Source organism: Shewanella sp. DW31, assembly GCF_015767295.1.
GTDB lineage: Bacteria > Pseudomonadota > Gammaproteobacteria > Enterobacterales > Shewanellaceae > Shewanella > Shewanella oncorhynchi.
In genome coordinates, this window is sequence record NZ_JADWMP020000006.1 from 115344 (window position 1) to 173014 (window position 57671).

The 57671-nt window shown below is 45.2% G+C and carries 47 protein-coding genes and 1 CRISPR repeat array (2 of these 48 cut by a window edge); of the genes, 23 read left to right on the forward strand and 24 right to left on the reverse strand.

The genetic code is table 11. The features are described 5' to 3' along the window. From GWI56_RS07260 to gmk, 9 genes are all read right to left on the reverse strand, one after another. On the reverse strand, positions 1–179 hold the 5' end (the start) of the coding sequence (locus GWI56_RS07260) for a response regulator transcription factor (RefSeq protein WP_198572537.1). Its footprint begins 418 nt before the window's first position; 179 of the gene's 597 nt are visible here — the first part of the coding sequence; the start codon lies at positions 177–179; the stop codon falls past the left edge of the window. After that, positions 179–1258: a sensor histidine kinase gene (locus GWI56_RS07265; protein ID WP_198572538.1), complete on the reverse strand. Its 1080-nt coding sequence runs from the start codon at positions 1256–1258 to the stop codon at positions 179–181. The genes GWI56_RS07260 and GWI56_RS07265 overlap by 1 nt, the downstream gene beginning before the upstream one ends. Positions 1259–1376: 118 nt before the next feature. Next, on the reverse strand, positions 1377–2081 hold the full coding sequence (locus tag GWI56_RS07270; RefSeq protein ID WP_198572539.1) for a tetratricopeptide repeat protein: 705 nt from the start codon (positions 2079–2081) through the stop codon (positions 1377–1379). A 247-nt stretch (positions 2082–2328) separates the two neighbouring features. Next, positions 2329–3273: a calcium/sodium antiporter gene (locus GWI56_RS07275; protein ID WP_198572540.1), complete on the reverse strand. Its 945-nt coding sequence runs from the start codon at positions 3271–3273 to the stop codon at positions 2329–2331. A 181-nt stretch (positions 3274–3454) separates the two neighbouring features. Continuing rightward, on the reverse strand, positions 3455–5119 hold the full coding sequence (locus GWI56_RS07280; RefSeq protein WP_198572541.1) for an AMP-binding protein: 1665 nt from the start codon (positions 5117–5119) through the stop codon (positions 3455–3457). Positions 5120–5346: 227 nt separating this feature from the next. Then, positions 5347–5730, reverse strand: a complete 384-nt coding sequence (locus tag GWI56_RS07285) for a RidA family protein (protein ID WP_006079838.1) — start codon at positions 5728–5730, stop codon at positions 5347–5349. 25 nt (positions 5731–5755) lie between these two features. Continuing rightward, positions 5756–7861 carry a bifunctional GTP diphosphokinase/guanosine-3',5'-bis pyrophosphate 3'-pyrophosphohydrolase gene (spoT, locus tag GWI56_RS07290; RefSeq protein ID WP_105251161.1) on the reverse strand — a complete coding sequence of 702 codons (2106 nt, stop codon included), beginning with the start codon at positions 7859–7861 and terminating at the stop codon, positions 5756–5758. A 42-nt stretch (positions 7862–7903) separates the two neighbouring features. Beyond that, the gene (gene rpoZ, locus GWI56_RS07295; protein WP_007651394.1) at positions 7904–8182 is read right to left on the reverse strand and encodes a DNA-directed RNA polymerase subunit omega; all 279 of its coding nucleotides are present in this window, start codon (positions 8180–8182) and stop codon (positions 7904–7906) included. A 58-nt stretch (positions 8183–8240) separates the two neighbouring features. Further along, positions 8241–8864, reverse strand: coding sequence for a guanylate kinase (gene gmk / locus GWI56_RS07300; RefSeq protein WP_105251162.1), 624 nt, complete (start codon positions 8862–8864; stop codon positions 8241–8243). 252 nt (positions 8865–9116) lie between these two features. Between gmk and GWI56_RS07305 the strand changes: the two genes are divergently transcribed. From GWI56_RS07305 to GWI56_RS07315, 3 genes are all read left to right on the forward strand, one after another. After that, on the forward strand, positions 9117–10829 hold the full coding sequence (locus GWI56_RS07305; protein WP_198572542.1) for a hypothetical protein: 1713 nt from the start codon (positions 9117–9119) through the stop codon (positions 10827–10829). Between the two features lie 166 nt (positions 10830–10995). After that, on the forward strand, positions 10996–11868 hold the full coding sequence (locus tag GWI56_RS07310; protein ID WP_198572543.1) for an NTP transferase domain-containing protein: 873 nt from the start codon (positions 10996–10998) through the stop codon (positions 11866–11868). Further along, on the forward strand, positions 11861–12925 hold the full coding sequence (locus tag GWI56_RS07315) for an aminoglycoside phosphotransferase family protein (protein ID WP_168826533.1): 1065 nt from the start codon (positions 11861–11863) through the stop codon (positions 12923–12925). Before GWI56_RS07310 ends, GWI56_RS07315 begins: the two co-directional genes overlap by 8 nt. Positions 12926–12973: 48 nt before the next feature. Here the strand turns inward: GWI56_RS07315 and GWI56_RS07320 are convergent, their stop codons facing one another. Then, on the reverse strand, positions 12974–13807 hold the full coding sequence (locus GWI56_RS07320; protein ID WP_198572544.1) for a sulfotransferase: 834 nt from the start codon (positions 13805–13807) through the stop codon (positions 12974–12976). A gap of 720 nt (positions 13808–14527) precedes the next feature. On the opposite strand from GWI56_RS07320, the gene GWI56_RS07325 reads away from it, so the two are divergent. The 3 genes from GWI56_RS07325 to GWI56_RS07335 all read left to right on the forward strand — a co-directional run bounded on the left by GWI56_RS07325 (position 14528) and on the right by GWI56_RS07335 (position 18330). After that, positions 14528–15649: a Fic family protein gene (locus GWI56_RS07325; RefSeq protein WP_198572545.1), complete on the forward strand. Its 1122-nt coding sequence runs from the start codon at positions 14528–14530 to the stop codon at positions 15647–15649. Positions 15650–16144: 495 nt separating this feature from the next. After that, positions 16145–16375 carry a helix-turn-helix transcriptional regulator gene (locus GWI56_RS07330; protein WP_198572546.1) on the forward strand — a complete coding sequence of 77 codons (231 nt, stop codon included), beginning with the start codon at positions 16145–16147 and terminating at the stop codon, positions 16373–16375. Next, positions 16372–18330: a DUF2075 domain-containing protein gene (locus GWI56_RS07335; protein WP_113941102.1), complete on the forward strand. Its 1959-nt coding sequence runs from the start codon at positions 16372–16374 to the stop codon at positions 18328–18330. The genes GWI56_RS07330 and GWI56_RS07335 overlap by 4 nt, the downstream gene beginning before the upstream one ends. A gap of 141 nt (positions 18331–18471) precedes the next feature. Here the strand turns inward: GWI56_RS07335 and GWI56_RS07340 are convergent, their stop codons facing one another. Then, the gene (locus GWI56_RS07340) at positions 18472–19383 is read right to left on the reverse strand and encodes a LysR family transcriptional regulator (RefSeq protein WP_198572547.1); all 912 of its coding nucleotides are present in this window, start codon (positions 19381–19383) and stop codon (positions 18472–18474) included. Positions 19384–19487: 104 nt separating this feature from the next. Here GWI56_RS07340 and GWI56_RS21805 point away from each other — a divergent pair, with 104 nt between their 5' ends. Both GWI56_RS21805 and yjjG read left to right on the forward strand, forming a co-directional pair. Next, a complete protein-coding gene (locus tag GWI56_RS21805) occupies positions 19488–19616 on the forward strand; it encodes a hypothetical protein (RefSeq protein WP_277925174.1) in 129 nt (42 codons plus the stop codon). Between the two features lie 102 nt (positions 19617–19718). Next, a complete protein-coding gene (yjjG, locus tag GWI56_RS07345; protein ID WP_242068371.1) occupies positions 19719–20399 on the forward strand; it encodes a pyrimidine 5'-nucleotidase in 681 nt (226 codons plus the stop codon). Between the two features lie 299 nt (positions 20400–20698). Here the strand turns inward: yjjG and GWI56_RS07350 are convergent, their stop codons facing one another. Further along, positions 20699–21502, reverse strand: coding sequence for a hypothetical protein (locus tag GWI56_RS07350; RefSeq protein WP_198572548.1), 804 nt, complete (start codon positions 21500–21502; stop codon positions 20699–20701). Positions 21503–21677: 175 nt separating this feature from the next. Here GWI56_RS07350 and GWI56_RS07355 point away from each other — a divergent pair, with 175 nt between their 5' ends. The 4 genes from GWI56_RS07355 (at position 21678) to GWI56_RS07370 (ending at position 32016) form a co-directional block, all read left to right on the forward strand. Further along, a complete protein-coding gene (locus tag GWI56_RS07355) occupies positions 21678–23048 on the forward strand; it encodes a hypothetical protein (protein WP_198572549.1) in 1371 nt (456 codons plus the stop codon). A gap of 304 nt (positions 23049–23352) precedes the next feature. After that, entirely contained in the window at positions 23353–24021 is a 669-nt protein-coding gene (locus tag GWI56_RS07360; RefSeq protein ID WP_198572550.1) for an inovirus Gp2 family protein, read from the forward strand. 427 nt (positions 24022–24448) lie between these two features. Then, positions 24449–31546, forward strand: a complete 7098-nt coding sequence (locus GWI56_RS07365; protein WP_198572551.1) for an FG-GAP-like repeat-containing protein — start codon at positions 24449–24451, stop codon at positions 31544–31546. Between the two features lie 2 nt (positions 31547–31548). Then, the gene (locus GWI56_RS07370) at positions 31549–32016 is read left to right on the forward strand and encodes a hypothetical protein (RefSeq protein ID WP_198572552.1); all 468 of its coding nucleotides are present in this window, start codon (positions 31549–31551) and stop codon (positions 32014–32016) included. Between the two features lie 172 nt (positions 32017–32188). On the opposite strand, the gene GWI56_RS07375 is transcribed toward GWI56_RS07370, so the two are convergent. The 6 genes from GWI56_RS07375 to radC form a co-directional block, all read right to left on the reverse strand. Then, positions 32189–32911: a lecithin retinol acyltransferase family protein gene (locus GWI56_RS07375; protein ID WP_198572553.1), complete on the reverse strand. Its 723-nt coding sequence runs from the start codon at positions 32909–32911 to the stop codon at positions 32189–32191. Positions 32912–33059: 148 nt separating this feature from the next. Further along, positions 33060–33620, reverse strand: coding sequence for a tyrosine-type recombinase/integrase (locus GWI56_RS07380; protein WP_198572554.1), 561 nt, complete (start codon positions 33618–33620; stop codon positions 33060–33062). 122 nt (positions 33621–33742) lie between these two features. Continuing rightward, positions 33743–34156, reverse strand: coding sequence for a DUF2787 domain-containing protein (locus GWI56_RS07385; protein WP_198572555.1), 414 nt, complete (start codon positions 34154–34156; stop codon positions 33743–33745). 143 nt (positions 34157–34299) lie between these two features. After that, a complete protein-coding gene (locus GWI56_RS07390) occupies positions 34300–34680 on the reverse strand; it encodes a type IV toxin-antitoxin system YeeU family antitoxin (protein WP_198572556.1) in 381 nt (126 codons plus the stop codon). Between the two features lie 137 nt (positions 34681–34817). Further along, positions 34818–35180 carry a hypothetical protein gene (locus GWI56_RS07395; RefSeq protein WP_198572557.1) on the reverse strand — a complete coding sequence of 121 codons (363 nt, stop codon included), beginning with the start codon at positions 35178–35180 and terminating at the stop codon, positions 34818–34820. A gap of 43 nt (positions 35181–35223) precedes the next feature. Then, a complete protein-coding gene (gene radC / locus GWI56_RS07400) occupies positions 35224–35715 on the reverse strand; it encodes a DNA repair protein RadC (protein ID WP_206766017.1) in 492 nt (163 codons plus the stop codon). A 133-nt stretch (positions 35716–35848) separates the two neighbouring features. Here radC and GWI56_RS07405 point away from each other — a divergent pair, with 133 nt between their 5' ends. The 7 genes from GWI56_RS07405 (at position 35849) to cas6f (ending at position 45191) form a co-directional block, all read left to right on the forward strand. Continuing rightward, entirely contained in the window at positions 35849–36046 is a 198-nt protein-coding gene (locus GWI56_RS07405) for an AlpA family transcriptional regulator (protein WP_037459496.1), read from the forward strand. An 842-nt stretch (positions 36047–36888) separates the two neighbouring features. Then, positions 36889–37938, forward strand: a complete 1050-nt coding sequence (gene cas1f / locus GWI56_RS07410; protein WP_198572558.1) for a type I-F CRISPR-associated endonuclease Cas1f — start codon at positions 36889–36891, stop codon at positions 37936–37938. Continuing rightward, the gene (cas3f, locus tag GWI56_RS07415) at positions 37935–41309 is read left to right on the forward strand and encodes a type I-F CRISPR-associated helicase Cas3f (protein WP_198572559.1); all 3375 of its coding nucleotides are present in this window, start codon (positions 37935–37937) and stop codon (positions 41307–41309) included. Before cas1f ends, cas3f begins: the two co-directional genes overlap by 4 nt. A gap of 14 nt (positions 41310–41323) precedes the next feature. Next, positions 41324–42604, forward strand: a complete 1281-nt coding sequence (locus GWI56_RS07420; RefSeq protein ID WP_198572560.1) for a type I-F CRISPR-associated protein Csy1 — start codon at positions 41324–41326, stop codon at positions 42602–42604. Continuing rightward, positions 42601–43488 carry a type I-F CRISPR-associated protein Csy2 gene (gene csy2 / locus GWI56_RS07425; protein WP_198572561.1) on the forward strand — a complete coding sequence of 296 codons (888 nt, stop codon included), beginning with the start codon at positions 42601–42603 and terminating at the stop codon, positions 43486–43488. The genes GWI56_RS07420 and csy2 overlap by 4 nt, the downstream gene beginning before the upstream one ends. 11 nt (positions 43489–43499) lie before the next feature. Next, positions 43500–44543 carry a type I-F CRISPR-associated protein Csy3 gene (csy3, locus tag GWI56_RS07430; protein ID WP_198572562.1) on the forward strand — a complete coding sequence of 348 codons (1044 nt, stop codon included), beginning with the start codon at positions 43500–43502 and terminating at the stop codon, positions 44541–44543. Between the two features lie 9 nt (positions 44544–44552). Further along, positions 44553–45191 carry a type I-F CRISPR-associated endoribonuclease Cas6/Csy4 gene (cas6f, locus tag GWI56_RS07435; RefSeq protein ID WP_198572563.1) on the forward strand — a complete coding sequence of 213 codons (639 nt, stop codon included), beginning with the start codon at positions 44553–44555 and terminating at the stop codon, positions 45189–45191. A 154-nt stretch (positions 45192–45345) separates the two neighbouring features. Beyond that, positions 45346–49393: a CRISPR direct-repeat array (repeat unit 28 nt; unit sequence GTTCACTGCCGTACAGGCAGCTTAGAAA). A gap of 220 nt (positions 49394–49613) precedes the next feature. On the opposite strand, the gene GWI56_RS07440 is transcribed toward cas6f, so the two are convergent. Together GWI56_RS07440 and GWI56_RS07445 are read right to left on the reverse strand one after the other, a co-directional pair. Further along, positions 49614–49937 carry a hypothetical protein gene (locus tag GWI56_RS07440; RefSeq protein ID WP_198572564.1) on the reverse strand — a complete coding sequence of 108 codons (324 nt, stop codon included), beginning with the start codon at positions 49935–49937 and terminating at the stop codon, positions 49614–49616. Positions 49938–50138: 201 nt separating this feature from the next. Next, complete coding sequence (locus tag GWI56_RS07445; RefSeq protein ID WP_023268022.1) at positions 50139–50330, reverse strand: hypothetical protein; 192 nt, start codon at positions 50328–50330, stop codon at positions 50139–50141. A gap of 197 nt (positions 50331–50527) precedes the next feature. Between GWI56_RS07445 and GWI56_RS07450 the strand changes: the two genes are divergently transcribed. Continuing rightward, complete coding sequence (locus tag GWI56_RS07450; RefSeq protein ID WP_198572565.1) at positions 50528–50776, forward strand: helix-turn-helix transcriptional regulator; 249 nt, start codon at positions 50528–50530, stop codon at positions 50774–50776. Between the two features lie 516 nt (positions 50777–51292). Here the strand turns inward: GWI56_RS07450 and GWI56_RS07455 are convergent. Further along, positions 51293–51511, reverse strand: coding sequence for a hypothetical protein (locus tag GWI56_RS07455; protein ID WP_198572566.1), 219 nt, complete (start codon positions 51509–51511; stop codon positions 51293–51295). A gap of 239 nt (positions 51512–51750) precedes the next feature. Here GWI56_RS07455 and GWI56_RS07460 point away from each other — a divergent pair, with 239 nt between their 5' ends. Continuing rightward, positions 51751–52692, forward strand: a complete 942-nt coding sequence (locus GWI56_RS07460; RefSeq protein WP_198572567.1) for a hypothetical protein — start codon at positions 51751–51753, stop codon at positions 52690–52692. Positions 52693–52884: 192 nt separating this feature from the next. Here GWI56_RS07460 and GWI56_RS07465 read toward each other — a convergent pair whose 3' ends face one another. Together GWI56_RS07465 and GWI56_RS07470 are read right to left on the reverse strand one after the other, a co-directional pair. After that, positions 52885–54114: a site-specific integrase gene (locus GWI56_RS07465; RefSeq protein WP_198572568.1), complete on the reverse strand. Its 1230-nt coding sequence runs from the start codon at positions 54112–54114 to the stop codon at positions 52885–52887. A gap of 210 nt (positions 54115–54324) precedes the next feature. Further along, entirely contained in the window at positions 54325–55188 is an 864-nt protein-coding gene (locus GWI56_RS07470; protein WP_006086670.1) for a YicC/YloC family endoribonuclease, read from the reverse strand. Between the two features lie 211 nt (positions 55189–55399). Between GWI56_RS07470 and rph the strand changes: the two genes are divergently transcribed. Further along, positions 55400–56113 (forward strand): ribonuclease PH, encoded by a 714-nt coding sequence (gene rph, locus GWI56_RS07475; protein ID WP_006079862.1) that lies wholly within the window; start codon positions 55400–55402, stop codon positions 56111–56113. A 162-nt stretch (positions 56114–56275) separates the two neighbouring features. Continuing rightward, on the forward strand, positions 56276–56917 hold the full coding sequence (gene pyrE / locus GWI56_RS07480) for an orotate phosphoribosyltransferase (RefSeq protein ID WP_006079863.1): 642 nt from the start codon (positions 56276–56278) through the stop codon (positions 56915–56917). Between the two features lie 226 nt (positions 56918–57143). Here pyrE and folE read toward each other — a convergent pair whose 3' ends face one another. Next, on the reverse strand, positions 57144–57671 hold the 3' portion of the coding sequence (gene folE, locus GWI56_RS07485; protein ID WP_006079864.1) for a GTP cyclohydrolase I FolE. The gene runs 123 nt beyond the window's last position; only the last 528 of its 651 coding nucleotides appear in the window; its start codon lies beyond the right edge, outside the window; its stop codon occupies positions 57144–57146.

Here is a 57671-nt window from a genome sequence, read left to right on the forward strand (position 1 = left end):
CCTGTGCGGCCGGGCATTTCGATATCTGTTAGCAAGAGATCAAAGCTTTGCTGTTTGAGTAAGCTTAGAGCTTCGTCGCCGTCACTCGCTTGGGTGATACTAAAACCCCCTGCAAGCGTGAGGAGTGCGGCGAGTGCTCCTCGCACCATAGCTTGATCTTCCGCCAATAAAATCTTCATTAATGTGTTGCTCCCTGCAAAGGTAAACTGACGGTAAATGTATATCCCTGTTCGAGATTATAGCTCAAGCTGCCGCCTAAACTGTCGAGACGCTCGCGTATACCAGTGAGGCCATTACCCTCTATAAAAGGTTTGGCTGCGGCATTGTCTTTGACTTCGAGCTGCAGGTGGTCTGATTGCTTAGAAAAGTGGATAGAGCATTCACTTGCACCGCTATGGCGAAGAATATTATTAATGAGTTCGGTGAGGATCAAACTCAGTTGGCTTTCTGTGGTTGCACCTAGCTTGGGTAGCTCACCACTGAGCTCGACACTTAAGCCTTTATCCCTTAAGGATTTACAAAGCTGCGTCACGCAACTCTCTAGGCCCTTGTGTTTGTAGTCTGACACTGTGTGGCGGATCTGGCTTAAACTTTCCCTCGCAATTTGTCCTAGCTCAGTCAATTGGGTTGATGCGAGTTCATATTCTTGTTTTGCGATAAGCTTTTCGGCTAGCTCAGCCTTAAGGGCGATGGAAGATAGGCTATGCCCCATAATGTCGTGTAGATCCCGCGCGATACGTTCCCGCTCAAGCATAGTGGCCAAGGTGGTAATTTCTTGGGCACTTTGCTGTTCTTTCAATTTATGCCGATAACGTCTGCGTTCGGCGACACCAAACATGCCCACGCCGAGCACTAATCCCGAGCCGTAAAGCGGAAAGTAGTAACTGTTAAAGTGGTAAATCTCATTGAGGGCAAACAACAGGCCGATGAGGGCTGCAATAGCTAACAGACAGGTCCGGAGAGGATAAAAAAAGCCAATGAAGAAGGCGGCAAAGGTAAATAGCGAGATAGAGCCTGGGTTGATTGGTGTGATCGCTATTGCTATGACCACCATAATGAGAATGGGCAGATAGGCGCTACGGCTATTGCACTTATAGGTCCAAAAATAACTGGCAATAAAAGGGATTAACACGGCAAAACTGAGGGCGATTTTCCAGCTTGGATAGGGATTTATGGCAAGTGGGATCAGATAAAACACTAAGTTTATCAAATACACCCAAGCAAGTTTTCGTTCGAGCTGAAGGGGAGTGCTTATCATGATGCCTCTGTGTCACTGAGTTGGTTGTTCAATGCCTACCGATGGCATCTGTTTTAATTTATTCTTTTTAGGGATTGGCGCTATCGTCAGCGCCATAGATCCCCGTTAACAACTTTGTCTATTTTGCACTTAATTGCTGATTTTGTTGAAGCAAAAATTTTGCCCAACCATAATCGGCTTGTACTTTGATCGCTTGTTGCCAATCTTCAATCGCGCCTTGGCTATCGCCTAATTCCTGTTTAGCGAGCCCACGCCACGTGTAGGCTTCGGCTTCACCCCAGCAAATGTTGTCGCAAGGCTGAGCGAATCTTTCTATGGCTGTAGTGGCTAAGGTCTTAGCATTTTGCATGCTGCCGCCAAATATGGCTGGCGTGTTATAGGCGGCGATGGCTTTAACCAGCGCTACCCGTGGATTTTGTGGTTCTAATTGTTCGGCACTGGCAATCGCCTTGGCGGATTTCATGCCGAGCGTTGCACCTTTACTATTATCTAAGGCGACTTGCATGCCATAAACCGACGATAACAGGGCAAGGGATTCTGCATTCGCTTGGCTGGTTTCGAGTGCTTCTAATGTGGTTTGCGCTGTAGTCAGTGCGCTGCTAGCGAGTGTTTTCTGCCCCATTACATTGGCACTGATGGCTAAGCGATAGTTCGCATAGGCTTTATCATAATCTTGAGTGCTGCCGCTTAGTTGTTGTAATTGCGTTAGATTCATCGCATTCGAGGCAGCGTCTACGTTGGTGATGTTAGTGTTTGATGGCGTTGCTGCAAACGAGTGAGTACTGATAAGCAAAAAGCTGGAGGCGAGGAGTAATGTTTTCATGGTATTTCCTTATTGAGTGAGTTTCCCAATGTTTGGGTACGGGCTCATTATCAGAAATTCGATAGAAGAACTGCAGACACAAAGGTCATGGCTTTGGCATGACAAATGTCATCAGTTGAGTTATTTGCTTATATTCTTTATTAGGTGTGCTTTAAAGAAGGTGCGTGATTAATAAAGTGGACAATACCTAGAGAGCAAAACACCGGAGAGGCTCCGGTGTTTTTTATCGTAAATGAGCAGCTAAGTGTTATACCACAGCTTGAGTGCTCGCTTGGTTTATTAGGTAGCCCAAGTAACCTAAGTAGCACAGTAGTAATACTGAACCTTCGCGGCGGCCAATACGAAATCCTGTCCAAGCGAAAGGTAAAATCATGATGGCAAATGCCAACATCACGATGAAATCAAAGGGTTGGAAGCCAAGTGATGATACTGGCTGTACTATTGCAGTAATACCTAAAATACCCAAAATATTGAATATGTTAGAACCAACAACGTTACCTATGGCTATGTCACTCTGACCTTTCAGTGCCGCTAGAACAGAAGTTACTAACTCTGGCATACTGGTACCAATCGCCACGATCGTTAAGCCGATAATGACTTCACTGATACCGAAGGTCTTGGCTAAATCTACTGCGCCGTTGACAAACAAAATCCCGCCACCGACTAGCATACCAATACCGACTAAGATAAATAGGGCTGAAAGTAGCGGATTATTTGGACCTGCTTCAATCTCTTCCTCTTCATTACCATTTTTCGAGCTGATGTAACTAAAGGCTAAATAACCGAACAGTAGTGACAGTAATACTACACCGTCAATTAGGCTGAGCTCGCCATCTAACAAGAGTGCCCAGAACAACATAGAAGCCAATATCATCAAAGGGATATCACGCTTTACGACTTGAGATTGCACTTGAATAGGGCGGATAAGTGCCGTGATGGCTAAAATCAAACCTATGTTAGCAATGTTAGAGCCAATAACGTTACCTAAGGCGATACCGCTGTTTCCTGCTAGAGCAGATTTTACACTCACAGCCAGTTCTGGTGCGCTAGTACCAAAGGCTACAATAGTTAAGCCTATGATAAGTGGCGTAATACCTAAACGTAGAGCGATTGAACTCGCGCCACGCACTAGGGCTTCAGCGCCTAAGGTTAAAATAATAAAACCGCCAATAATCGATAGTGTAATTAGCATCGTTAGACTCTGTTAAACCTAATATTGAATGGAAAAGTACAAGGGAATTGCCCCTTGGCCGACTGGCGCACATGATACGTGGTTTTATCGGATTTTGACAGAATATGTCATAAAAAAGCACACCCTAGGCGTGCTTAGTTTTAGCTGATGACCATACTCGCCAACTGATTGTTTGGCCTAGTTATTTTTGAGTTAATTCATCTTCCCAGCGGACTTGGGCGCCACGAATGCCGTCAACTCGTTCGCTAAAGGCTTTTTCAAGCACATGGCGTTTGATTTTGAGGGTAGGCGTGAGCGCATCATTCTCAATCGTCCAAGGATCACTGACCACGACAATCGCATCGACATGTTCGTGTGACTCTAAGTGCGGATTAACGCTATCGAGTGTCGCTTTGAGTGAGGTGCGGACTTCTTCACGGGCTTGTAGATTTGCCCCTTCGGATAACTGCACTAGTGCGACGGGATGCGGCAGACCAGAACCAATCACACAAATCAGTTCAACATGGGGATCCTGCGCCAATTTACGTTCGATAGGCACGGGCGCTACATATTTGCCCTTGGCGGTTTTAAAGTTGTCTTTCACTCGGCCAGTAATAGTGACACAACCATCGGCATCAATTGAGCACAGATCGCCTGTGTGGAAGAAACCATCAGCATCGAATGCCGCTGCAGTAGCTTCTGGCTGAAGATAATAAGCAGTCATTAATCCCGGACTCTTGAGCAGTAGCTCACCATCCTCGCCTTGGCGGATCTGGCAATCCTCAACTGGGCGGCCAACAGTACCAATTTTACGCGCATCAAAAGGATAGTTGATGATCGAATAGGCACAGTTTTCTGTCATACCCCAAGCTTCGCAGATATTAAGACCAATACTGTGATACCAGTGGATCAGTGATGGTGGAATTGGCGCCGAGCCAGAGCCGAGTAGACGACAATGGTTCAAGCCTAAACCCTTATGGATTTTGTATTTCACAAAGCTGCTAAGCAGTGGGATTTTCAGTAATAGATTAAGTTTACTGACCCCAATTTTGTCGATGATGTTTTTCTGAAACAGGCTCCATAACCGTGGTACCGAGAAGAATACCGTTGGTTTTGCCCGTTGAACATCGACAACGAAGGAGTCGAGACTTTCAACGAAAGCCACCACACTACCTGAGTAGAAGGATGAGCCTTCAATCGCAACGCGCTCTGTGATATGGGCTAAGGGTAAATAGGATAAAAGTCTATCGTCGCCATCGGTGCGCAGGTCACGCACTACCGCTTGGCAAGTCCAGCCATAGCTGGCGAAGGTTTGAATCGCGCCCTTAGGTTGGCCAGTCGAACCAGAGGTATAGATGAGTGTCATCACTTGATCTGGAGTAGGCAGCGGGGCGTTAACTAAGGGATAGCCTAGCTTAAGCAATTGTTCCCATTGATATTGTGCTGGCATCGTATCATAGGGCATGGCAAGGCGTAGTAGCTCGCCGCCGACACCAGCCTCTTGGTCAGCCCAATGGTCAAGTTTGCCGAGAAAAATGGCTTTTGCGCCACTGTGTTGCAGCACATAGCGAATAGTATCTGTGTTGGCGGTAGGGTAAATAGGTACGCTGACATAGCCGCCGTGCATCAACGCGAGGTCGGTGATAAACCATTCGGCACAGTTTTTAGAGAGAACGGCAATTTTATCACCACGCTCTAAGCCTAAGTGATGTAAGGCACCGGCAAGTTGTTGAACTTTTTCTTGAACTTCAGCCCAAGTAAAATCAAGGAATTGACCCTTGATCGGTTGGCGTAAATAGACTTGGTCCCCCTGAGTCTTAGCCCAGTGCGCCAGCATTTCAATTGGCGTCTTAATCGCTGTATCCATTGGCAATTCCCTGTTATTTATTGTTCTTTTGGCTGTACCCAGTATGGCGAGTTTTGTGAGCTCGCGCAAATAGTTTACAAGATTGTAAAATATGAGAATGGAGCGCAAAGCCTACAAGTTGAGTGTGAAAGCAAGATGAAGAGAGTGGCAAGCAGGGTGTTGGATTGTGTTGGCAACAAAAAGGCGCCGTAGCGCCTTTTCGTTTATAGAAGGTGAAATGCTAGCGCTTACAGCTCCATCACGCCGTCCATTTCAACTTGAGAATCCTTCGGCAATTGCTTCACGCCGATAGCAGCACGGGCTGGGTATGGCTGGCTGAAGTAACGGCTCATGATTTCATTCACTTTAGCGAAGTGGCTTAAATCAATCAGGAAGATGTTGAGCTTAACGATATCGTTGATTGAACCACCCGCAGCAGTGCAAACTGCCGTCAGGTTTTCAAATACTTGCACGACTTGCGCTTCAAAATCATCGCTGACAATTTGCATTGTGCTTGGCACGAGCGGGATCTGGCCAGATAAATACACTGTGCTACCGACTTTAACCGCTTGTGAATACGTGCCTATGGCCGCTGGGGCGTTTTCGGTCGCTATGATGATTTTTTCTGCCATGACGCTCTCTCTAGTGTTGAGTTAATTAACGATTACGGGACGTGCGCAGTACTTCGGGTAGTACCCTAATTCGGCGCATCACGTTGGCTAAATGGATCCTGTCTTTCACCGAAATCCGCAGGTTGATCAAATACACGCGACCATCGCGTTCTTCAGTGCTGAGGTTGTGAATGTTTGAACCTTCGGCGGCAATGATCGAGGTGATCTTCGCCAGTGCACCTTGGTGGTTAACGATTTCGACCCGCAGATTGGCTTGGTAATCAACGCCTTCAACATTATCCCATTGTACGGGAATATATTTGTCTGGCTCGCCTTGATAACCACGAATATTGGCACAGTTTTCCATGTGCACCACTAAGCCCTTACCTTGGCTCACGTGGGCTATCACGGCATCACCTGGGATGGGGCGGCAACAGTTAGCGAAGGTAACGAGCATGCCTTCGGCGCCACGAATTGGCATCATGTGGCCGTCGCGACTTTCTTGATTCTCAAGATTATCGCCAATCAAACGCTGGGCGATAACAATACTCATGGCATTGCCAAGGCCGATATCGGCGAGCAGTGAATCGAGCGTCGTATGTTTAGTATCGCGGATCACTTTTTCTATCTGCTCAGGCGCAATGCTGTCGAGTTTGGTTTTGCCTAGCGCATGGTTGAGCAGGCGGCGACCGAGTGCAATCGCATCATCACCTTTAAGGCTTTTCAGCACTTGGCGGATTTTAGCGCGAGCTTTACCGGTTACCACAAAGTTTAGCCAAGCGGCATTAGGACGGGCGCCTTTAGCGGTAATGATTTCAACGGTTTGACCTGAAATTAACGGTTGGCTAAGCGGATACGCTTGGCGGTTAACACGGGCGCCGACGCAAGTATTACCTACGTCCGTATGCACTTCGTAGGCAAAGTCTACCGCGGTGGCATTGACGGGTAATTCCAGAATGCGACCTTCAGGGGTGAACACATAAATCTCTTCAGGGAAGAGTTCCGTCTTCACGTTTTCAACGAATTCGAATGAGGTGCTGGCGCTTTGTTGTAATTCCAACAAGCTTTGCATCCACTTACGGGCACGCACTTGAGTCGTCGTGCCTTGGCCTGTTTGCGCACCGCCTTTGTAGGCCCAGTGTGCAGCTACCCCTTTGTCAGCCATCTGATCCATATCTTCGGTACGAATTTGGATCTCAACGGGCACGCCGTGTGGACCAAATAAAGAGGTATGGAGTGACTGATAACCGTTGGCTTTGGGGATAGCGATATAATCTTTGAAACGACCGGGACGAGGTTTGTACAGTCCGTGCATGGCACCGAGTACGCGATAACAAGTGTCGATGGAATCGACTATCACCCTAAAGGCGTAGATATCCATGACTTCTTGGAATTGCAGCTCTTTACTCTGCATCTTGTTATAGATGGAGTAGAGGTTTTTCTCGCGACCTTTGACTTTTCCCGGAATACCCGCATCGTTTAAGCGCGTATACACAGCGGCTTCAATGCCTTGGATCAATTCTTTGCGATTGCCACGGGCGGCTTTAACGACTTCTTTAAGCACCCGATATCGCATGGGATAATAAGCTTGGAAACCTAAGTCTTCTAACTCTGTCTTGATGTTATGGATACCGAGACGGTTAGCGATAGGTGCGTAGATCTCTAAGGTTTCGCGGGCGATACGGCGACGTTTGTCGGGACGCAGTGCGCCTAAGGTACGCATGTTGTGGGTTCTATCGGCAAGCTTGATGAGGATAACGCGGATATCCTGCGTCATCGCCATCATCATTTTACGAAAGTTTTCAGCCTGAGCTTCTTTCTTGTCGCGAAATTTAAGCTTATCGAGTTTTGACACGCCTTCGACGAGTTCGGCCACCGCGACACCGAATAGTTCGGCTAAATCGTCTTTGGTGACATGGGTATCTTCGATGGTGTCATGGAGCAGTGCTGCCATCAGCGTCTCATGATCAAGACGCATGTCAGCAAGGATGCGGGCAACCGCAACCGGATGAGTAATATAAGGTTCGCCACTCGTGCGCATTTGCCCTTCGTGGGCATCGCGCGCAATCTGGTACGCCTGCTTGAGCAATTCTACCTGTTCAGGTTCTAAGTAACCGGAAGCAGACTCCTTTAGACCTTCAAACAGATACAAGTGGCAGCTCTCCTTTTACCTAAATAGGTTTTTACTCAAAAACTATAATGAACGACCTTCAGCAATGGCTGCAACCGCTGCAATTTCAGCGGCTTCACGTTCACGTACCGTTTGACGCTCATCGGCATCTAAGGTGTGAGCATTAACTAAACCTAGTTCGATTTCACGCAGGGCGATAACCGTGGGTTTGTCGTTCATCTCTTCAACCATAGGGTCTTTACCCTGCACGGCGATTTGGCGAGCACGACGCGCCGCAACCAAGATCATATCAAAACGGTTGCCGATTTGTTCTACGGCGTCTTCTACAGTTACGCGAGCCATGTGTTGAAACTCCAGTTTATCTAGGGAAAAAATGACGCAAAATTGTACACTATGACAGCTATCCTGCCAACAGATCGTGAAGCATATCATTTTGCGCGTGGATCTGACTAGCACCTGTTAAGCGCTGACTGCGAATGATGGCACGCAAATCGGCTAAGGCAGTGTCAAAATCGTCGTTGACGATAATAAAATCATATTCTTTATAGTGGGACATTTCCGATACGGCTTGTGCCATACGGCTGGCGATAACATCGCTACTGTCTTGTCCGCGACCAGTGAGGCGGCGCTCTAGCTCGGCTTTAGAGGGTGGTAGAATAAACACACCAACGGCTTCTGGCATCACGGCTTTAACTTGTTCGGCACCTTGCCAGTCGATATCGAGGAAAACATCGATACCTTGGGTGAGCGTATGCTCGATCACATGGCGCGAGGTACCATAGTAATTGCCAAACACTTCTGCCCATTCAAAAAAGGCATTTTCAGCAATTAAGGCTTTGAATTGCTCAACATTAACGAAGTGATAGTGTTGACCATCAACTTCACCTGGGCGTGGTGCGCGGGTGGTATGAGATACCGAAACCTGCATGTCGGCTGGCTTGTCTTTAAGCAAGGCTGAAATCAACGAGGATTTACCTGCGCCACTTGGCGCCGACACAATAAATAAATTTCCGCGTGCGGTCATGAGCTAAATATCCAATGGGTTAACGCAAGAAGGGCCCAGAAAGCCGAGCATTATACCGATTTTGACCATAGAAATACTAGGGCTTGTTGGCTGGCAATTTAAGCCTATTTTAGATTTACTTCGATATTATGTGCATTTTTATCCGACTTGGGTCGTAGGCACTGACAATTGCGGGTAAATTGGTTACGCTCGTGCGAATAAGGCAATGAGTGTCTTTTTGTATCTCGTTTTTACAACAATAAAGGAAGGGTCGTGCTGTTAAAATCTCTTTTCTGCCTTCACGGGCGTGATTCTCGTCCCCGTTTTGTCGCAATCAGTGTTGGCGTTTATGTCTGTATTGCATTTGCAGCCGCTGCTTTTGGGGCTAATTTTCTGATGTATTTGCTGGCATTGTTGGGTCTACCTTTATTAGGGCTCACCAGTTTGCGTCGTTTGGCCGATGCCGATAAGTCAAAAGGCTTGATTGGCGTATTCCTATTGCCGTTAATAATTTTCATCGGCCTGTTAGCGGCCGATGTGCATATTGCCTTAATTGGATTGAGTTTAGTGTTAGCCGCGGGACTGACATTTTGGGGCTGGCGCTTTCCTGCACCAACGATAGTGGATTATCGCTACGGTTATTTCGGTCCTGAGCTGGATGCACCAACATCACAGGCAATGCCTAGGCGCCGTGTGGAACCGACTATCGTTCCTAAAACCATCGCACCTAAAACCATAGATCCTAAAATCGTAGATCCTAACACTATAGACGCTAAAGCCATGGCATCTAAAACTGCCATAGATCCTAACATCATTGACCCTAAACCTATTGTTGCTCAAGACGTTGCCGTAAGACAATCGGCAAAATCTACCTCTCATATTCAAGCACAACCTCAAGCTGAAAGGCATGAGCCGCATGTTGAGCAGCTTCATGCCCAAACCATTAGCGCTGAGACTGTGTCTGAGCCAGAGGTCGATTTATCGACCCATGTTGAATCTGTTTTAACATCGCCGAGGGTTGAGCCGAGTGTTAGCGCGGCGGAGGCCGAGCGAGAGGCGTTGCGTCAAGATGAGCTGCGCTTTGATGCGTTAACTCGAATGACGCAGAATCCTGCCGATTTTGTGATACCAGACAGCCATGCGGATTTCCGTCCTGCTAATACTAGCCGCGTTGAACAGACCCACATTGAGTTGGTCGATGTCGATGTGGACAATGTTAATTTGAAACATGTCGACTTTACTGCGGCCCAATTAGATCCTGCCGAGCGTAGTACTGAACCCGGTTGGCGTTTTACCGCCGAAGAAGATGACGAGCCTGACAGCTTTAACGATAGAGATCATGCCGAAGAAGTGCGTCAGCGCCGCGCCGAAGCAAAAGATTCTGGTTCGATGACCGAGCTATTTCGCGGTTTATTTGAGTTTTTGGCGCCACTAAAGCGTTTCTTGGTGTTGCCTAAGATTAAACTGCCGAAAGTGGAACGCCGTTATTGGCGCCCAGCAGGAATTGGCTGTGGTGTGGTGCTCTTGATTGCCTTGGTGTGGGGCCTTTGGCCAAATGGCGACGCAGAAACGGGTGATGGTGCAGAAGTTGTCACAGTTAACGCGATTGCTCCCTATGCGGGTGAGCGGGTGACGCTTGCGTTACCAGACGGTTTTTCTGTGGCGCTGGAGGATGATATCTTGATCATGCGTTGGCTCGGTGAGAAAGGTAAAGCACAAAACCTGTGGTCCTTAGCGACGGCAAAGGGAGATAAAACTTGCAGCGTCTTATCCTTTAACAATGGCACTGACTATCGCCCTGTGACTGTGGATCTGAAAGCGGATTCCGCTTCAGAGGCGCGATTCTCACCACTCGATACTCAGGCCATCATTATTGATCTCGCCCGTCGAGGTAATATTAGCCTGTGTGGTTATAAGTTCAGTCTTAAGGGCAGCCAAGCGATATTGGAACAAAATCGTACCTTTGGCGATTATATTGCTCGTTAAAAAAGTCTGCAGCTAAGTCGATAAAAATTCTGCTTAAATGCTAGTCACAATTAGAGGGGTAGATTACACTTTTGCTCCTCTTTTTCTCAAACCGTACTTTAGGTTGTTTAGGTCGCTGCGGTTTGGGGAAACACCTTTAAATTTGAACTGAATATATCAATCCAGCATGAATACAGAATTGACCTTAGTCATTATGGCTGCGGGGCTAGGTAGTCGCTTCGGCGGCGATAAGCAATTGGCGGCACTCGGCCCCGCGGGTGAACCCATGTTGGTGCTATCAATCATGTCGGCCATTCGCAGTGGTTTTCAGCGTGCTGTGCTGGTGATCCGCCCAGAGTTAGAAAGTGAATTAACTGAGATCCTGACACGATTTTTGCCAGCCGATTTTGAATATCATTTTTGCTATCAAGTCTCAACGGATTTACCCGACGCGGCGCAGTTGGCGGATCTTAGCCACAGGCTTAAACCTTGGGGGACGGCCCATGCACTGTGGAGTGCGCGCCATCTCGTTAAAGGGCCAATGGCCGTTATCAATGCCGATGATTTTTATGGTGATAGCGCTTTTGCTTCCTTAGCCAAAGGCTTAAGCACTAGGCCAACTGAGTGGATGATGGTGGCCTATCCCATAAAACTCACGTTGTCGGAACACGGTGGTGTTAATCGTGGTTTGTGTCAGGTTGAAAATGGTCAGCTTAAATCGGTCGCCGAATGGCTCAATATCGCCGAGCAAGCAGGCCACTTAATGGGTGATGGCCCACAGGGTCATGCTAATTTGCCGGCGCACTCCTTGGTCTCTATGACATGCTGGGGCTTCTCCCCAAACATATTTGATGTTATTAAACGTGAATTAACCGAATTTATCGGGCAACAGGGTCAACAACCTAAGTCTGAATGCTATTTACCCGCCATAGTACAAGCGGGAATTGAGCAAGGTTTGCCTGTCTATGTCGATGTTGCCTGTGAGCCATGGCTTGGCGTGACTTATCCGCAGGACACTGTCTGGGTAAAACAAAAATTAACGGAGTTATTGAGTGATTAAACTCATCAGGCAGTCAGTGTTGCCTCATTTTGGTATTGAATCTGCCGAGGCGAAAATTTCTGCCCTCGGTAATGGCCACATCAATGACACCCTTTTAGTGCGCTGGCCTGCGGGTGAATTGGTATTGCAGCGAATTAATACTGAGGTATTTAAAACACCCAACGCTTTGGTCTGCAATGCCGATAAAATTAGCCATCATTTATGCGCTAAGTCATTGCAGCAACAATACGGCCTTAAAGTCGTTAGCCCATGTTTAACCCAAGAGGGTGAGCTGGCTATCGATTTAGGCGAGCAAGGATTTTGGCGTGCGATCAGTTACTTGCCCCATAGTCTTAGCATTGAAGTGGTTAAGTCGGAACAAGAAGCGGAAATGGCGGCCAAGGCCTTTGGGCATTTTGCCTCTGCCTTGAGTGATTTTGATGCGACAGAGCTTGAAGATGTGATCCCTCAGTTTCACCATTTACCGGGACGCATGGCCTTACTAAAGCAGGCCGCTGAACTCGATAGTCAACATCGCTTAGCGCTCTGCCGTCATTGGGTCGATTACGCGTTATCTCAGCAGGCTTTGCTGGATGAACTTGCAGAAATATCGCCAAAGCTGCCGCTACGAATTTGTCATAACGACACTAAAATCAATAACATGCTTTTTGATAAACGCGACATGTCCAGCATGGCGATTATCGATTTAGATACCTGTATGAAAGGTCATCTTATGTATGACTTCGGTGACATGGTACGCACTTTCTGCTCGCCAGAGGAGGAAGACTCTACGGCCTTGGATAAAGTCCAAGTGCGCCAAGACATCTTCGCCGCGATTTGCCGTGGCTACTTGAGCGAGTTGGGTGACGTCTTAACGGAAGATGAAAAACGCAGTCTATGGCTCGGTGCTCGGGTGATTTGTTTGATGATAGGTGTGCGTTTTTTAACGGATTATCTTAACGGTGATGTGTATTTCCATATCCACCGTGAAGGCCATAATCTAGACCGCGCCGCCAACCAGTTTACCTTGTACCAAAGCTTGCTCGACCAAGAGGCTGTGCTTAAAGCTAATTTTTAATTCGGCGCTTGGATATCTGTGCATTGGTATTTGTGTACTGATCCAATGTTAAAGCGTGTAGTCGAAAAACTTACGGCTTTGTGGGCCTGCGCTATTGGTGTTGACCTTGTTGGGGTGTTTATATTCGCCCCAACTTGCCACGTTGCGGCCCACGTTAAGTTTAGGGAAACTCAGTGGCTCGTTTAAACCTAATGTAACATCGCTATTCTTCGCGTTTGCTTCTATTCCCAAAAATTGCAGTAACTGACTCAAGCTTCCCGCATGGCTAACATCAATTGAAATAAAGTCTTCCCGCCCATTAAAGTAAGCGAACACTTCTTGCTGATGCTTTTGATAACAAGCAATTAAGTGCTCACTGCTGGCTGGTTCCGCCACTTTATCTATGGCGAAAGTATGCCTAAAACTGCGCTTTAATATTGGATGGAAGCGGCCCGTTTTTTCATCCAAATGGGGCGCCATTTTACCAAGTAACATCTGCATCGAAGGCAACCAAGTATTGATATCGCGGTCGAGATAGACAAACACTGCCTCGGGAAATAATAAATCCAACTGCTGATAATCGCTGAAACAAGGCGTGTCAGACACTGCATCGGCCAGCATAAATGCCTGCTTAGTAAAGGCCATGTGTGCCACTTTTAGCCCTTGCTCCAATAGCGCCACACTCACACTCGTGGTGCCCGTGCGTGGCAAACCTATGATAAAGACTTTCTGCTTTTTCACCTTTATCTGTTCGTCACTGAGCGCATTCGACTGGGCTGGATGCATTGTATCTGGCGTAGCAATCTGTGAATTGCCAGTAGGTTGAACATTGCCGATACGCTGTGCATTAGCAGTACATTGCACGTGAGTAGAGGTTGGTGAATTGTTGGCGTTATCAGGCATAGGTTAGGCTCAGAATGTGTGTCAGCGGTGCGGTAAAGCCGTAAGTTTTAACCTCGGCGTTTCACATTGGCGTGTCAAAACAGCGGCGGCAGTATATCTCAGCACGAAGGCTTTGTCGGTAGTATACCCAAACAACCTGAAGATGCAGGATTCAGCGGGAGTTTAACGCACTTTAGGCAATGCCATTTATTGCTCCTGCATAAATGGCATTCACGCCATCCATGGCGATTGCGGTTATTTGCAGACCTAGCGGGCTAAGTTAAAAATAACCAACACAGCATAAAGTGCGTTAAAACCCGCCGGGACGGAGCGCCTAGAGTACTCCACTTCCGTGTTGCATCAATTCAAAAGGTGGCCGACATTCTGTCATTGATGCGCCTTGAATTGAATCACCCTAGACGCTCTGAAACTCGTATATTCAGGTAGCTTGGGTATATACATAAAAGTCACGCACCACTGCAATGCACCCAGTAAAGGTGCACCGTATCGTGTGATAACTGAAGTGTCGCTGCACAATAATAGTTAGTGTGGAAGCTCATAAGGCTTAGAAACTGAGCTCCCGGATTACCAACAAGGCTCATTTCCCTGCATTGCATAGCCATGTTGGTATTGATGAGGCGATTATTAGTGCCATTCGACTCATAATGTGAGGCGAATATATTTGTTAATCGCCTCATTATGTGAGTAGAATAGGCTTGTTATTCGACTCATGGGGTAGATATGTGGATTTGGCAGCAAGCCGATTGGCCTAAGTTTCATTGGAACACCAGCAGCATTGATGCCTTGCTGCGTCAGGTCTATTTCAATCAGGGCCAGTTGCTTGGCAAGCAACTGCTAAGTCACGACAACAGCCTATTAACTTCAGACGCTGCACTCGACACCTTACTCGCTAACATTATCCATTCCAGTGCCATCGAAGGTGAAAAGCTCAATGCGGCTTCGGTGCGCTCATCCTTAGCTAAAAAACTCGGCGTGACTGAAGATAAACCGTATCCGACAACAGCGCAAACCGATGGTTTGGCTGACATTATGCTCGATGCCTTAAAAAATTTAGATACAGAGTTAACCCTTGAGCGGATATTAGGTTGGCATAAACAGTTATTTCCCCAGGGTTATACGCTGTTTAACCCTGTTATTGGCGGAGCGCTGCGTGGCGATACACCTATGCAGGTTGTCTCTGGCCGCATTGATAAACCAACAGTGCATTTTGAGGCACCCTCTAGAGCGGCATTGGATGCTGAACTCTCGCAGTTTATCGAATGGTTTAATGCTTCACGGCAAGCGCAGGTTTTAGATCCGCTTATACGTGCGGCGATAACACATCTTTGGTTTGTTACTCTGCATCCACTTGATGATGGTAATGGGCGCATCACGCGCTTATTGACTGATTTAGCTCTAGCGCAAGCGGAGAAACGCTCGATTCGTTTTTACGCTATGTCGGTCAGTATTCTTGCCCGTCGCCAAGCCTACTATGACATTTTAGAGTCTACCCAAAGGGGCGATGTAGATATTACTCCTTGGTTAGTCTGGTTTTTTGAAACCCTCAATGACTGCTTACTCAATGCGATGGCAGATGTGAGCAGAACGCTGTCGAAAACTCAGTATTGGCAAAGTGTCGACCAATCTTTATTGAGTCAGGAGCAAGCCAAAGTACTCAATCGGATGTTAGACGGCGATTTTGAACTAGGGATTAATAGTAGCCAGTACCAAAAGGTCGCTAAGGTGAGCCGCGCCACCGCCACCCGTCATCTAGTGCAAATGGTCGAACAGCGCTTTTTAGTAAAAGCCGACGCCGGCGGCCGAAGTACCAGATACTTATTGCCACTCAGTATGAAACGATAAAGGTTAGGCATGTTATCAAGCACTTGCATTCCAGTGACTCGGTGAATAGAAACCTAGGGTTTCTAAGTTTATGAACGAGAGCCATGGAAGGCGAACTGGCAGTTAAATAGGGAAGTTGTTCAAGTCCATGCTCAACCGTGACGTCCTGTCACGGATGGTCACTTCCATGCGAGTGCCTGATCCTGTTAGCCTTCGCGCATATCTGTTAGCCAGTAGAACCAATCGCTTAATAGAAATTTGAGATAGATACTGGCCCAAAGCCGACGTCGGCGGCCGAAGTACAAGGTACTTATTGCCGAGTGGTTGGTAAGTAGATTGCGGAATTTGCCGTCTAAATGTAATCAGCGGCAACAATCATTTTGCATTTTGTGAGTGATTACCCTGTGCGATGTTATGTCCAAATCATTAAGTGCTAGGCATTTAATGTGACTCATAGTCCGTAGACGTATTGTCTACAAGTAAAGATCATCATGAAAACTCTTCAAAGGATTATTCATGGAAGATCATTTGCTTACCTCATTCGGTACTCATCTAAAAAGTTTGCGACTTGAGAGATCTTTTTCTCAGGAGCAGCTTGCATTAAAAGCTGACATGGACAGAACCTATGTCAGCGGCATTGAACGTGGGCAACGCAATGTTAGTTTGATTAATCTTTTTAAACTTGCCAATGCTTTAAATATCCCGGCGAAACAACTTCTTGATTTTACCGTTGAGGGATCATTATGACTCAACGAGCATTTTATTCGGCGAGTTTTAAAGATTTTCTATCTGCTGAGCCCGATGCGATTACCGGGCAGATATCACGTTTCCATACTCAGCATTTATTGCATGCACAAACTCGTGCTTGGTGTGCTGAAATTGAAGTTCTCAAACGCTCCTTGGCCGAGAGCGTTGAGCGAGAAGGGCATATTTTCATTGAGTTTATGATCCCACGAATGGGACGACGTGCGGATGTCGTGATGATATTTAAAGGAATTGTTTTTGTTGTAGAGTTTAAAGTTGGCGCAAAAGTATTTACCGCTGCAGATATGAGGCAAACTCATGGATACGCCTTAGATTTAAAGAACTTTCATCGCGGTAGTCATGATAAATATCTAGTCCCTCTGCTTGTCGCCACCAAAGCGACGAGCCAATCGAAAGATCCAGTATTCGCAGGCGATAATGTTGCTTCTACCTTGTGTATTTCACCCGGTGAATTGTTTCCAAGAATGCGCCTAATTGCTGAGCGGTTGAATCAACCTACTTTTGATTCAAACTTGTGGGCTGATTCTGGTTATTTGCCAACACCAACTATTATCGAAGCGGCGCAAGCGCTATATGCGCAGCATAAAGTCGAAGATATTGCTCGTAGTGAAGCCGACACTCAAAATCTTGGACAAACGAGCCAGCAATTACTTCAGTTGATTCACAATGCTCGGATCAATAAGCGAAAAATCATTTGTTTCGTTACCGGCGTTCCGGGTGCGGGCAAAACCCTTGTAGGGCTTAATATTGCGAGTGCGCATTCTAATGCTGACGAAAAGGAATATGCAGTATTTTTAAGCGGAAATGGCCCTTTAGTCTCTGTTTTGCAAGAAGCTCTGGCGCGAGATAGACGTGATCGCACTAAAGAGAAAATTGGCGATTGTCGACGACATACTGAGCAATTTATTCAGAATATCCATAAGTTTAGGGATGACTCGCTTACATCGAACAAACCCCCAGTAGAGCAAGTAGCTATCTTTGACGAAGCTCAGCGTGCTTGGAATGTTGAGCAGACTAGCAAATTCATGCAGACCAAGCGTAATCAAGCTGGATTCAATAAGTCTGAGCCAGAATATCTTATCGAAGTGATGGACCGCCATGAAGATTGGGCTGTAATTATTGCGTTGATCGGCGGTGGACAAGAAATCAACACCGGCGAGGTTGGGCTTTTTGGATGGTTGGATGCACTTGGCAACCGATTTACTCACTGGGATGCTTATTATTCTACGGATTTACTTAATGGTGAGTATGTGTCTACGGGTTTAACGACTCGCGACTTTTCAAAAGGTACTTTGTTACCTTGTTTACATTTGGCGACATCGATGCGTTCATTTCGAGCCGAAAAGTTGTCAAATTTTATCCACCATTTAGTTAATGGTAACAGTGGCATGGCTTTGAATGTTTTGGCGACTTTTAAGCAAAAATATCCAATTAAAGTTACCCGAGACTTAAAGGCTGCTAAATGTTGGATAAAATCTCAAGTGCGTGGGACTGAAACAATGGGAATGCTAGCCTCGTCAAATGGTATTCGATTAAAAGCTGAAGGCATTTTCGTCAAAAACAAAATTGAGCATAAAGATTGGTTTTTGGGGCCGATAGAGGATATTCGTTCTTCACATTTTCTTGAAGATGTCGCCACAGAGTTTGATGTTCAAGGGCTTGAGCTTGATTGGTGTTTGGTTGCTTGGGAGGCTGATTTTAGATTCGGTCATGCAGGTTTTGAGCATATGCAGTTTCGAGGCTCAAGCTGGGAACAACGACAACGGGAAGAAAAATGCAGGTATCTTGAAAATGCCTATCGAGTCTTACTGACGCGAGCGAGGCAAGGAATGGTGATTTTCGTCCCTAAAGGCGATGAGTTAGATATTACTAGAAAACCGGCTTTTTATGATTCGACTTATCAATTTCTAAAAGCGTGTGGAATCGAAGAGCTTTGAACTTTTGAGTGAGACACGAACTAACTTTATTATCCTATTTGCAATATCAACTTTACCCATTGGATAGATAGAGTTGCTCCGCTTTTACAGGTATCGAGCATATCTCTCATTCAACATATGGGTAAAGTAGGGATGTAATTCCTAGTCGCTTACAAGTTGAAACTTATCTGAACTCGCCAGCTTCTCCATCAAAAACTCAATCAATACATTCACCTTAGTCGGCAAATGTTTTCGCTGTGGATAAACTGCATAAATGCCATGTTCGGGGAGGGGATGGTCTGCGAGCAAGGCTTGTAGGCGGCCTGCTTGTAAGTCGGCGTCGACCATGAAACGGGGCAGGTTGGCTATGCCTAAACCATCGAGTGTGGCTTGGTGGATGGCATCACTATTGTTGACTTGATAGTTACCGTTCGGCTGGATGCGAGTGGGGCCCTGCGTGCTTAAGAAGGTCCATTCAACACCATCACGAAAATATGAGTAGAACAAACAGTTATGTTGGCTGAGTTGCTGCGGCGTTTGTGGTGCGCTGTGGCGAGCAATATATTCGGGAGAAGCGCAAATGACACTTAAACAAGGGGCGATTTTACGAGCAATCAGGCTTGAATCTGGCAGTTCGCCGATACGAATCGCCAGATCGAATCCGCCAGCAATTAAATCGGTTGTCTTATCATCCATCTGCATTTGCAGCTGTATTTTCGGATAACGGCGTAGAAACTCGGGGATTAAAGGGGCGATATGTAAGCGGCCAAATACCATAGGGACGGCGATGCGTAAATTGCCCTGAGGCGCTTGTTGTAGCTCAGAAATGGCGTCTAACCCTTCCTCTGCGAGTTTAACTGCAGGGCGAACATAGTCAAAATAGCGGGCGCCCGCTTCGGTAAGACTTAAGCTGCGAGTGGTACGGTGCAAAAGTTGAATACCCAGACTTTGTTCTAATAGAGTAATGCGTTTACTCACCGCCGATTTACTCAGTCCAAGCTTTTGACCTGCCAGCGAAAAGCTCCCGCATTCCACTACAGTGACAAAGATAGGTAGTGCTGAAAAGTGTTCCATGGTGTCCTTAGATTATCGCGTTCCCCTGCCATTATTGTTGATGATACCTCAACAGTCAGTTTTTATTATCGTGGTTATCATCGCCCTTGATGCAAGGTAGACTAATGCACTTGCTGATTGCGGGTGTCGACAGTGAAGCCGAGTTTTTTTGCGCTCATCGCTCAGGCTTAGTGTTTATGTTTGCTGCTTACTGTTGGTTGCTCATGTTGATTGCTTATCTTGATTACTGCTAGGCAGCTAGCTACTGCGTTGCCGCAATCGCCGATGTACCATTCTTGATGCCACTGAACGGCATGGGGATGGGTTTTAGCTATTTTGTCAGAAAGAGAGTTCCTATGTCCTTGCCTTACCAATGGATTTTATTTGATGCCGATGAAACCTTATTTTATTTCGATGCCTTAAAAGGGCTTCAATTGATGTTTAGTGAGTTTGGGGTCGATTTTACCCAAGCCGATTTTGATGAGTATCAGTTAGTTAACAAACCACTTTGGGTCGATTATCAAGATGGCAAGATAACTGCCGCTGAGTTGCAGACCATACGTTTCGAGCCTTGGGCTGCCAAATTATCAGTCACGGCGATGACGCTTAATAGTGCCTTTTTATCGGCAATGGCCGAAATTTGTTCGCCGCTACCCGGTGCCCGCGAGTTATTAGCCGCGCTCCAAGGTAAGGCAAAATTAGGCATCATCACTAACGGTTTCACTGAGCTACAAACCGTGCGATTAGAGCGTACAGGCTTACAGCATCATTTTGATATTTTAGTGATTTCAGAAAAAGTCGGCATAGCCAAACCTGATGTGGGCATCTTCGAACATGCTTTCGAACTCATGGGTCATCCTGAGCGCGATGCTGTGCTCATGGTCGGTGATAACCCGCATTCTGATATTCAAGGCGGCATCAATGCAGGTATTCATACTTGTTGGTATAACGTCCACGGCCACGATGTACCCGCCGGTATCGCCCCGCACTATCAAGTGAGCTCGCACCAAGAGCTGCAAAAAATCCTGTTACCGTAAATAATTGTTCACTGAGCCTAGCTCAGCGCTTCGCACTTGATATTAGTGACTCAAAGTGCGTGCTTTAACTGATACTCCCTTAATGCCATAAAATACAAAAAGCCCTTATATTAAGGGCTTTTGGGTATCTAAAAAGCGTTAACTATCATTACTCAACGTTTTGGATCTGAATATTTTTATTTACAAAAAAGTCATTATTTAACAATGGATAGCATGTTTTATCCTGTGGTAATTCGCATTGATACCCACCGATATACCCACCATATGCTAATGCCTTAACGAGATGATTCTTTGTTTTACTATTTGCTAGCCGTTTTAGCTGGTCTTGCTCGTTTTCTAGGGCGGGGACCTGAAGTCTGGTTTTGCTCACTGCTTTCTTCCGATTCTGTAGCCTCTACGGGCTTCTCTAAGGGAAGTTGCACAATGTCGATTAAAGTATGGGCTCTAGTTGCTTGAATCAGATGGTCAGCAGTGAGCTTTGAGCGGTTTTTTACAGCTTTTTCAATGAGAGCGAATAGAATTGATGAATTGTCTTTTACGGCTTGAAGTTCACTCATTAGCGCAGTCATCTGCTTTTTTAATCGGTTGTTATAATGTTTCTGTAGATGAAGCTCATCGTTAAGCTTCGTATCAGTAAACGACTGATTGTACTTTATTTCAGCTTTTTTCGCCTTTTCCGCCTCTTTACCTTTGCGCTCCTCATCCTTTAAGTCGATGAGAAGCTTATAGTTATCATCGATGAGAGACTGAAAAAGTTGAATATTCGTGATTTTTGCCTCTTTTGCCATCTCCTTGAATTTGTTCTTATGCTCGATTGAAACACTGATGTTGAGCATCTTTGCTTTGCATGCAAGCCTCCTATTGTGTGCTTCCCATGCTTTTTCCATTTTTCGATAAAATTCGAAAGTGGCTCTTTCATTACTGTCTTTAAACCAATTGAAAAGCGTCGATTTAACTTCAATTATTGTTGGATTCTGGCTAAAAAAAATCCCTTTTTTGTAAAGGTATTTAGTCACCCAAGCCAGTAGCAATTTGTGCGTTTTGTTTCGGTAAAAGAAGTCAAACTTTGCTTCAAATTCGGCCTGGCGCTTAATGTCCATCATGCAAACAACCTTTATCACTTAATTGTAATAATGTAAATACTTTTTAAAATTTTATTTACTGTGATTTTAACACTTTTTTGTTTTCAATTACTAGTAATTTACTAGTAATTTTAAATTGCAATTACCTACCTGTTATGGAAGTATTTATTAATAGTTCTCTATCATTGAAATTCAAATGAAGCGCTTACTTAGTTCGCTCAAAGGTGCCAAACCAGAATCCAGATTTTTTATTTCCCTATGGTTTAGATTTTTTGCACCTGAAGCTGGGGTCCCATTACCCGTAGCAGAGATAGCAAAAATGCTAGGCATTTCTAAGAATGTTGTCATGTCGTCTCTTGCCTACATGACTACTGAAGGTTTTTTTGAAAGGAGTCACATTCATCTAGGAGTTAGGGCTGGCAGACCCACATCACAGTATTTTGCGACCAATAAACTGCTTGCTATTTTATGTGATGATGAACATCCAAGATTTCACGCTGGTCTGATCGAAGAATTACATTACAACAATCACCAACATTTGACGTTGAGCAATCGTTTACTGCTTTGCGTCTTCTTGCTTCACGCAAATGAGTACGGTTTGGTGGAAAACTTGGGATTCTCAGTCATTGCTCAGATGACCGGAATGAGTAATGACCAATTCAATTCACAGCTAGATAAGCTTTCTAGGCTTAGATATCTCAGGAAGTTGAGTTCTGGGGTCACTTCAAAGGTGATTTTTGGATCCAGGCCTTCAATTTATCTGCTAGATATTACAAATGAGCGGTTTTCTAGTGCAATATTCCGCTCCGTTACTTGTGAGCAAGCTATTGGGTATGACTACGAGGAGATGCTAAACAGCCTTATAGCTCGCTCGTTGGGGGGCTTAACAGGGTATCGCAATGCACAGCGAGAAAAAGATGCCGATAGAAAGGAGCGGCAACTAAAAATCTATGAAAATGCAAAGGAAAAATTTGATGGCCTTGCATGTACAGGGAACTCAGAACGTAGTTGGATGCTGTTTGCTGAGCTGAAGCGTCGACCAGTGTTGAAATATTTTCTGTATGAAAAAATACTGCTCTTAGCCGCTCAGAAGGTGTTTTCCGGAGAAAACCGTGATGAGACTTGGTTTCTTCAACTGGCAGCAGAATTTCGCATGGAGCTTGAGCCCAGATTTGAAAAAGGGGCTGTCCTTGCCAAGGACCGAGGTAGTGAAGCTGTTGCTGAAGTGGGAGATGCTGAATGTCGGGAGCTCGCATCACAAAGTCGTGAGGATGGTGACTCGCTTGATTTTTGGGATCTGGAGGTGTTTTCTCAAATCTTAGCAAATCGTATTATTTTGCCAGTGATTGAAGCCTTGGAAAGCAAGATAGCCATTCTCGAACAGCATTTTGACATGCCGTTTTCATCTGCTTTTGTCCTGGAAGATAAACAGACAGAAGGAGTCAGCATTAAGCCCACCCGTTCTATTCTTGGCCTGTATCCTGTTTCGCAAGCTCAAGTTGTGAAACGAGTGTACGTCAACACGGGCAAAGTCCATGACCTAGATGTTTACAACTCGGAACAATGAGGTGATGTTGACTTCAGTGGTTTAACTATCGAGTGACGCAATGCCATGATTTCCCTGCTGGCCTGATCATTTGTGCCTTGGGCGCTGGCGATTTAGTGCAGCGATTTGTCTGTTTGTTATTACTACAGGTGTGTCATTACTTACATTTTAACCTTTAGTATCAGTGCATTGATTGCTGAGTAGAGTTAGTCGCTCTTATAGGCGAGCTAACTCTTGCAAGTGATATCAAGCCCTTTGGGGCTTTTGAGTTATAAATTACACAAACCCCATACGTTATGTAACTTAACCAATATGGGATATCAATATGTACTCACGTCACACCTCAAACACTAACCTTACCGTCATCAGCAATGGCCAATACCAAGGCCTCAATGTTTATCCAAGGCCACTCAGCGCTGAATACTTAAGCGCCATTCTACAGACCTTACAAGCTGCTCTGACTGAGCACCCTCGTACCTTTATGGTGCGGTTTGATTTGCATCTACCACAGCTCAATTTTCGTGACTCACCTATAGTTTATGATTCAACGGTAATCAGCAAATTCTTTAAATCTCTGAGTGCTAAAATCCAGCATGATAGGCTTATCAAGGGCCGTGAGGGTAAGCGGGTGCATCCTTGTACTCTGCGTTATATTTGGGCAAGGGAGCGAGCTGATGCCGATACAGACCATTACCATATCGCTATCTTCCTCAATAACGATGCCTATAACCATCTCGGTAATTACAATCGAAGTGGACAAAACCTGAGTACTAAGATTGTTGAAGCCTGGGCCAGTGCCTTGGGATTAGATGATTACAGCACTCGGCATTTAGTCCATTTTCCTGAGGATACGCCAGTTTATTATCTCAATCGTAATGCTCCGAATTATCCTCAAACCTTTGCGAGTGCTTTCTTCCGCTTGAGCTATTTTGCCAAGCTAGAGACTAAGCATTATGGTAATAGAACACGTTCATTTGGCTATAGTAGAGTGTAGGATTCGCATTAAGTCTGGCTGCTGGTTGGATTAAATATTGAGTTATTACACAGCTTGCTCTCTCAGGTTTAAACGCTTGATGTATGTCATTGGGCGTTTTTATTTTTAACATTGTTGGTTAATTGCTGTTTTAGTGTGGGTACTGTGTGATGGACGCAGGTGTTCATCGGCCAGCTAGGTCTCTTTTAGGGAGGCGTTGATATCGTTCGTTGGTGCGGATAATAAGTTACCATTCACTAGTTGCAATTATGATTACAATTTGTTGGTGAATTGTTTTGTTTTGTAACTTTTTGTTTGTGTGTTTATTACTCACCCTGCATTTCGTAAGGGTTTTATTTGTTATTAGAGTTAGCTTAATTGTTAATCGAGGTTGCATTAGGTTTTCATAGGGGTTACAACGCGTTATTGCTGTTTCAAATGGAGCTTGATGATGTATACCAATCCCCTCAAAACCCTATTATTTTTCCTCACACTCACCACCACTTTCTCTATTTTCGCAGATACCGAAACAGTGGCGTTAACAGGCGCTTTCCGTGTCAATGAGATGGGAGCTGCAACCTATTCTTTGCCTATAGATGCTTCTGCTGGGCGAGGTGGAATGAAGCCCTCCGTGGCGATTTCTTATTCATCCTCTGGAGGGGACGGTTACTTAGGCTTAGGTTGGGGAGTACAAGCGTCATCTGCGATAACTCGCTGCCCTAAAACCATTGAGCAAGATGGATTCCTTCAGGGCGTGCAATTAAAAGACACCGATAGTTTCTGTTTAGATGGACAGCGTTTAATGCTCGTGAGTGGCCAAAATGGCATCGATGGCGCTCAGTACCGAAAAGAAATTGATGATGCCTCTGTCATTACCGTAGTAGGTCAGGCCAATGGCGGTGGCCCTGGTGCATTTAAGGTTGAGACCAAAGCTGGTGAGACATTTTATTTCGGCGATGCGTATACGCAAGCTGGCAAAAACTTCGTTACGGCTTCTAATACAAACAACCATGATGATTCATATCAAGTTGCGCTAAGTAATGGCAATGAGGTCATTCATTCTTGGAGCTTGAAAGCCATTGAAGACGTAGTTGGCAATTACATCAGCTTCCATTATGTTAAAAACAATGAAGAACAGTATTTATCCAGCATCGATTACTCGGGGCATGCTAACGGTGCATTACCCTATAAAAAGGTCAGCTTTGAATATACCGATCGCCCTTTTCCTAAAAAGGGCATCGTTTACGGCTCAGCCGTATCACAGACAAAGTTACTCAATAAAATTGTTCTATCAACAGATAATCAAATTGAGCAAACGTATTACCTAACCTATAAACTAGCGACGTCATTGGCTGAGTTTAACTATCTCGATAGCATCCAAGCTTGTGTTGGAACGAATAACGCGGATTGCACAAGTGTTATTCAGTTTGATTGGGAGCGGAGCAGTGCACCACAATCGCCGACCTATAGGCCTTACACAGGCATTCTTCCTGCAAAAAATCTAAACATTCCTTCTGGTGAGAATTTAACCGCCAATATTTTTGATATGGACGGTGACGGGCTGGCAGATATTGTTTATGTCAGAAGTGGTACTTGGTACAAGCGCTCTATTGCGTCAGGTGTTGAGACGCAAATGACAAGCATAGGTGCATCTCAACATGCTTATGCTCAAACTATCGATTTTGACGGCGACGGGCAACGCGACTTACTTGTCGCTGCAAGCAACACCTCTCCTTGGCAAGTACTCTCTTTCAAGCCGTCAGAAGAAAAGACCAGAGATTGTGAGCCTGATGGTCGTGGGGGGCAGCTTTGCATTGATAGCACACGTACAGTGCAATACACCCAAACATCTTTAGGGCGAACAGCGATTGGTTTGAACGGCAGTGCGATGGTCGCCGATGTGAATGGTGATGCCTTAGAGGATATCGTGTTTCTCGATGCAGGCCAGATTAAGTGGTACAAAAACTTGAGCGGCGGGAGTTTTGCTGCTGCGGAGAGTTTGTTTACGTTCCCAACAGGGAGTGATGCAAGTCCAGGTATACCGCGTATAAATCATACGGCAAAAGGCTTTGAATCAAGTGCACTGTTAGATGTCAACGGTGATGGTTTGACTGACCTCATTCTTAAAGTAAAGAAGACCGTTAGCTACTGCTCTACTGGGATGGGGCTTATTTATGATATTTCACAGTCCGAGTGTGTTGCAGATTTTAATGGTCGCTGGGGACAAAATATCACGGATAACTGGATACTTTATGTATCAACAGGTAGCGGGTATAAAGAACAGCAAATTATCACCATCACATCGGGGATGGATACCTTACGGGCAGCTGATTTTAATGGCGATGGGCTAACTGATATTGCCTATGTCAGTGGTAATCAGTGGTATATCCAATTATCGGATGGCACTGCGTTTCTACCATCAATCAATACAGGGATAACGACTGACGCAGATAAGAAGTTGAACACCTATTTTATTGATATTATGGGTAATGGTCGTGCTGATATTCTTGCTAAATCAGAGTCGCTCAAATCGACACTCTACATGTCTGAGCCAAGTTCAATCAGAGGTGTCTCATCTTGGAAAGCATCCGGGATAATAGACCATGTCATTAATGAACGTTTGTTCTTTGCAGATATTGATGGTGCAGGCAAATTGGACATTGTCGCTAACGCCGGCGGTTGGTTTCGCTACGCTCCCGTCTCACCCAAATACAACAATACTATCAAAGCTATTACGGATGGCTTTGGGGTGACGACTAACATCAGTTATGCCTATTTAACTGAGCAGTTTAATGGTCAAAGCCGGGTATACAAAACCCAAACCTCCAGTAATGTTGATCATTCAAAAAACTTCTCTATCATCGCGCCACTGCAAGTCGTTGCTGAAGTAAGCACACAGGCAAGTAGTACCGGTAGTGTCAGTGTTACTTACGAATATGGTGGATTACTCGTTAACCGTTTAGGGCGAGGTGGTGCAGGTTTTGAATTACTGAGAACCATTGACAACCAATCTAAGGTTGTTACTGAAACCATGTATGACCAGATATTTCCACGTATTGGGTTACCTATTGCCTCCAAGCAAAGTTACCAATCGCAAGCATTATCAGAGGCAAGAACCAGTGTTGATTTTGTGCGCGATAGCTATGGGGTATATCGGCAAACCAGCATGAACAGTACTGACATTACTCGTCAATACGGAACGGATAATGTGGTTCGTGAACTTACGCAAGTTGATACTCAAAATAGTTATGATGATGCCGGGAATATTCTCAGCAGTGAGGTGGTTACTCGTGACTTACAAACCAACACTGTCGTCTCTACTGTTTCTATCATCAGCGAATACAACGGTGCGGGAGGTGGCGTCAGTAAGGGGCGGCTGAGTCATTCTGTCGTGACAAAGTCTCGAGCAGGTCAACGAGATAATGTCCCTGATATCACCAATGAGAGTAGTTTTACGTATTATGAAAATGGCTTAATTAAAGATTCCATTATTTCGCCTAATGACAATCGTTATAAAGTCACTACCTCTATCACCTATGATGTTTATGGCAATAAAACTTCAGAATCGATCACTGCAGGCACTAAGGCTGATGGTTCTGATCCCCAAACACGTAGCAATTACAGTACCTATGATGCGAGAGGACGCTATTTAAAAACCTCTACCAATCCCCTTGGTGATACGGCAACCTATGGTTATAACGGCACAACGGCCGATAGTGTTACTGGGTTGATTACTAAAGTCACGCTAACGGATGCAAATGGCCAAAGTTTGACTAAGACCTCTGATAAATGGGGACGGCCTGTCGGTGAGTTAACGCCAGATGGCGTATTAACCCAAATCAGCTACCAATCTTGTAGCAGCGGTGGATGTTCTTTGTTTGCTGATGGTTACCTTTTGACGACCACATCAAAAGCCGGAACGCCGAGTGCAAGTGTAATTACCGACAAATTTGGGCGCACGGTCGGTAATTTGCTGGTGGGATTTGATGGTAAGACGATTGCCACTGCAAAAGAATATGATGGATGGGGTCGTCCAATTAAAGACTATGAGCCTCGGTACGATGCCGTATCCACGTATTTTACTGAGCTTAGGTATGACGGTTTTGGCCGAGTCATTGCGCAAGTCAATCCTGATGGTGGTGAAACATTAAATGACGTGCAAGGTTTTGAATCTCTGACCATTGACCCGTTAGGAAATCAAACATCCGTGGTCGTGGATGCCCTTGGGCTTCAGTCTGTTGTAACTGATGCCTTAAATAACCAGTTGCATTTTGTCTATGATGCATCGGGAAATTTACTCAAGTCTTATGTGTCGGGTAATGGTACCGAGATTGTCAGGACGCAGCTGATTTATGACGATTATGGTCGTAAAACCACCTCAATTGATGTTGATAAGGGAACATGGCGATATACCTATAATGCATTTGGGGAACTGCTTTCTCAGACGAATGCCAATAGCCATTCTACTTTCTTCTACTATGACACACTCGGGCGGCAAATGCGTCGAACTGAGCCAGAAGGCACCTCTTGCTGGGTATATGGTACTAAAGCGGCTAAAAATGCGGGCTTATTGGTTGCTGAAAAACGTTATGACACCATTGTAAGCGATTGCAGCGCGGCAGGTGCTGTACATCAAAAGACCACGAACTATGATGAATTGGGGAGGTTAAAATCCACAACCACCACGATAGGTGCATCGAGTTATACCTCAAGTGTCAACTACGATACCCTTGGGCGAGTCGCTGAACAAAGCTATCCTGAAAATCTGCTTACCGTTGTTAACCATTACAATGAGTCTGGCTATTTGTATAAACGTACCGACAAGGCGACGGGTATAGCCTATCAAACCATCGATAAAATGAATGCTAAAGGTGGTGTTGAAAAGGTTATCTATGGCAATGGTACAGAGGAATTAACCGCTTATGATGAAAAGTTGGGGTGGGTGAAAAGCATTCAGTTAACAAGCCCCGGCGAAATGCTTCACGATTTAGAATACGTCTTTGATGGTGTTGGTAATCTTACTCAACGCAAACACAAATTGTCTTCAGCATCAACGACATTTGCAGAAACTTATAGTTATGATGACCTTCATCGTCTATATAGGCGAACGAAAAGTGTTGACTTAGACAACATTATTTTACCAAGTGAAGTAAGTACTCTTCAATATGACGATTTTGGGAATCTCACTTCAAAAACAGGGGTAGGTACTTATCGTTATGATGCGACTAATCCTTATCGCTTATTAGATATTTGTGGTGAAGGAGGCTGCGGCACACCTGAAACAACACCCGCAAGTAAATCCTGCCCAACGGGTTATGCACTCAATGCGGCTGGTACAACCTGCCAAAAGAATGAATCGCAATCCGCATCGCTAAGTTACAACTATAGTTGCCCAAGCGGCTACAGCCTTTCGGGAACGACATGTTCGAAAACTGAAACGAAAGTGGCACAGGTTAAAACCGAACAAAGTTGCTCTCGAGGGGGAACCTTAAATACCGCTACGGGCAAGTGTTCTCGACGTTTTAGTTTTACAGGGTTAACTAAGCCATCTGGAGCAGGAGTTGTTTGTGATAACGGTGAACCTATGGGCGGTGGACGACGCCTTTGGGATTGCACCGAAACTTATCAATCAACCGCTAAGCAAGTATATAGTTGTGAAGCGGGTTGGACTGTCAGTGCTACTAACTGCACTCGTACCTTGTCTCAGGCCGCTACTCAAATACCAGTCTATTCCTGTCCCGCAGGTTGGTCTGTTTCAGGGAGTGCTTGCAATCGTACACTCACCGCGTCTATCACCTACAGCTGCCCTGCGGGTTGGACGCAAAATGGCGCCCAGTGCAGTCGTGCGCGTCAAGCCAGCTACGCGATGGTCTATGATAAGAACGGCAATATCACCAATGATGGCACCAGAACGCTTACTTATAGTTCCTACGATTTGGTCACCAATATTGCTAAAGGTAACGAATCCAGTCGGTTTAAATATGACGCCGCAAGACAGCGTTATGAACGCTATGATGTCAAATTGGAAGACGGGGTTTTAGCCTACTACACCACCTATTATGTCGATGGTGCTTATGAAAAAGTAGTGCGTACCGGCGGTGGTAAAGCTGCGCTCACCGAGCAAAAACTGTATGTGGGTAATTTGGTCATTACTAAACGCAGTAACAATAGCACGGATAGTTTCTTGTATTTGCATAAAGACCATCAAGGTTCTACTACGACCATTACGGATGCGGCAGGCAACAGTGTTCAGCAGTTTGTTTATGACCCTTGGGGTAAACAAACCGCAGTATTTGATACTGGGTTATTGGCCAACTATACCACTCCAGCCACCACTAAAGGTTATACCGGTCATGAGCATATTAGTCATTTGGATTTAATCCATATGAATGGTCGTATCTATGACGCGACTATCGGGCGCTTTATGCAAGCAGACCCGTTCATTCAAGCGCCAAGCGATACGCAAAGTTATAACCGTTATAGCTACGTGAAAAATAACCCCATGAGCTATACCGACCCCAGTGGCTTTTTCTTTAAGCGTCTTTATAAAGCGTTGATGGATATTGGAGGGGTGACTTTTATTCATCGACAGATTGCCAAAGTGGAAGGGCTTGGTTCGGCAATTCAAATTGGCCTAAATTATATTCCATTTTTTGGACAGTTGGCGTCAGCACACTTTGCCTTTGATGCTTCATTTGTCGCTACGGGGAGTTTAAGTTCAGCCTTTAAATCTGGTGCAATATCTTACGCAGCTTCAAGCTTGGCAACTAGTGGAATTAACGGTGTTGAAGGCTTTGTTGTTAGAGGTGTGGCTGGTGGTATTTTCAACGTTGTTCAAGGAGGGGAGTTCGGTCATGGATTTATCGCCGCTGGTGTTGGGATGCTTGGAGCTCAAGGTGCCAACGCTTTGGGTATTTCAGGATTTATGGGGCAAACCTTGGCTGCTGCTATTATCGGAGGAACAGCCTCACAGCTAAGTGGCGGTAAATTTGCGAATGGAGCCGCATCAGCAGCGTTTGCAATGATAGCGCATAGAATAGGTAATACTGTTAGTACCGGAGGGAGGAACACAAATAAAAATAAGATTGATAAGGCTGGAGCTGAGGATGCAATAGCAAAATTAAAAGCAGACAAAAAAATAAATACGGTGAAATCTTTTGATTCCTCAGATGACGCAGCGAGAGAAGTTTTGGGTTTGGTATCTCCAATATCAAAGGCATTTAATGTAGAAATTGGAGGTAGTATTTACCATGATAGACTGGGATACCATTATAGTTCCCCAGTAGTAGGCAGTTCGACCTCTGTCAATATAACTTTTGGTTTGGATGGATACCATACGCATCCAAATGCATTTTTTGAATTTTCAAATAGCCATAATGCTGAAAGTGGTGGTTCAGGAGATGTTGGCTGGTTAAATGATTCGAGAAATAGGAACGTAACATTGTATCTAGGAACGCAAATTGGCGGTAAAACTTTTATAGGAAGCTGTACTGCAGCAACTTGCTTTGATAGTCCATATAGAACTGAACCCAGTAAGGTATTGTAACTATGCGTTTTATTTTATTAATAATTATTCTTATGTTTCAACTTGGTTGTGCGGACCAGAGGGCTAGGCCATTTTTAGATCCATTTCCGCCACTAATCGCTTCTTGCTTGAATGCATATAGTACCAGTGGCGATGACGGACAAGATATTGAAGATATTGACCGAGTTTTTGTTGTGTATGTTGATAAAGGTAAATTTGTGGATATCTTTTTCTCTCATGGCGATACTGGCTCTTTTGACAAAAAAAAAGATGACTACAAAGGCATTTTATCTTGCAGTGGTATTTTAGATGGGGGGTTCAATATTTATCAGCTTCGTGACCCTTATGGATCTGCGTATTTTATCGATAAACCTGGTATTGGTAAGGGTGTTATCAATGTGGATACTTGTGGAATAGCAAGAGAACGAATGTATCTCTTTGAGTCAGGAAAGTTAAATTATCAGGGAGAAAAGATTTTTGATTGCCATTAATAAAGTTAAACTGTTTAAATTGCAGATGGACGTTATTTTCCCTATAGGGTTATTTTAAACTGCAAAAACACATGCAAACCGAGCGGTTTTATCTCCACGGGATAACCAGATTCGGTTTGCATGTGTTTTTGCCTTAAGGTTTACTTTGTGAGTTTTAGACCGACGATACGGCTTAGGACCTTAGCCAGTGCCATGCATCGGCTATTAGCTCTGCACCGGCTTTTACGCCATTGATGCCCACTTCTGCTGTCATCAGCATGGTGTTTAAGCCGGTTTCTAAACTGCCGGTGACGAGTTTGATCCCTGCATCGGCAATCTCACCTTGGCTTAAGCAATCATAACTCTCACCCAGGGTTTGCGTGGTGCCTTTTAGTAGGCATTCAGCAGGCTTAGCAACAAGATCCCCTGGCGTCCCTAGGAGCGTGTTGAGGTTGTCGGGTAGCCCTAGGTATTCGCCAGTCATTTTTACTGCGGTAGAGGCTAACACGACGTTTGCGACGGTTCCCGTGGCCAGCTTTGAAGCAGTACTTCCCAGTAAGCCTGCTCTGGCAGAGCCTTGCAGGGCAACGTGAGTGAGATTACTGACTTGATTGGAGGTGCTGGTTCTTTCTAAGCATTCGTTGACGAACTGCTCACAATTGTTCGTAGCAACGCCGTATGAGGTATAACCCAGTTGACTGCGTGCAAGCTCAATAGCTTGATGGGGAAACAGGCTGGACTTTTTCACTCTGATCTTATGGCCACCATCAAATTGCTGCAGATCGATTTCTTCGATGATGCCCTGTTTAGATAAGTGAATGACATTGCCATGGCCAACATACAGGCCATGGTGTTCGGTTAAGCCAAGAAAATCGATATTGGTGACGAGATGATCGCCAGGTTGTAATGCTTGCATGAATGTTTCCTTAGCCAAGGTTCTATCATTGCGACGCGCCATTACGCCATGCTGACTTAAGCTAGCTGTAGGTTGTTCGCGTTGATGGTCTATTGGCTGTGTGGGGGGATTAAAGGGGAGACGCTATTCAGTAAGTGATAAGCGCGGGTTAGATTTCCAGTTCGACAAAGTCCTTATCGATATCGTCCTGCTCAATACCGATATACCGAAGGGTGGTTTCTTCGGCGCTGTGCCTGAGCATCTTCATTACTCGACCAATATCTTTGGTTTGTTGATATAGCAGATAGCCACGGGTTTTGCGCATCGAGTGGGTGCCTAAGGCGATTTTGAGTTCTTCACCAATCATCGCCAGGGCGCGGCAAATATAGCGGCGTGACAAAGGCGCGGGTTTGATGTTTTTCGCTCGTTGATTGCGGTAAGACTGAAACAGGTAAATGTGATTCGGATGCTCACGCGCAATTCGCTGTATCCGTTCCATCGTTTTCGAGTTGAGCTTGATATTGGCGATTTTGCCGGTTTTGGATTCCTTAATGATGAGTCTGTCGCCGTGGATATCACAGAACTTAATCGAGAGTAAGTCAGAGATCCTAAGGGCGAGATTAAGGCCGATATTCCACACATCGGCCAGTTGCTGGCTAAACTGTCTTTCGAGCAGATAGCTGATAAGCTTAACGGTGTCTTGATCTTTAACGGCTTGAACTTCAGGCATGGTCATGTTCCTCTTTTTTGCTATAGCGTGGTTTTGGGAACTCTCATCACTGAAAGCCCCGTGGCACAAGGGTTTGACTGTTCCCGTTTTAGGATTCTGGGAACTTCATTTGGCTAAGTGGGTTAATCCAAACTGACCTTCACCTTGTAAACGCCCATATCGAAATAAGTGGCAAAGTTTTGGGTAAATAAATCGATTAATGCTTTGCATTCCCGCTCACCAATCCAGCCACTAAACAAGCTATAGACCTGCTTACTGTTAAAGCAGATATCGATGTCTTTGACGAGTTCAGGGAAGGGATGACCGCGAAAAGCAAAGTCGGTGACGTAGACTAAACGCCAGTGCTCTTGCTGTTTCTCAAGCCGGACTTCGACAGGATGAAAGCCACCATCTTCGGCGCTGTAATCTGGATCTCTAAAATTGAGCGTGATCGCATTGGCATCTTTTGGATCGACGTCAGCCAGTTCCTTTTCAATGACTTGGTAAAAACGATTAGGCATTAATGGCAGTTGGTTACGGTTAATGATTAACTTCATGGGATATTCCTTCTTTGATTTACGCGCACACGCAAGAGCCTAGGAGCTAAAACTCCTGGGCTCTTGCTGTTTGCTGGTGGGGTAAAAATTGCGTGAAACGAGTCTGATGGAGCGTGATGAGGTATTTAGGATGCGCTTTGGTGCTACAAGGTTATTGAAGGGCTGTGTGTTAATGCGGGTAGTGGTTTGTCAGCGGTTTGATAGACAGCAATATACAAATAACCATGGTTGCCTAATGTATCGGCCTCACAGGTAAAGTCATCGTACTCAATGGTGACGCAGTGCTGCTCTCTTGCATCGATCTCACCGGTGACGACTAATCGCTCAAGTTGTTTAACTAATTTTGGGAAAGCGTGATTGAAGCGTTTGCGTACTTCAGGGGAAAACTCACCGACAAAACTTGCTCTGTCATTGAGATAATCCAAATGCAGACCACGCAAAATCAGTCTCGCACCAAAGCGGGGAGATACTTTACGGGGCAGACCCCAGGCGTGCTCAATATCAAAAAGTTTTAGGGTTGTCATAGGAACCTCTATGGTTGAAAGGGTGAAACTTTGGGAGTGGGTTGTTTGTTAGCTGGCGAGCTAAAACAGCTATAAATACAAGTGGCTAATACAAGTGATTAGTGGACTAGATGACACGTAGGTAACGGCTTGCAAAATTAGGTATGGACGCTCCAATGGGGTTGCTCATTGCTGCCATGGTTAAAGTACACGCCGTTGGTCACCCGTTGCCATTCACCCATAGGCACTCCATACGCATCACAGGGGCAAACATAGCGGCAGAAGGCAATCTCCTTAGGCAAGTGCTCAACTACATCACGGTGAAAAACACTCAATACGGTTTTATGCAGCTTTGGATTAGGTGCCACAATTGGCTTGCCAATCACTTGGCCCATGGCATTAAGTGGCCGCACAAACATCGGCAAAATCAGTTCAATCGCCAAACGGTTACGCAGTTCAGGAAAAGCGGCGCAGGCCTCGGCAACACAGGCCTGTGAAAAGCTGTCGGTAAATTCAATCATGTTGGACTCCTTGGGAGGGATGAAAAGCGGCTTGAATGCGGGGCTAGAGTAAGCCTCGCTCAGCAAAGGACACTGGCGTGCGGCCAACCACAATATGGTCAAGCACTCGCACATCAATAAGTCCCAATGCATCGGCTAACCGTTTAGTGATGTTTTTATCTGCAACCGAAGGCTCAGATTCGCCGGATGGATGGTTATGGGCAAAAATCACCGCTGCCGCATTGACGGCCAACACCGCCTTAACCACTTCTCGGGGATAAACACTGGCAGCATCTAAAGTGCCAAAGAATAACTCTTTAAACTCGAGTAATTGATGCTGATTATCGAGCAGCATCACCGCAAACACCTCCCGCTCATATCCTCCAAGTTTGTAAGTTAAAAAATCCTTAGTGGCTTGAGGGTTGGTGTAGGCGTCCTTCTTTACATAGCGTTCGGCAATGATATTGGCGGCAGAGGCAAGAACCTCTTCGGTCGTTTGTGGCCAGTGACTCACGGAGTTGGTAACTGGTTCTATGTGCGTCGTTTTTGTTGACATATCTGACTCCTTGAAAGCGTTAATGGGCTTATGCAAAGGAGTGATATATATCTGAAAGGATTTGGAAATCGAGAAAAAAGTTAAAAATTACTAGAAGGACATATGTGATGAGACAATAACCGAGAAACTCATCATGAAACTAATTCGCCTTACAAAAGTTATGGATTACACAGGACTAGCGCGTTCCACTATCTACAAGTACATCGCAGAAGGAACATTTCCCAGACCTGTGTCACTCGGTAGCCGAGCTGCCGCTTGGGTAGAAAGTGAAGTGCAAGAATGGATTTTAACAAGAATAGAGGAGCGAGATGCCCAAAGTGCAACAGTTTAAGCCCATATCAACATCCGTTTTACTGCACATTAATTAACTTCAGAATATCCCTTACAACCTCCCGCCTTCAAAGGCTAAGAGTGTCCTCCATTACTAGATTGAAATGCTTTTTCTTGGCTGAATCCCTCTATAAGTAAGCCTATGAGCAATAACTAAAAATAACCTAACTAAACTAAGGGAACGACCGAAAAGAAGCTAGGGTAAGGACAAAATTCAGAGCTTACAGAACTTGCTTAGTTACTATTCCTAGAACACTACCAGCCTAGCAATCACGATGCATTAAGCACTGGAATGGTAAAGATAATTCAAACAGGGCACTCACTGACGTATAGACAAGCGCATCGCCCTCACCGGCATGCGCCTGTCTTGTCGCCCTGATGATCAACACAAGAGGTTGAGACATCCATCCCTTAGTTCTTCATCTTCAAAGCGGTTAACTCCAGCTATGTTTCAAAAGACGAAGAGAACGTATTTACATGGCCAAATTACCTGAAAAGAAAATCTGCAAAGGCTTTGAAGAGACCGAAGGGATACTTCCAGACAGCTTATACACGGCCACTTTTTCCACCCAAGGCAGTCTCACTTTGTAGTGGAACTGCAGCATGGATAGAAAGTGCTGTGCAGGAATAGATTTTGGAGAGGATAGGAGTAAGAGATTGTTAACTTAAAGAATTTGAATATGACCTAATAAGTTAAGTCTTAAATGAAATCAGTGATTAGGGATATCGGTTTAGAGATGATTTAGTTGCTAAATATGACGTAGGTGTCACAACAACGTTATGGTGAGTAAGCGCTTATGAATGTAGTATGTGTTTGAAACGGAGAGCATACTAAGGTTTTTTATGGATGATTTTTCACCTTCTGATTTAAAAACAATTCTGCACTCAAAGCGCGCCAATATGTATTACTTGGAATATTGCCGTGTGATGCAAAAAGATGGCCGTGTGCTCTATTTGACCGAAGCTGACAAAGAAAACCTCTACTTCAATATTCCGATTGCCAACACCACAGTACTGATGCTTGGAAACGGTACCTCAATTACTCAAGCCGCGATGCGTATGCTCTCACAGGCAGGCGTATTGGTTGGGTTTTGTGGTGGCGGTGGCACGCCACTGCATATGGCTTGTGAGGTGGAATGGTTTGCGCCACAGAGCGAATATCGCCCGACAGAATACCTACATGGCTGGCTTTCATTCTGGTTTGATGACGACAAACGCTTGGCCGCCGCGAAGCAATTTCAAAACGCGCGGATTGATTACTTGCAGCGCGTTTGGCGATCAGACCGAGAATTGACTATTGAAAAATTTAATCTGCAAGATGAAGTGATAAAGCAATCCCTTGCAACTTTCCACCAGCGTACCGAAGCCGCGAGTAAACAATCCGAGCTGTTGCTCACGGAAGCACAACTCACCAAAGCGCTATACAAGTATGCAGCCAATAGCACAGGCAAAGACGGTTTTACTCGCCAGCATCAGCCAGACAAAAAATGCACCGACAAAGCCAACGATTTTTTAAATCATGGCAACTATTTAGCCTATGGACTCGCCGCAAGCTGCTTGTGGGTGCTTGGCATCCCCCATGGTTTTGCTGTTATGCATGGCAAAACCCGAAGGGGAGCCTTAGTTTTCGATGTGGCAGACTTAATCAAAGATGCCATTGTGCTGCCGTGGGCGTTTGTTTGCGCTAAAGAAAACGCCACCGAACAAGAGTTTCGCCAACAAATACTGCAAGCTTTTATCGAGCACAAAGCACTCGATTTTATGTTCGATACAGTGAAAAGTATCGCTCTGCAAGGCCAGACAGAGTCCGAGAATGAACCTGAGATCAAGCCAGAAAAGCACCTAGAGAGTAAGTCAAAGATCGAGCAAGAGAGTGAGGTGAACCCGCGATGATGGTCACCTTTGTCAGTCAATGCGAGAAAAACGCCCTCCAGAAAACCCGTCGCGTACTCGATGCCTTCGCCAACCGAATTGGCGATAACACCTGGCAAACGCTAATCACCGAAGAGGGCTTGTTAACGGTCAAAAAAATGCTGCGTCAAACCGCCAGCCGCAGCACCGCCGTTAGTTGCCACTGGTTGCGTTCCCGCTCCAGAAGTCAATTGTTGTGGGTGGTGGGTAATAAAAAGAAATTTAATGCACAGGGCATTGTGCCAGTTAATAGTACAGAGAAAGACTTAATCAACAGCGACTATGAAAGTGACTGGAAATATCTACCGCTTATCAAAGGTTTGGCTGGGATGGCTGCTTTACTTCATGATTGGGGTAAAGCCTCTTTACTGTTCCAAGAAAAATTAAACCCCGAAAAGAAACCTAAGCATAAAGGTGACCCGCTACGCCATGAGTGGGTATCTTGCCTGCTCTTTCACCAATGGATTTCTTGTCAAACTCACGAACGTCTTGATGAGGTTTGGCTAAACTCACTGATAAATCAAGGCATAGATGAAGCTTGCTTTAATGCCAATGCATTACCAAGAGAAAAGGCGCTAGCCGAATTACCGACAGCGGCAGCTCTAATCGCTTGGTTGATCGTTTCTCATCACCGATTACCGTTGCCAAAAGAAGAGGCTCTATGTAACGACCAACGAGAGTTGGGTAACGCTTCTTTAGAGGAACTGTTGGCTAGAATTACCCCAGCATGGGGCTACGAAAACCGCTTTGATGAGTACAACGCGCTGCTGCCGAAATGTTTTGAGTTTCCGTTAGGGCTACTTTCCAATTCCTCGATTTGGCTTGCTGAGCTAAAACGCCGCGCGAAAGACTTATTACATCACCTGCCTTTACTAGAACAGGCAATGAATGATGGTAGTTGGAGAGGGATTTTACACCATGCAAGGTTGTGCCTGATGTTAGGTGACCACTATTACTCTTCACAACCTAATGATCATCAATGGAAAACGTCGATAGAGCTGTACGCTAACACCGATCCCGTCACCAAAGCGCGAAAACAAAAGTTGGATGAGCACTTAGTGAATGTTGCTAAAGTCGCGGTGAACACCGTGAAGTTACTGCCGTTTTTTGAAACCGAGCCGCTAAAAGCCACCGATCTCAGCGAGCTTGCACCTAAGGCCAACACGCCTAAAGCATTCCGTTGGCAAGACAAAGCGGTACGCAAAATCAATGAGTGGCGTGAACACACGGAAGATAAAAGCCAAGGCTATTTTGTGGTGAACATGGCCAGTACCGGTTGTGGCAAAACCATCGCCAACGCCAAAATTATGCAGGCGTTATCTGAAGATGGTGAAAGTCTACGTTTTATTCTGGCACTTGGCTTGCGCACACTCACTTTGCAAACCGGTGACGAATACAAAGAACGGCTCAAACTGCAAGAGAGCGACTTGGCAGTACTTATAGGCTCTAAAGCCATTTCAGAGTTACATAAATCGGGCAAGACGGTTGAAAAAGACGACATTGAACCTGAACAAGCTGACGCTGGTTCTGAGTCTTTGGAGAGTCTGCAAGATGAAAACGATGTTCTGGATTGGCAAGGTGTGTTGCCTGAAGAAGAACTCACGACCGTTTTAACCAAAGAAAAAGATCGTCAACTACTGTATGCCCCAGTACTGGTGTGTACCATCGACCACATGATGGCCGCGACCGAAACCAAACGTGGTGGGCGTTATATACTGCCTTGCTTGCGTTTAATGTCATCGGACTTGGTGATTGATGAAATTGACGATTTCACGGGCGACGATCTGATTGCGATTGGTCGATTAGTGCATTTGGCTGGCATGCTGGGGCGCAAAGTGATGATTTCCTCGGCAACCATACCACCAGATTTAGCACTTGGTTTATACAATGCCTATCGTCAAGGGTGGGCAGTGTTTGCTGCCAGTCGTGATCGAGCCAGCAGTATTAATTGTGTTTATGTCGATGAATTTAGTACCGACGCACAGATGGTGGGCTGTAATGATCTAGATTTAGCTGCCTATGAAGTGTTCCAACAAAGCTTTGTTTTTAAACGCGTTGGTAAACTAATACAGCAAGGCGCGAGGCGAAAAGCCGATATTATTCAATGTATTAAACAGAATGAGCTACCGCTAGATAAACAGTATTTCGAGATAGTTAAGCAAGCGGTTTGGGATAAACACCAGCACCACAATACGTTAGAGCCAGAAAGCCAAATATGGGTGTCTTTTGGCGTGATTCGAGTTGCCAATATTCAACCTTGCGTTGAATTAACCCAATATCTACTCAGCTGTGATTGGCCACAAGATACCGAAGTGCGCTGCATGGCTTATCACAGCCAGCAAGTTATGTTGCTGCGTCATGCGCAAGAAAAGCATTTGGATGAAGTACTCAAACGCAAAGAGAAAGCGGGTGACCTGCCTAATGCTTTTGCTCATCCAGTGATTAGTGAACACCTAACTGCTTGCCAAGCGAAAAACCTGATTTTTATTCTGGTTGCGACCCCTGTTGAAGAAGTCGGGCGTGACCATGACTTTGACTGGGCGGTGATTGAACCTTCTTCTTTCCGTTCGATTATTCAAATGGCAGGCCGTGTACGCAGGCATCGTGATGGAGAGATTATTGAACCTAATATTGGCTTGTTGCAATACAACGTTAAAGGCTTCAGGGGAGGAGCAGAGCGAGTATTTAATTATCCTGGCTATGAAACAGACAGCGCCACTCAGCTCGCCACTCATGATTTATCCGAGCTGGTGGATGAAAAGTCACTGTTGCAATCGGTCAATGCCATTGTCCGTATTCAAAAGCGATCAGTGCTAGAGCCACACAACAACTTGGCGGATTTAGAGCACTTTGCAACAGCGAAAACCCTTGGCACTGATCAAATTGGCAAACTACAGCAGGCCAATACCAGCCGTCAGGATAGATATAGCCGTAATCGTCGCAACAGCTCGCCGCAGTCATTTTGGAATGAGCATCTACACGGTCATATTCATGGCTACTGGTGGCTTACCGCACTGCCGCAATACTTCAAGCGCTTTCGTAAAAGTGAGCCGACAGTGCAAATCTACTTAGTCAAAAAAGAGCGCGGTATAGAGTTTTGCTTGCGTGAAGTGCAGGGTGGGTTACATCCGATTGAACGCACCTTGAATATTGAACATCAGCCGCTTGCGCCGGAGCATCAACAGAAGCTTTGGTTACAGCGTGATTACAGCGAGTTAGTCAGTTTCTACAGTCCAAGCGTTGAGCTGGAGTTTGCCACGTCAGTGCGGTATGGCGAAATCAGTTTTATCTACAGTGAAGGTAATCAGCAATACAGCTACAACGACCAGCTAGGGTTGGTTAAGGTCAAATAATGGAGGTGAGTAGCATGTTAGACCCAGCAATAGCTACCTTTTTTGCCGAACGTAAAGAAGCATGGCTAAAGAAAAATATCAGTGCAGCAATGCCAGAGACAGAAGTATTGGAAAAGCAGCAGGAGTGTGAGCAAAACTTTCTATTAGTTAATTGGTTGCCTGATGCGGCGCGAAAAATATGCAGTAGAGCGTTAACTACTCATCCAAGTAAATTTAGCCATCCAAGTACAGGCGTTGGAAAAACAAATATTAAAGATGGCACATTTGTAACCCCTGTATTATTTGAAGGAAATCAACGTAATGATGGTTTTGTCAGATCTGGCAATGTGAGATTTGATTTGACTGATTCAGTTGGCGACGCTGGTGCGTTGGCTGCTGAAGATTTCCTTCGCGTTATTCTTTCTGATGGTGTGAGTGTTCTTCAACACATCGAGTCTGAGACTAAAGTAGCTAGAGAACTTTTAACAATTAAAGGTGCTGACTATGAACAACTCAGGTCAAGTTTCTTAGCTATTAAAAGTAAAAGTGAAGGAATATCTACGAACTCAAAAATCAAGCAGGTTTATTTTCCTGTCGCAGATCAACAGTATCACTTATTTTCTTTATTGACCCATTCTGGGCATTTGTTTGAACTCCGACAACGACTCGATGCTCTTCGATTTAGTAATGAAACGAACGAGGCAAGAGAGTGTAAGAAAGTAAATCGATTTCATCCTGCTGGTTACCAAGAAATATTTGACCTAACCACGATAGGATTTGGGGGAACTAAACCTGCAAATATAAGTGTGTTAAACAATAAATTTGCAGGTAAAGCGCACCTTTTGGCCTCTATGCCACCGGAGTTAAAGCCCCACGATATCCGTCTACCTAAAACGGATTTTTTCAAAGAGAGTTTTACTGCTTGGCAAGCGAAAGAGGTGCTTGAAGCACTGCATCGACTCTTTCTCACCGATTACAACAACATCAATATCCGTGATGGGCGCGACTACCGCATTCAGCAATACGTTGATTTGGTGCTTGAAAAAATGTGGCAAGTACGCCTGTTTCTTGAAGAGTATTCAGGTGAATTATCGAGTGCGTTGCCTTTAGAGCAAAAAATCTGGCTCTATCCTGAATTTGCAGAGCAGCGTCATAAGGAAGATGAGTGGCTCGATAAAATCACCCGCCACATTGCGCGTAGCTTAATCAACCACTACTCCCGCAGCAAAGTTATCGCTAATCCCATCACACTTGCTGACCAAGAGCTGCTGGCCTTAGAAAAGGTGGTTGCCAGCAATAAGGAGAACTTGCGATGAATGTATTGATTCTTCCGCATCTAAAAATTCATAACGCCAATGCACTTTCAAGCCCATTTACTATTGGCTTTCCGGCGATGACGGCATGGTTAGGCTTTGTGCATGCCTTAGAACGCAAGCTGAACCAAGCAGGTTTGTCTGAACTAATGCTACACAGTGTCGCTGTGGCTAGCCATCACTGTAATTTGCAAACCCACAAAGGTGAGGGTGACTTTGTTCATTCAATTATCGGTACTGGCAATCCACTCGATAAGGATGGTTCACGCTCGGCATTTATCGAGGAAGCACGCTGCCACTTGGATATATCCCTCGTCATTGAGTGGAGTGGCGATCAGGAGCAAGTTCAGCAGCCAGACTTTACACAGCAGTTGCAAGCAGTGATCGCGACGATGAAAGTCGCAGGAGGCGATGTTCTTTCCGTTGGGAAGCCCTCAATCAAATCTGTGATTACTGAAGATAATACAGCTCAAGTCCTACGCCAATTAATGCCAGGTTATGTGCTGATCGAACGCCGCGATTTAATGATTGAAGCCATGCAGCAAGGCGATGACGCCTTAGATGCGCTGCTCGGCTACCTTTCCGTACATCACCAATGTGAACAGTTTGAAGACCAAAGTGTTGTTTGGCGTAGCCAGCGCAAGACGAGTGGCTGGATTGTGCCGATTGCCACCGGTTTTCAGGGCATTTCACCATTAGGTGAGGCAAAAAATCAGCGAGATCCATCAGTGCCGCATCGCTTTGCCGAAAGTGTGGTCACACTGGGTGAATTTGTAATGGCGCACAAAATCAAACACCTCGATGACATCCTTTGGCAATACCACCCCGATTTAGAAAACGATCTTTACCTTTGTCAGCAAGTTAACGCTATTAACGAACATCAATAAGGAACAACCTCATGGCTAAAAATAACGACACCGCCTCAGTACTCGCATTTGAAAAAAAATTAGTGCCATCCGATGGTTACCTCTTTGGATGCCAGTGGGAAACAAAAGAGCAAGCAACCCCATTAGCCCTACAAGAGAAATCGGTACGTGGCACGATTTCTAATCGATTCAATAAGAAAGACGCAGGTGATTTCACAAAAGATCCGGCTAAACTGGATGCAAAAGTTGAAAGTCCAAACTTACAGCGAGTGGATGCCTGTGCTTTGGGGCAGGAACAAGATTCTTTGAAGCTACATTTCACGCTCAAAGTATTAGGGGGGATTGCCCAACCGTCGGCGTGTAACAATGCGTTGTTCAAACAGAGCTACAGTGCTGCGGTTTCGCAGTACATTGCCAAATATGGCTGTTTTGAATTGGCGAAACGCTATGCCACCAACCTTGCTAATGCCCGTTTTCTATGGCGCAACCGCGTTGGCGCAGAAGAGATTGAAGTGCAAGTCAGGGCATTAAACAAAGGGGCAGAGCAGGCGTGGACCTTTAATGCCAAACAATTCAGTACTCGACACTTTGATCATAATGATTCACACATCAATAGTTTGGCCGACAGAATTGCTCAGGTGCTGGCCAGCGAAACAGATCATTTGATGCTGCAAATTGACTGTTACGCCAAAGTCGGTAAAGCCCAAGAAGTTTACCCCAGTGAAGAGTTAGTGCTCGATAAAGGCAACAGCAAAACCAAGAAAAGTAAAATTCTGTATGCAGTTAATGAGCATGCTGCGATGCACTCTCAAAAAATTGGTAACGCACTGCGCTCAATTGATACTTGGTACCCAGATTATGCATCTGAGGAGCAAAGTGCAGGAGCCATTGCGATTGAACCCTATGGCGCAGTCACAAACTTAGGTAAAGCGTTTCGTACCCCTAAAGACAAGCAAGATTTTTACACCTTCTTCGATAAATGGGCGCGTGGTGAAAGCTTGCCCCGCGAAGAAGATGAGCATTACGTCATGGCGGTATTGGTGCGTGGTGGTGTATTTGGCGAAAGTGACAAATAGGTGGCAGTGATGAACTACTACCAAGAGATCACTTTATTGCCAGATGCCGACATTGCCTTGGGCTTTCTTTGGCAAAACGTCTTTCAACAAGTGCACATTGCCTTGGTGGAGCACAAAGTGGGTAGCAATCAATCGCTCGTTGCGGTGGGTTTCCCTGATTATCGTCAAGCGAAATTTCCGCTGGGCAGTAAGTTGCGTGTCTTTGCTAAAGAGCAAGCAACACTGGAAAAGCTGGCAATTCATCAGTGGTTAACTCGATATGAAGACTATGTGCACATCAAAGGGATCAAACCCGTACCAAGCGATGTAACTTACGTAAGCTTTGTACGCAAGCAGGTGAAATCGCCTGAACGTATAGAGCGGGATATGCAGCAAAAAGCCGCACTATGGGCAGAAAAATCCGGTAAACCGCTGGTGGAATGCTTAGCGGATTTACAACAAAGCAAGCCGACAGCATTGTGCTCTTTGCCCTTTATTTACTTGCATAGCCAGCAAACGAAGCAACGATCCCCAGATAAAAGCAGCAAGTTCCCGCTGTTTATTCAGATGCAGCAACAAAGTACATCACAAAATGGGAGCTTCGATTGTTATGGTTTGAGTGCCAAAGTGAATGGACAGTCAGTATTGGGTACCGTACCGCACTTTTAAATTGAACGAAAAAGGGTAAGTTTTACCCTTTATTTTTGCTCTTTAAAAATATGGTTTAAATACAATTAGTTGCAATAGGTGGTTTTAAATAAGGTTAAAAGTGATTTTTATCCTAACTGCCTGTTGTAACTTATTTTTATTGATTTATTCTATTGTTCACTGCCGTACAGGCAGCTTAGAAAATGCTATCGACCACCTCACGGGTTTCAGCATTGTTCACTGCCGTACAGGCAGCTTAGAAACAATATTAAGTCAGATGATGACGGGGATAAATGTTCACTGCCGTACAGGCAGCTTAGAAAACTTAGCAGCCCACATAAACAGTGCTTTAACTGTTCACTGCCGTACAGGCAGCTTAGAAATAGTGATGATCAAGGGTGAACCCTATCAAATAGTTCACTGCCGTACAGGCAGCTTAGAAACAGCCCTTTAATCAATTTAGCGGTATCGAGCAGTTCACTGCCGTACAGGCAGCTTAGAAAATCACCACCAATGACCGCTTTGGCCTAGTGATGTTCACTGCCGTACAGGCAGCTTAGAAAATTTACGGGGTGAGGCATCGTGGCACTATTTTGTTCACTGCCGTACAGGCAGCTTAGAAAATTATGGTGTTTTTCATTTTCATCGTCGGCTTGTTCACTGCCGTACAGGCAGCTTAGAAACACAGAGACATCAGGAACCTCTTCACCAGTGAGTTCACTGCCGTACAGGCAGCTTAGAAATTAACTATGTCGAAACTAAACACTCAATGTTTGTTCACTGCCGTACAGGCAGCTTAGAAAAGCATGAGCAACTGGCTAGCGGTTTTGTTAGGGTTCACTGCCGTACAGGCAGCTTAGAAAAAGATGTAATCTGGTTTTTCCGATGCGCCAAAGTTCACTGCCGTACAGGCAGCTTAGAAATATATGGCAAGCCGGGAACTGTCAAAATGACAGTTCACTGCCGTACAGGCAGCTTAGAAAATATGGTTCACAATTCTGCCAGCTTTAGAAGCGTTCACTGCCGTACAGGCAGCTTAGAAAGATTGTCGACATCCTCAACAAGATTAAAGGCAGTTCACTGCCGTACAGGCAGCTTAGAAATTGGCCGCGCCGGAGTGCACTCGCTATGAGCCGTTCACTGCCGTACAGGCAGCTTAGAAAATACAGGCTCGTAAACGAGGCAGATTCTAACCGTTCACTGCCGTACAGGCAGCTTAGAAATTATTGGTCACAAAAACACGCAATTGCGTTTTGTTCACTGCCGTACAGGCAGCTTAGAAAATCTTAGTGGATGATATAACTTTTAACAACGAGTTCACTGCCGTACAGGCAGCTTAGAAATACCCCACTTAAATCAACTGGCTTGCTCGTTTGTTCACTGCCGTACAGGCAGCTTAGAAAGCTTGAGTAAGCCGCTCCACATCACCGATATGGTTCACTGCCGTACAGGCAGCTTAGAAACCTTTTCGTGGTCGAATGATTCTTACAAAGAAGTTCACTGCCGTACAGGCAGCTTAGAAATTTAACTGGCATTAAACCCCCAAAATATAATCGTTCACTGCCGTACAGGCAGCTTAGAAATGAAACAGTTGGTCAATTCACTGGATTGCTAGGTTCACTGCCGTACAGGCAGCTTAGAAAAGTTTCAAGCGGGAGATTCAACAGGTTTTGGTGTTCACTGCCGTACAGGCAGCTTAGAAAATAGCCTTGCCTAACTTTGATTCGCTTTTATTGTTCACTGCCGTACAGGCAGCTTAGAAAGTATAGAATGGTTAAAGTCGGCGCAGGCTGTGGTTCACTGCCGTACAGGCAGCTTAGAAAAACGAGAAACATCAAAATAGTAATACACAAAGGTTCACTGCCGTACAGGCAGCTTAGAAATGAGCAGATGATATCCATTGATGTAGATGATAGTTCACTGCCGTACAGGCAGCTTAGAAACAGCACTTTGGCGAAAATATCTAACACAAAATGTTCACTGCCGTACAGGCAGCTTAGAAATTGAAAACATGCTTAGCGTTCAGCGCGAGGCAGTTCACTGCCGTACAGGCAGCTTAGAAAATTGCGGCCTTCGATGTACGTATCAGTGATTTGTTCACTGCCGTACAGGCAGCTTAGAAATAGGTGCTGCTGGTTTTAATATTGACCTAACCGTTCACTGCCGTACAGGCAGCTTAGAAAAGCATAAGGGGATCGACAATGGCTCGTTACAAGTTCACTGCCGTACAGGCAGCTTAGAAAATTCGGATATGTGATCCCATCCGCCTTGTTTTGTTCACTGCCGTACAGGCAGCTTAGAAAAGTCAGACTTCCTCTATTCATCACCAAGTGATGTTCACTGCCGTACAGGCAGCTTAGAAAAACTGAATCAGGTAGCAGCCTCACGACTGCCCGTTCACTGCCGTACAGGCAGCTTAGAAAACTCCTGAGGATTACACTAAATACGATTGGAAGTTCACTGCCGTACAGGCAGCTTAGAAAGGTAGAAAATCCACCATGACCTGTGCCGAAAAGTTCACTGCCGTACAGGCAGCTTAGAAAACGGAAGCATATACAGCGGCTTATGCTGGCGTGTTCACTGCCGTACAGGCAGCTTAGAAAGTTAGTGAATGAGCTATCAGACTGCGTTAAGTGTTCACTGCCGTACAGGCAGCTTAGAAAACTACGCAAATTAACTACATCACGCAGCTAACGTTCACTGCCGTACAGGCAGCTTAGAAAGTTATTTGAACGGGCGTTCTTCTTAGAAGCGTGTTCACTGCCGTGCAGGCAGCTTAGAAATGCTTCATTAATTGCTACGCACTGAGACATTTGTTCACTGCCGTGCAGGCAGCTTAGAAATGCTTCATTAATTGCTACGCACTGAGACATTTGTTCACTGCCGTACAGGCAGCTTAGAAAGCCACCCGTAGAGCCGCCAGAAGTCTGTAAAGGTTCACTGCCGTACAGGCAGCTTAGAAAAAGCATTGGGATCGGCTCTGCGAATGCGCTAAGTTCACTGCCGTACAGGCAGCTTAGAAATCCAAGCACGATATCAAATGCTGCAGCAGCATGTTCACTGCCGTACAGGCAGCTTAGAAAGCCACGAAAACACCGTAAAAAAGATCCGCAGAGTTCACTGCCGTACAGGCAGCTTAGAAATGTTTTAAGATGCGCTCAGATAGATAAAGCATGTTCACTGCCGTACAGGCAGCTTAGAAAGCTAGAGACAATGGCAAAGGTGGAGTTTGGAAGTTCACTGCCGTACAGGCAGCTTAGAAAGTCGCTAGGCGTTGAATCAGTTTCAACATCAGGTTCACTGCCGTACAGGCAGCTTAGAAAAATAGATGAGTATTCACCTATTTTCGTCCAATGTTCACTGCCGTACAGGCAGCTTAGAAATTGTACAGCTTTCTCGCCTGCAATGCGCTTGGGTTCACTGCCGTACAGGCAGCTTAGAAATGTATTACTATCAGTTTCACCTTCAACCCATTGTTCACTGCCGTACAGGCAGCTTAGAAACACGAGTTACAATAGTCTAACATCATTGTCTCGTTCACTGCCGTACAGGCAGCTTAGAAAGTACTGGAACGCGACTGAGGCGATCACTGTTTGTTCACTGCCGTACAGGCAGCTTAGAAATTACGCGCAGATTGACGCCCTTGCTGCAATATGTTCACTGCCGTACAGGCAGCTTAGAAATTGCTTGTCTGTTCGGCGTGGTAGCCGAGCACGTTCACTGCCGTACAGGCAGCTTAGAAAAGTACGACCCCAGAATCTTGCCTGACTTTGGAGTTCACTGCCGTACAGGCAGCTTAGAAAATATTAAAACAAGCATTCATCAATGGCGGATTGTTCACTGCCGTACAGGCAGCTTAGAAAATGTACACACTGGAGAACGGATATGGCACTTTGTTCACTGCCGTACAGGCCGCTTAGAAAAGTTTGCAGCAGTTACTCATGCAAAGCGCAGAGTTCACTGCCGTACAGGCAGCTTAGAAATTATGGAAATGTAAGGCAGAATATTTAATATTGTTCACTGCCGTACAGGCAGCTTAGAAACACTGGATTTATGAGCAGCAGTCTTAATGCCGCTTCACTGCCGTACAGGCAGCTTAGAAAGGTATTGCTAGCTTTAATTATGAGTTCAGCAAGTTCACTGCCGTACAGGCAGCTTGGAAAATAATCAGTTTATTACCTGCAACTACGTTAAGGTTCACCGTCTCACAGGCGGCTTAGAAAGCTAGCCAAGTTTGGCTGCAGTTAAAAGCACAAGTTTGATTTGTTGTTCGTTGAAGCGACCCAATAACATTAAGCCTCTTGATTGAGGCTTTTTTATGCGTTTTTCAGGATAGGGTTCTTTTAACTCTTTAAGATTGCCAGTACTGAGGTGCTAAAGTTACCGCCTAATTAGTTAGGTGGCATAAGGGGTTAGCACCTCCTGTATCATATTAAGGCTAACTCAGTAGGTAACTGTCCAACTCCCATTATTGGTTACTACGTCAACTTGCGTTAGATCACACGAGCCTCCATAAGAGACAGAAGTAGATTGACCAAATTTAAGCTGTTTGGGAAAACCTTTTTTCTCGAAAAGGCTTTCACAGTTGCCTCTGTTTACAATGATGTCGTTTATGATGACATCATCTTCAATAGCCTTGACCTTCACTTCGATTGATTTCATATACAAGCCCGCCCTGTCGTAAACTTCAATTTCAACATTCGGTTTAGAATCACTGCAAGCACTAGTCATTCCGAGCAGTGCAAAAGCAAAAAGCAATTTATTCATTTTAAATACACCTTAAATTAGTGATAAACCGCTAACGATGATGGGCATTAAATGGAATATTTATATTGTTTAGTCTGCTGTAAATTGGCATTCGCATTTATAGCTCTAATCTTCGCTATGGACGGTATTGCACTGTGCTACTAGCTGATTGGTAATCAGTAGATTGAGGCCCCTATCCATACAAGGGGCACAATTGAATGTTTAAGTTGCGCTATTAGCTGCATTTTTAGTTTTAACAAAAACAGTGATGGAATACCCAATCCCATACATGGCGGCAAAGATCCCCCATCCAGCTGAAGCTTCTAGATCGATTTCTGCAAATGCAGAAGCAAGGATTAAGCATAATGGGAAAAACACCATTCCTATGATTGACATGGTTTTAACGACTGACATGTGTAACTCCTTTTTAATTCGCGTGTTTGAAGACACTGTTTGTTCCGAAAGAAGACATTTACTTTCTATCGGTGGGTGTTCTTAATGTAAAATGGCTAAATGACCACTATACAGGTCTAAATGTAATGTTTGTAGCGTGGTTTGTCTATCATGTGTCCGTGAGAATTATCCGGTATTCAATATCCTGGGGTTCTCTAGTGAATGATGATGAAGTGTTAAAGATGGGGGTGGCTTTTGGTCGGGCAGTTAAGTTACGTCGAGTCGAGCTAGGCTATAACCAAGAGGGGCTTGCTGATAAGGCTGAACTTGCTCGTTCGTTTGTATCAAGCATTGAACGTGGTGTCGCGAAGGCATCTATAGCTTCTGTGTGGAAACTAGCCCAAGCGCTGAATTGTAATCCATCGGATTTATGGATAACGGCAGAGAGGCTTTATGATGCGCGTTGAGGTCGGTGTAAGCCTTGAGGATTATGCTTCGTAACGCAACAACATGGAGTTATCATCAACCCAATTAACTATAAATTGGGTTAGTCAAGACGCAATCTGTCACTTGTAATTCAAGGTTTAATCAGAGCTGACACCACTTAATATACTAAATACTAAAACAAAAATACCCCAAAGTTTGTTAGCGACGAGCCTAGTTTGGTACATGTGATCTATCTAGATGACCAAATTTTAGCCGATGAAGGGGGCGTGTAGCCGTCTGAATCTGGATAGCAATGAACCACGCGCATTAGTCAGTCAAACGTGAGTTAGAGAGAATTAAAAGCTATTTAGTATCAAATTTTTACGTGCAAAATTGTATGGTGTGCCGCAAAAAAGCAAATTCTTATGACATCATTTATACCAATCTATATTAAGATTTTAGCGGTCAAGTCCAACAAGCGATTTATGCGCTGTAAACAGCGTAGCACATAAATACTAAAACGTTATGGGGGTAAACAAAGTTACCCCCAGAGTTACTTAACTAGTGTGGCAAGGATTGCAACAATAATAGCAACCGTTGATTTTTGCTTCAGGCCACGTTTTTCTAGCAGCGAGTACAGCGCCTGAGCATGTGAGATGAGAACCTAAATCGATTTGATTTTCTGCGTTTGGCATGTAGGAGCAACCAGTTGTTGTATTGTGAACTTCATGATCGCCATTGCTTTGCGCATTTTTGTTAATAATATAATTAGACACATTAACCTCCTTTTTTGTGAGCCTTTAGTTTATACCGTATTTTGCATTGTAAGGTTAATGTAACATTTAAATGTCGAAAATGATAAGTAGGGCAGGGGGTCATATAATAATCGCTTCAGGAGGGACTGGGAATGAGTGGCATTTCCTGTCTCGTTGAATCGCAATAGTTATTGTTGTGTGTCTGATGCGTTGCCAACCTCTTAAGTGCGTGTTAGCGCTCAATACACAGGGAATTTTAGTTGATCGATTTCATTCTGAAGAATAAAGAATGGCTATTCTCCGGTGTAGGAGTGAGTGCTATATTGGTAATTGGAGGTTGGCTATTAAAGCATTCAAGGTCTGAGGCAAATTCAACTCAACCAAGTCCCACTTCAGCAGTGCGTGTCGAAGTTGTTCAAACGCAATCTCTACCTGCAAAAAACATTCAGCCGAATTCAGAAGTCGCGAACATCGTCAAGCGATTCAACCAAGTTCTCGAACTGCTGAACGAGAAGAGAACTTATGGTAGATACACTATTGCAGGCTTGGCACAGCTGATGAAACTTCATTCCGTTGGCGAACTTGAGAGTGTGTTTCTTGGTCGACAAGAACCGTCATTTGAATTTATTGACCATTTCTGCGTCACATTTGGGGTAAATAGAAACTGGCTTATTGAGGGAAAGGAAGCGCCTTTTAGAGAATCTGAGATAACACATTACGATCCGCTCGATTACTTGGATGAAATTGAGGCTCTGGCACCAAACAGACTCTATTTCATTAGGTCGTTATCGAAAGTGGGTGAAGTCTTTCTGCTGCTTAAGTTGTCCGACTACAAGTACAAGATTTTTAGTCGAGTCTGGCACATTAGTGACTATGTTGGCGCAGGTGGCCAAAGTCAAATATTCAGCATGTACCGACTAATATTGGTTCTCCAAAAGAGCCTACTCTGCACCTCCTGCGGGGGAAGGATTCTGCCGGAAGATAAGTTCAACGATCTTCTCAGTGGCAATGTATTTCCTGGATCGGTAATCGAGTTTCCAGCACAAGAAAATCCATGGTGGGATGACTTCGTTGATGTTCACCATAAATATCCGATTTCATCGAGCTACGAGTCGTGGTACGGAAAGGGGTTTATCGCTGCGCAATCAATAGTTCGCTGGAAGCTAAAGGAGAATTCGGAGCGTCAAAGCGCTAACAATTAGCTCAATTCGGACGTACCTGTTAGCTAGTACGTTAACCTATAATAATCTTAATCTGAGACTTACTAGTTCGCATTTTAACACTAAATTATTTTTGTCCCAAAATGACTTTGATGGTTCTCGCTTCTACGAATCGATCTAACAGCACCATCAGAGCTGTCAGATCGTTTATGAGTCATTGCATATAAATAATTATCAATTAGCCTTTTTAGGCGTGTTGATAATATCCTTCAAATATTGCGACAATTTTTCTAACGCTTCCCTTCGTTCATCGAAATAATCATGCTGGTTATAAATCCCTTCAACACCCTTCAGTTTGTGGTTGAGGCAACGTTCAGCAACGTGTCCTGGCGTACCTTGTTTGGCAAGCAGGGTGCGGCAGGTACGACGTAGATCGTGCACTGTGAAGTGGGGCATATCACCCATTAAGTTTGGGGGTTGTTTTTTCTTACCGGCTTCGTGGCCAAATAGTTTAGTGATTGCTCGGTTTAGCGTATCAGGGCCCATATGGGGATTTTTACTGGAGCGTCTGCTTGGAAAAACATATTCGGAACCACAGGCTCTGATTTTTAACTCATTTAGCCATTCCATCACTATGGGAGGCAATGGAATCGCAATACCCACTCCTGATTTGCTTCTGTCTTTGGACAGATTCCACACCTTCTCATCAAGATTAAACTCCTTCCAAGGCGCTTCAGCTAACTCAGACTTACGTACTCCCAATGTAATCAGTAGTGCGCAGGCTAGGTAATTGTCACGGCTAAAACTGTCACTATTTTCCCTAGCGATCTTAAAAAACGTTGTGACTTCCTCTAGCGTTAAAGCGCGGTCTTTACTTTTTTCTAAGCCACCAGCATCTGATATAGAAAATGCACTGGCTGGATTTGCACCAAGTAAATCTAGTTTTATGCCGTGATTAAAAAGCTGCTTACAGTACATTAGAGCATCGTTTGCGATGGCGGGGCGGCCTGTCGCGGCGATAGTTTTGAGGATGTCTCTGATATCTCTAGCTGTAACAGTATCGATATTAAAGCTGCCTATATGCGGCGCGATATCCTTGCGATAGATACGTTCTGGAATATTGGCGTATTTAAGTCGATTGATGTTACCAAGGTGCCAATCAGCAAAAAGCTCATCAACAGTTTTGATTTGAGATTGCTCTGCACGTTTTTTGGCTACGAGCGGGTCGAGACCATCGCGAAACTGTTTCATTTTGGTAGCAGCTTCTGCACGCGCATCAGCAAGAGACATATCACTGTATTTTGCTAAGGTCATTTCTTTGCGTTTAGATTGCGCCGTGTAACGGAGCATCCAATATGGAACGCCAAGTTTTGGGACAACAAAATACAGACCGTTTCCATCTGCATACCGGCCTGGCTCTCCTTTTGCCTTGGACTCAATCTCTTTTACTGTCAGTTTTCCCATAAATCCATTCCCCATCATGACCTTAAGGTTGCTTTTATGAAAGCCAATAATACCCACCGCTGATGATCGGGTTTATTGTAGCATACCCACCAATATACCCACCATATAGTTGTGGGTAGTGGTGGGTATAGATGGATGTTAGTAGACGGTTTATATATTAAAACTGATTAAAAACAATAATTAATGATGATTAATGGATGGTTGTGGATATCATTCGACATTTTGGATCTGCTCGCGCATTTGCTCGATAAGAACTTTAAGTTCCACTGCGGCTGAGGTGATCTCAGTGCTGATGGATTTAGAGGCGAGCGTGTTCGATTCGCGGTTAAATTCTTGCATCATAAAATCTAAACGGCGACCTTCGCTGCCGCCTTTTTTGAGGATGCGGCGGGCTTCGGCCACATGCGCTTCGAGGCGATCCATTTCTTCGGCCACATCTTGTTTCTGTGCCAGTAGCACCATTTCTTGCTCGATGCGGGCTGGGTCGAGTTCACCTTTGATTTCTGCAAGGCGGTTGGTGAGCTTTTCGCGTTGATATAGCATCACAGTAGGCATGTGCTCGCGTACGACGGCGATTTGCTCGCTCACGCCATCTAAGCGACTTAGCAGCATGTCTTTGATGGCTTCGCCTTCACGGCCACGGGCTTCGATGAATTGATCTATGGCTGAATCGAAGGCTGTCATCAGATCGGCGCCGATCGCATCCATATCTTGTTCACCGCTCGCTAGCACGCCCGGCCAGCGTAGGATGTCGGTAAGATTGACATCGCCTTGTCCCGCTTCTTGCTTGAGCCAAGTGGCGGCGCCTAATAGCTGTTTTGCTAGCGCTTGATTCAACTGCAGCTCGTTATTGCTGTTGTCTGCCAGCTCGTAGCGCAAATTGACTTCCACTTTGCCGCGGCTTAAACGTTTACGAAGGCGGTCGCGCAGTACGGGTTCGAAGCTGCGGAATTGCTCGGGTAAACGTAGGTAAGTTTCGAGATAACGTTGATTGACTGAGCGAATTTCCCAGGAGGCAGTGCCCCATTGTGCTTTGTGCTCGATGCGAGCGTAGGCTGTCATGCTTTGGATCATGGGTTGTCCTAATGGTGTAATCGTCATAATGAGAGGCGATTATAGAGTCAATGGCTTTAGGATTAAAGGCATACCGCCAATAGCGACCGGGATTAGGTGTTTGAGTGTGATGAGTTTGCCAGAGAATCACCCTAAGCATGGCATCCTAAGGCTCAAGCCCTTATAATATGCAGCCAAAATCGGTCAATGACTCAGAATACAGGAATCTCGCATGCGTCCAAGTAACAGAACGCCAGCACAAACTCGTCCCATCACTATCACTCGCCAGTTTACGGCCCATGCCGAAGGTTCTGTGTTAGTGGAATTTGGCGAAACCAAAGTGCTTTGTACCGCCAGTTTTACTGAAGGTGTGCCACGTTTCCTTAAAGGTCAGGGTCAAGGCTGGGTGACGGCGGAATACGGCATGTTGCCACGTTCGACCCATAGCCGTATGGATCGTGAAGCCGCTCGCGGTAAGCAATCTGGCCGTACGCAAGAAATTCAACGTCTTATCGGTCGTGCCCTACGCGCCTGTGTGGATATGAAAGCCCTAGGCGAAAACACTATCGTGATCGACTGTGATGTGATCCAAGCTGACGGTGGCACACGCACTGCCTCTATCACTGGCGCCTGTGTGGCCTTAGTGGATGCGTTGAACTGGGCGCGTGGTAAAGGCATCATTAAATCTAACCCGCTGAAATTCCTTATCGCTGCTGTCAGCGTAGGTATTTACAAGGGTGAAGCGATAAGCGATCTAGAATATATCGAAGACAGCGCCGCTGAAACTGACATGAACGTCGTGATGACAGAAACGGGTAAGATCATCGAAATTCAAGGCACCGCCGAAGGCGAGCCATTCAGCCACGAAGAATTACTCGAACTGTTGGCATTGGCGAAGAACAGTATTCGTGAAATCGTCGATGTGCAGAAAGCCGCACTGAACTAATATTGTGGTGATGAAAAAGCCCCGTCATGTTATAGAGTGCGGGGCTTTTTATTAACTGCAGCTTTTTATCTGCAGCAAGATGCTAGTGTAGTGCAAGCTCTGTACCGAATAAAAATTCCCCATAATACAAAACCAATAAAGACAAAGTCGTAAGGAGATATTGTGAAAGCTTATCAACGTGAGTTTATTGAATTTGCCCTAGAACGTCAGGTGTTGCGATTTGGCGAATTTACCCTTAAATCGGGCCGTATCAGTCCTTATTTCTTCAATGCGGGTTTGTTCAATACTGGCCGTGATTTAGCACGTTTAGGCCGTTTTTATGCCGCTGCGTTAGTGGATTCTGGCATTGATTACGACTTGCTGTTTGGCCCTGCTTACAAAGGTATTCCAATTGCTACCACAACGGCGGTTGCCCTGTGTGAACACCACGATATCGATATCCCTTACTGCTTTAACCGCAAAGAGAAAAAAGATCACGGCGAAGGTGGCAGCTTAGTCGGAAGCGAGCTGAAAGGCCGCGTTATGTTGGTGGATGATGTGATCACCGCAGGTACTGCAATTCGTGAGTCGATGGAAATCATCGAAGCCCATAAAGCACAATTAGCCGGTGTGTTGATTGCTTTAGACAGACAAGAGAAAGGCAAGGGCGAGTTATCGGCCATCCAAGAAGTTGAGCGTGATTTTGGTTGTGGCATAGTGGCAATTATTAAACTCGCCGACCTAATCAGTTATTTGTCTGAAAAACCAGGGATGGAAGTGCAACTTGCCGCCGTGAGCCAGTACCGCGAGCAATATGGCATTTAAGTCTAGTGTTTGACGGCTGGTATTGATCAAGCGGCTATCGCAGGCTTGGTGAAATCAGTTAATCAGCCAGCATTGATCTTAGCTAGGTTGAGAAAGGTTTGATTGAGTTGGTATGAAAACAAAAAAACGCTGCGATTCTATAGAAGGAATCGCAGCGTTTTTTATTGAGCTGTATTGGTTGCTATTGATTTCGACACGTTTTAAATAGCGTTAAGTTTCAATACATTTATTTAGACTGGTGCAAAAATTCGGCGCGGGTCGCAGGGTTAGATTTGAAAATACCACCCAGCGCTGTGGTAGTGGTCGAACTGGTGGAGTCCATCACTCCACGGGATTTGACACAGTAATGCACGGCATCCATTTTAACGGCAACGTCTTTGGTTTCGAGTAAGGTTTGCAGCGCGACTAACACTTGCTGAGTCAAACGCTCTTGCACTTGTGGACGTTGGGCAAAGAAACGCACAATACGGTTAATCTTTGATAAACCAATGATTTTTTTGCGTGGTAGATAAGCTATGGTCGCAGTGCCATCGATCGTCACTAAATGATGTTCGCAGGTGCTGGTAAGGCTAATGTCTTGCACTCGCACCATTTCATCGAAGCCCATCTTATTGTCGATCACAGTTATCTTAGGGAAGTTCGCATAATCTAAGCCGGAGAAGATTTCATCGACGTACATTTTAGCAATGCGGCGCGGCGTATCGGCAAGGCTATCGTCTGACAGATCCAATGACATTAATGTCAGGATTTCTTT

Coding starts and splice junctions, on each gene's coding strand:
- GWI56_RS07265 (WP_198572538.1), bottom strand. CDS start 1,258: ATGATAAGCACTCCCCTTCAGCTCGAACGAAAACTTGCTTGGGTGTAT.
- GWI56_RS07270 (WP_198572539.1), bottom strand. CDS start 2,081: ATGAAAACATTACTCCTCGCCTCCAGCTTTTTGCTTATCAGTACTCAC.
- GWI56_RS07275 (WP_198572540.1), bottom strand. CDS start 3,273: ATGCTAATTACACTATCGATTATTGGCGGTTTTATTATTTTAACCTTA.
- GWI56_RS07280 (WP_198572541.1), bottom strand. CDS start 5,119: ATGGATACAGCGATTAAGACGCCAATTGAAATGCTGGCGCACTGGGCT.
- GWI56_RS07285 (WP_006079838.1), bottom strand. CDS start 5,730: ATGGCAGAAAAAATCATCATAGCGACCGAAAACGCCCCAGCGGCCATA.
- rpoZ (WP_007651394.1), bottom strand. CDS start 8,182: ATGGCTCGCGTAACTGTAGAAGACGCCGTAGAACAAATCGGCAACCGT.
- gmk (WP_105251162.1), bottom strand. CDS start 8,864: ATGACCGCACGCGGAAATTTATTTATTGTGTCGGCGCCAAGTGGCGCA.
- GWI56_RS07310 (WP_198572543.1), top strand. CDS start 10,996: ATGAATACAGAATTGACCTTAGTCATTATGGCTGCGGGGCTAGGTAGT.
- GWI56_RS07320 (WP_198572544.1), bottom strand. CDS start 13,807: ATGCCTGATAACGCCAACAATTCACCAACCTCTACTCACGTGCAATGT.
- GWI56_RS07325 (WP_198572545.1), top strand. CDS start 14,528: ATGTGGATTTGGCAGCAAGCCGATTGGCCTAAGTTTCATTGGAACACC.
- GWI56_RS07330 (WP_198572546.1), top strand. CDS start 16,145: ATGGAAGATCATTTGCTTACCTCATTCGGTACTCATCTAAAAAGTTTG.
- GWI56_RS07335 (WP_113941102.1), top strand. CDS start 16,372: ATGACTCAACGAGCATTTTATTCGGCGAGTTTTAAAGATTTTCTATCT.
- GWI56_RS07340 (WP_198572547.1), bottom strand. CDS start 19,383: ATGGAACACTTTTCAGCACTACCTATCTTTGTCACTGTAGTGGAATGC.
- GWI56_RS21805 (WP_277925174.1), top strand. CDS start 19,488: ATGCACTTGCTGATTGCGGGTGTCGACAGTGAAGCCGAGTTTTTTTGC.
- yjjG (WP_242068371.1), top strand. CDS start 19,719: ATGTCCTTGCCTTACCAATGGATTTTATTTGATGCCGATGAAACCTTA.
- GWI56_RS07350 (WP_198572548.1), bottom strand. CDS start 21,502: ATGATGGACATTAAGCGCCAGGCCGAATTTGAAGCAAAGTTTGACTTC.
- GWI56_RS07355 (WP_198572549.1), top strand. CDS start 21,678: ATGAAGCGCTTACTTAGTTCGCTCAAAGGTGCCAAACCAGAATCCAGA.
- GWI56_RS07360 (WP_198572550.1), top strand. CDS start 23,353: ATGTACTCACGTCACACCTCAAACACTAACCTTACCGTCATCAGCAAT.
- GWI56_RS07365 (WP_198572551.1), top strand. CDS start 24,449: ATGATGTATACCAATCCCCTCAAAACCCTATTATTTTTCCTCACACTC.
- GWI56_RS07370 (WP_198572552.1), top strand. CDS start 31,549: ATGCGTTTTATTTTATTAATAATTATTCTTATGTTTCAACTTGGTTGT.
- GWI56_RS07375 (WP_198572553.1), bottom strand. CDS start 32,911: ATGCAAGCATTACAACCTGGCGATCATCTCGTCACCAATATCGATTTT.
- GWI56_RS07380 (WP_198572554.1), bottom strand. CDS start 33,620: ATGCCTGAAGTTCAAGCCGTTAAAGATCAAGACACCGTTAAGCTTATC.
- GWI56_RS07385 (WP_198572555.1), bottom strand. CDS start 34,156: ATGAAGTTAATCATTAACCGTAACCAACTGCCATTAATGCCTAATCGT.
- GWI56_RS07390 (WP_198572556.1), bottom strand. CDS start 34,680: ATGACAACCCTAAAACTTTTTGATATTGAGCACGCCTGGGGTCTGCCC.
- GWI56_RS07395 (WP_198572557.1), bottom strand. CDS start 35,180: ATGATTGAATTTACCGACAGCTTTTCACAGGCCTGTGTTGCCGAGGCC.
- radC (WP_206766017.1), bottom strand. CDS start 35,715: ATGTCAACAAAAACGACGCACATAGAACCAGTTACCAACTCCGTGAGT.
- GWI56_RS07405 (WP_037459496.1), top strand. CDS start 35,849: ATGAAACTAATTCGCCTTACAAAAGTTATGGATTACACAGGACTAGCG.
- cas1f (WP_198572558.1), top strand. CDS start 36,889: ATGGATGATTTTTCACCTTCTGATTTAAAAACAATTCTGCACTCAAAG.
- cas3f (WP_198572559.1), top strand. CDS start 37,935: ATGATGGTCACCTTTGTCAGTCAATGCGAGAAAAACGCCCTCCAGAAA.
- GWI56_RS07420 (WP_198572560.1), top strand. CDS start 41,324: ATGTTAGACCCAGCAATAGCTACCTTTTTTGCCGAACGTAAAGAAGCA.
- csy2 (WP_198572561.1), top strand. CDS start 42,601: ATGAATGTATTGATTCTTCCGCATCTAAAAATTCATAACGCCAATGCA.
- csy3 (WP_198572562.1), top strand. CDS start 43,500: ATGGCTAAAAATAACGACACCGCCTCAGTACTCGCATTTGAAAAAAAA.
- cas6f (WP_198572563.1), top strand. CDS start 44,553: ATGAACTACTACCAAGAGATCACTTTATTGCCAGATGCCGACATTGCC.
- GWI56_RS07440 (WP_198572564.1), bottom strand. CDS start 49,937: ATGAATAAATTGCTTTTTGCTTTTGCACTGCTCGGAATGACTAGTGCT.
- GWI56_RS07445 (WP_023268022.1), bottom strand. CDS start 50,330: ATGTCAGTCGTTAAAACCATGTCAATCATAGGAATGGTGTTTTTCCCA.
- GWI56_RS07465 (WP_198572568.1), bottom strand. CDS start 54,114: ATGGGAAAACTGACAGTAAAAGAGATTGAGTCCAAGGCAAAAGGAGAG.
- GWI56_RS07470 (WP_006086670.1), bottom strand. CDS start 55,188: ATGATCCAAAGCATGACAGCCTACGCTCGCATCGAGCACAAAGCACAA.
- rph (WP_006079862.1), top strand. CDS start 55,400: ATGCGTCCAAGTAACAGAACGCCAGCACAAACTCGTCCCATCACTATC.